32 protein-coding genes and 1 riboswitch (1 of these 33 running past the window's edge) are annotated in these 57,671 nt (G+C 70.1%); of the genes, 23 read left to right on the forward strand and 9 right to left on the reverse strand.

Going from position 1 to position 57,671, the window contains the following annotated elements; translation table 11 throughout:
• Positions 1 to 104: 104 nt before the first annotated feature.
• The 22 genes from secA2 to ACAG26_RS12035 all read left to right on the forward strand — a co-directional run bounded on the left by secA2 (position 105) and on the right by ACAG26_RS12035 (position 39,810).
• Complete coding sequence (gene secA2, locus ACAG26_RS11930) at positions 105 to 2,429, forward strand: accessory Sec system translocase SecA2 (RefSeq protein ID WP_370482423.1); 2,325 nt, start codon at positions 105 to 107, stop codon at positions 2,427 to 2,429.
• Between the two features lie 10 nt (positions 2,430 to 2,439).
• Positions 2,440 to 3,054 (forward strand): CDP-alcohol phosphatidyltransferase family protein, encoded by a 615-nt coding sequence (locus tag ACAG26_RS11935; protein WP_370482424.1) that lies wholly within the window; start codon positions 2,440 to 2,442, stop codon positions 3,052 to 3,054.
• Positions 3,047 to 3,979, forward strand: coding sequence for a DUF881 domain-containing protein (locus ACAG26_RS11940; protein ID WP_370482426.1), 933 nt, complete (start codon positions 3,047 to 3,049; stop codon positions 3,977 to 3,979). The genes ACAG26_RS11935 and ACAG26_RS11940 overlap by 8 nt, the downstream gene beginning before the upstream one ends.
• Before the next feature lie 19 nt (positions 3,980 to 3,998).
• Positions 3,999 to 4,331, forward strand: coding sequence for a small basic family protein (locus tag ACAG26_RS11945; protein WP_370482428.1), 333 nt, complete (start codon positions 3,999 to 4,001; stop codon positions 4,329 to 4,331).
• Positions 4,332 to 4,333: 2 nt separating this feature from the next.
• Positions 4,334 to 5,167: a DUF881 domain-containing protein gene (locus ACAG26_RS11950; RefSeq protein ID WP_370482430.1), complete on the forward strand. Its 834-nt coding sequence runs from the start codon at positions 4,334 to 4,336 to the stop codon at positions 5,165 to 5,167.
• Positions 5,168 to 5,193: 26 nt separating this feature from the next.
• On the forward strand, positions 5,194 to 5,598 hold the full coding sequence (gene gcvH / locus ACAG26_RS11955) for a glycine cleavage system protein GcvH (RefSeq protein WP_370482432.1): 405 nt from the start codon (positions 5,194 to 5,196) through the stop codon (positions 5,596 to 5,598).
• A gap of 226 nt (positions 5,599 to 5,824) precedes the next feature.
• Positions 5,825 to 6,298, forward strand: coding sequence for a glycogen accumulation regulator GarA (garA, locus tag ACAG26_RS11960; RefSeq protein ID WP_105368950.1), 474 nt, complete (start codon positions 5,825 to 5,827; stop codon positions 6,296 to 6,298).
• Complete coding sequence (locus ACAG26_RS11965) at positions 6,298 to 7,035, forward strand: MerR family transcriptional regulator (protein ID WP_071028973.1); 738 nt, start codon at positions 6,298 to 6,300, stop codon at positions 7,033 to 7,035. Before garA ends, ACAG26_RS11965 begins: the two co-directional genes overlap by 1 nt.
• Positions 7,036 to 7,106: 71 nt before the next feature.
• Positions 7,107 to 7,601: a bifunctional nuclease family protein gene (locus ACAG26_RS11970; RefSeq protein WP_370482433.1), complete on the forward strand. Its 495-nt coding sequence runs from the start codon at positions 7,107 to 7,109 to the stop codon at positions 7,599 to 7,601.
• Between the two features lie 215 nt (positions 7,602 to 7,816).
• Positions 7,817 to 8,425 (forward strand): MerR family transcriptional regulator, encoded by a 609-nt coding sequence (locus ACAG26_RS11975; RefSeq protein WP_071028975.1) that lies wholly within the window; start codon positions 7,817 to 7,819, stop codon positions 8,423 to 8,425.
• 113 nt (positions 8,426 to 8,538) lie between these two features.
• Positions 8,539 to 8,636, forward strand: a riboswitch (glycine riboswitch).
• Between the two features lie 143 nt (positions 8,637 to 8,779).
• Positions 8,780 to 11,608, forward strand: coding sequence for an aminomethyl-transferring glycine dehydrogenase (gene gcvP, locus ACAG26_RS11980; RefSeq protein WP_370482434.1), 2,829 nt, complete (start codon positions 8,780 to 8,782; stop codon positions 11,606 to 11,608).
• Positions 11,609 to 11,727: 119 nt separating this feature from the next.
• The gene (locus ACAG26_RS11985; RefSeq protein ID WP_370482435.1) at positions 11,728 to 14,340 is read left to right on the forward strand and encodes a LuxR C-terminal-related transcriptional regulator; all 2,613 of its coding nucleotides are present in this window, start codon (positions 11,728 to 11,730) and stop codon (positions 14,338 to 14,340) included.
• 113 nt (positions 14,341 to 14,453) lie between these two features.
• On the forward strand, positions 14,454 to 17,102 hold the full coding sequence (locus ACAG26_RS11990; protein ID WP_370482436.1) for a LuxR C-terminal-related transcriptional regulator: 2,649 nt from the start codon (positions 14,454 to 14,456) through the stop codon (positions 17,100 to 17,102).
• A gap of 310 nt (positions 17,103 to 17,412) precedes the next feature.
• Positions 17,413 to 19,161 (forward strand): AMP-binding protein, encoded by a 1,749-nt coding sequence (locus ACAG26_RS11995; protein ID WP_370482437.1) that lies wholly within the window; start codon positions 17,413 to 17,415, stop codon positions 19,159 to 19,161.
• Positions 19,158 to 23,879 (forward strand): SDR family NAD(P)-dependent oxidoreductase, encoded by a 4,722-nt coding sequence (locus ACAG26_RS12000; protein ID WP_370482438.1) that lies wholly within the window; start codon positions 19,158 to 19,160, stop codon positions 23,877 to 23,879. Before ACAG26_RS11995 ends, ACAG26_RS12000 begins: the two co-directional genes overlap by 4 nt.
• Positions 23,880 to 23,884: 5 nt before the next feature.
• Positions 23,885 to 28,693: an SDR family NAD(P)-dependent oxidoreductase gene (locus tag ACAG26_RS12005; RefSeq protein ID WP_370482439.1), complete on the forward strand. Its 4,809-nt coding sequence runs from the start codon at positions 23,885 to 23,887 to the stop codon at positions 28,691 to 28,693.
• On the forward strand, positions 28,683 to 34,004 hold the full coding sequence (locus tag ACAG26_RS12010; protein ID WP_370482440.1) for an amino acid adenylation domain-containing protein: 5,322 nt from the start codon (positions 28,683 to 28,685) through the stop codon (positions 34,002 to 34,004). The genes ACAG26_RS12005 and ACAG26_RS12010 overlap by 11 nt, the downstream gene beginning before the upstream one ends.
• 179 nt (positions 34,005 to 34,183) lie before the next feature.
• On the forward strand, positions 34,184 to 34,603 hold the full coding sequence (locus ACAG26_RS12015; protein WP_370482442.1) for an MmpS family protein: 420 nt from the start codon (positions 34,184 to 34,186) through the stop codon (positions 34,601 to 34,603).
• A complete protein-coding gene (locus ACAG26_RS12020) occupies positions 34,603 to 37,632 on the forward strand; it encodes an RND family transporter (protein WP_370482444.1) in 3,030 nt (1,009 codons plus the stop codon). The genes ACAG26_RS12015 and ACAG26_RS12020 overlap by 1 nt, the downstream gene beginning before the upstream one ends.
• Positions 37,633 to 37,667: 35 nt before the next feature.
• Complete coding sequence (locus tag ACAG26_RS12025) at positions 37,668 to 38,048, forward strand: hypothetical protein (RefSeq protein ID WP_370482724.1); 381 nt, start codon at positions 37,668 to 37,670, stop codon at positions 38,046 to 38,048.
• 5 nt (positions 38,049 to 38,053) lie between these two features.
• The gene (locus ACAG26_RS12030; RefSeq protein ID WP_370482446.1) at positions 38,054 to 38,935 is read left to right on the forward strand and encodes an SDR family oxidoreductase; all 882 of its coding nucleotides are present in this window, start codon (positions 38,054 to 38,056) and stop codon (positions 38,933 to 38,935) included.
• Positions 38,932 to 39,810: an SDR family oxidoreductase gene (locus tag ACAG26_RS12035; protein ID WP_370482447.1), complete on the forward strand. Its 879-nt coding sequence runs from the start codon at positions 38,932 to 38,934 to the stop codon at positions 39,808 to 39,810. Before ACAG26_RS12030 ends, ACAG26_RS12035 begins: the two co-directional genes overlap by 4 nt.
• A gap of 14 nt (positions 39,811 to 39,824) precedes the next feature.
• Here ACAG26_RS12035 and ACAG26_RS12040 read toward each other — a convergent pair whose 3' ends face one another.
• Entirely contained in the window at positions 39,825 to 40,490 is a 666-nt protein-coding gene (locus ACAG26_RS12040; RefSeq protein ID WP_370482726.1) for a dienelactone hydrolase family protein, read from the reverse strand.
• A gap of 254 nt (positions 40,491 to 40,744) precedes the next feature.
• Between ACAG26_RS12040 and ACAG26_RS12045 the strand changes: the two genes are divergently transcribed.
• Positions 40,745 to 45,826, forward strand: a complete 5,082-nt coding sequence (locus ACAG26_RS12045; protein WP_370482450.1) for a beta-ketoacyl synthase N-terminal-like domain-containing protein — start codon at positions 40,745 to 40,747, stop codon at positions 45,824 to 45,826.
• A gap of 12 nt (positions 45,827 to 45,838) precedes the next feature.
• Here the strand turns inward: ACAG26_RS12045 and ACAG26_RS12050 are convergent, their stop codons facing one another.
• The 8 genes from ACAG26_RS12050 to ACAG26_RS12085 all read right to left on the reverse strand — a co-directional run.
• Positions 45,839 to 47,950 (reverse strand): hypothetical protein, encoded by a 2,112-nt coding sequence (locus ACAG26_RS12050; protein ID WP_370482451.1) that lies wholly within the window; start codon positions 47,948 to 47,950, stop codon positions 45,839 to 45,841.
• 42 nt (positions 47,951 to 47,992) lie between these two features.
• Positions 47,993 to 50,176 carry a malate synthase G gene (locus ACAG26_RS12055; RefSeq protein ID WP_370482453.1) on the reverse strand — a complete coding sequence of 728 codons (2,184 nt, stop codon included), beginning with the start codon at positions 50,174 to 50,176 and terminating at the stop codon, positions 47,993 to 47,995.
• A 49-nt stretch (positions 50,177 to 50,225) separates the two neighbouring features.
• Entirely contained in the window at positions 50,226 to 51,104 is an 879-nt protein-coding gene (locus ACAG26_RS12060) for a 3-methyladenine DNA glycosylase (RefSeq protein ID WP_370482455.1), read from the reverse strand.
• Positions 51,097 to 52,149: a hemolysin family protein gene (locus tag ACAG26_RS12065; protein WP_370482456.1), complete on the reverse strand. Its 1,053-nt coding sequence runs from the start codon at positions 52,147 to 52,149 to the stop codon at positions 51,097 to 51,099. The genes ACAG26_RS12060 and ACAG26_RS12065 overlap by 8 nt, the downstream gene beginning before the upstream one ends.
• Positions 52,146 to 53,519, reverse strand: coding sequence for a hemolysin family protein (locus ACAG26_RS12070; protein ID WP_370482459.1), 1,374 nt, complete (start codon positions 53,517 to 53,519; stop codon positions 52,146 to 52,148). The genes ACAG26_RS12065 and ACAG26_RS12070 overlap by 4 nt, the downstream gene beginning before the upstream one ends.
• Positions 53,520 to 53,787: 268 nt before the next feature.
• Complete coding sequence (locus tag ACAG26_RS12075; RefSeq protein WP_370482461.1) at positions 53,788 to 55,224, reverse strand: GuaB1 family IMP dehydrogenase-related protein; 1,437 nt, start codon at positions 55,222 to 55,224, stop codon at positions 53,788 to 53,790.
• A gap of 16 nt (positions 55,225 to 55,240) precedes the next feature.
• Entirely contained in the window at positions 55,241 to 56,698 is a 1,458-nt protein-coding gene (gndA, locus tag ACAG26_RS12080) for an NADP-dependent phosphogluconate dehydrogenase (RefSeq protein WP_370482465.1), read from the reverse strand.
• 77 nt (positions 56,699 to 56,775) lie between these two features.
• Positions 56,776 to 57,671, reverse strand: the 3' portion of a protein-coding gene (locus tag ACAG26_RS12085) for a M56 family metallopeptidase (RefSeq protein WP_370482468.1). The gene runs 43 nt beyond the window's last position; 896 of the gene's 939 nt are visible here — the last part of the coding sequence; the start codon falls outside the window, past its right edge; the stop codon is at positions 56,776 to 56,778.

A 57,671-nucleotide genomic window follows, 5' to 3' on the forward strand; every position in this document is an offset into this window, starting at 1 on the left:
GACGTCGCCATCTCCTAGAAAAACGCCACTTTCTTCGCCAACACGCGTCATAACTCTCTTACTACGCACGCTCGCGGGGAGGGGCCACCGCGTACGGTTGTGCTGTGGCCAAAACGACCAGCACCAAACCGGGCCGGTTGAGCGGCAAGTTCTGGAAGCTTCTCGGCGCCAGCGCGGAGAAGAACCAAAGCCGTTCGCTGGCCGAGGTGACCGCCTCGGCCGACTACGACGAGAAGGCGGCCGCCCTCTCCGACGAGAAGCTGCGCAAGGCCGCGCAGCTGCTCAACCTCGACGACCTCGCCGAGTCGGTGGACATTCCGCAGTTCCTGGCGATCGCGCGGGAGGCCGCCGAGCGGTCCACCGGGCTGCGGCCGTTCGACGTGCAGCTGCTGGGCGCGCTGCGGATGCTGGCCGGCGACGTGATCGAGATGGCCACCGGTGAGGGCAAAACCCTGGCCGGCGCGATCGCGGCGGCCGGCTACGCGCTGGGCGGGCGGCACGTGCACGTCATCACCATCAACGACTACCTGGCCCGCCGCGACGCCGAATGGATGGGTCCACTGCTGGAGGCGCTGGGCCTGACCGTCGGCTGGGTGGCCGCCGAGTCGACCGCCGAGCAGCGGCGCGCCGCCTACCAGTGCGACGTCACCTACGCCTCGGTCAACGAGGTCGGCTTCGATGTGCTGCGCGACCAGTTGGTCACCGACGTCGAGGACCTGGTGTCACCCAACCCCGACGTGGCGCTGATCGACGAGGCCGACTCGGTGCTGGTCGACGAGGCGCTGGTGCCGCTGGTGCTGGCCGGCACCACCCACCGCGAGCAGCCGCGGGTCGAGATCATCCAACTGGTCGGCGAGCTGATCCCGGGCACCGACTACGACACCGACGCCGACAGCCGCAACGTGCACCTGACCGAGGCCGGCGCCCAAAAGATCGAGACCAAACTCGGTGGCATCGACCTGTATTCGGAGGAACACGTCGGCACCACGCTCACCGAGGTCAACGTGGCGCTGCACGCCCATGTGCTGCTGCAGCGCGACGTGCACTACATCGTCCGCGACAACGCGGTGCACCTGATCAACGCCTCCCGGGGCCGTATCGCGCAGTTGCAGCGCTGGCCGGACGGGCTGCAGGCCGCCGTCGAGGCCAAAGAAGGCATCGACACCACCGAGACCGGCGAGGTGCTGGACACCATCACCGTGCAGGCGCTGATCAACCGGTATCCGACGGTGTGCGGCATGACCGGCACCGCACTGGCCGCCGGCGAGCAGCTGCGGCAGTTCTACAAGCTGGGCGTGTCCCAGATCCCGCCCAACACGCCTAACATCCGCGAGGACCGGGCCGACCGGGTGTACATCACCGCCGCCGCCAAGATCGACGCCATCATCGAGCACATCGCCGAGGTGCACGACACCGGGCAGCCGGTGCTGATCGGCACCCACGACGTCGCCGAATCCGAGGAGCTGCACGAGCGGCTGGTCAAGGCCGGTGTCCCGGCGGTGGTGCTCAACGCCAAAAACGACGCCGAGGAGGCCCAGATCATCGCCGAGGCCGGCAAGCTGGGTGCGGTGACGGTGTCCACCCAGATGGCCGGGCGCGGCACCGACATCCGGCTGGGCGGCTCCGATGAGGCCGACCACGACGAGGTGGCCGACCTCGGCGGGCTGCATGTGGTCGGCACCGGTCGGCACCGCACCGAACGGCTGGACAACCAGCTGCGCGGCCGGGCCGGTCGCCAGGGCGACCCCGGATCGTCGGTGTTCTTCGCCAGCTGGGAAGACGACGTCGTCACCGAACACCTGGAACCGGAGAAGCTGCCCACCGAGTGCGATGAGGACGGCCAGATCCTCAGCGCCAAGGCGGCCGGGTTGCTCAGCCACGCGCAGCGGGTCGCCGAGGGTCGGCTGCTCGATGTGCACGCCAACACCTGGCGCTACAACGAGCTGACCGCCCAGCAGCGCGGCATCCTCGTCGAGCGGCGCAACACCTTGCTGTCCACCGCCACCGCGCGCGAGGAACTCGCCGAACTGGCGCCCAAACGCTACGAGGAACTGTCCGAGGACCTGTCCGAGGAGCAGCTGGAGAAGATCTGCCGGCTGATCATGCTGTATCACCTGGACCGCGGCTGGGCCGACCACCTGGCGTATCTGGCCGATATCCGGGAAAGCATTCACCTGCGCGCGCTGGGTCGGCAAAACCCGCTCGACGAATTCCACCGGATGGCCATCGACGCGTTCGCGTCGCTGGCCGCCGACGCGATCGAGGCGGCGCAGCAGACGTTCGAAACCTCCGCCGCGATCGAGGACGAACCGGGCATCGACCTGTCCAAGCTGGCCCGGCCGACCTCGACGTGGACCTACATGGTGCACGACAACCCGTTGGCCGACGACACCCTTTCGGCGCTGAGCCTGCCGGGGGTGTTCCGCTAGGGTCACGCTCATGGAGCCCGCGGACGTCGACCATCGGGTGCTGACCGTGCCCAACGTGTTGAGCGTGGTCCGGCTGCTGCTGATCGGCGTCTTCGGTTACCTGCTGTTGGTCACCCACGCCGACGGCTGGGCGGTGGCCATCCTGATGTTCAGCGGTGCCTCCGACTGGGCGGACGGCAAGATCGCCCGGCTGCTGAACCAGTCGTCGCGGCTGGGCATGCTGCTCGACCCCGCCGTGGACCGGCTCTACATGCTGGCCGTCCCGATCGCGATGGCGTGCCGGCACATGGTGCCGTGGTGGTTCATCCTGGTGCTCCTGGCCCGCGACGGGCTGCTGGCCGCCACGCTGCCGCTGCTGCGCAGCCGCGGGCTGTCCGCGTTGCCGGTGACTTATGTCGGCAAGGCCGCGACGTTCGCGCTGATGTCGGGTTTCCCGTTGGTGCTGCTCGGCCAGTACGACGCGCTGTGGGCGGTCCGGGCCTGCGGGTGGGCGTTTTTGATCTGGGGTTTGGGCATGTACCTGTGGTCCTTCGTCGCCTACCTGGTGCAGGTGGCGCTGGTGATGCGGCAGCTGCCCAAACTCGGTCGCACCGCCGCCGAAGCGCTGTCCGGGGATCATGGCTGACCGCGAGCAGCCGTTCCCCGGCTACGCATTGGGCGGCTACGACCCGAGCGCCGGGCGCCAGGCGCACGCCGCGGACCGGCCGCAATCCATCCCGGTGCCCTCGCTGCTGCGGTCGCTGCTGTCCGACCACCTGGACCCGGGGTATGCCGCGGCCGCGGCCCGGCGGGACGAGGCGCCGCCGACCGGGCCGGGCCGGGCCGTCGGGTGGGTGTGGCAAGCGTTGGCGGTGTTGCTGGTGGCCGCGGTGTTCGCCGCCGCGGTGGCGCAGGCCCGCACGCTGGAGCCGGGGGTGCGGGCCGCCCAGCAGGTGCTGGCCGGCAGTGTGCGCTCGGCCGAGGCGTCCACCCACGACCTGGCCGGGCGGCGCAACGCGCTGACCACCCAGGTCGACGAGTTGCAGCGGCGTCAACTCAACGACGACGCCGAGGGCCGCGACCTGCTGGCCCGCCTCGACCAGCTTTCCCTGGCCGGTGCCAGCAACCAGGTCATCGGCCCCGGCTTGACCGTGACCGTCACCGATCCCGGGGTCAGCCGCAACCTGTCGGACGTGTCCAAACAGCGGGTGGCCGGCAGCCAGCAGATCATTTTGGACCGTGACCTGCAGCTGGTGGTCAACTCACTGTGGGCCAGCGACGCCGAAGCGATCGCGGTCGACGGGGTGCGGATCGGGCCGAACGTGACCATCCGGCAGGCCGGTGGGGCGATCCTGGTCGACAACATCCCGATCAGCAGCCCCTACACCATCCTGGCGATCGGCCCGCCCCATGCCATGCAAGATGCTTTCGACCGCAGCCCCGGCCTGTATCGTCTGCGCCTACTGGAGGTGTCCTACGGCGTCGGTGTCGCCGTCAGCTCCGGTGATGGACTGGTACTGCCCGCCGGAGCGATCCGGGATGTCAAATTCGCCAAGCAGATTGGGGCCTAGTGACCGGAAGTGGACGTCGATGATCGGCATCGTGGCGGTGATCGTCGGCATCGTGTTGGGGCTGGTTTTCCATCCCAGCGTGCCCGAGGTGGTCCAGCCGTATTTGCCGATCGCGGTGGTGGCCGCGCTCGACGCGGTGTTCGGCGGGCTGCGGGCCTACCTGGAGCGCATCTTCGACCCGAAGGTGTTCGTGATCTCGTTCGTCTTCAACGTTCTGGTGGCCGCGCTGATCGTCTACGTCGGGGACCAACTCGGGGTGGGCACCCAGCTGTCCACCGCGATCATCGTGGTGCTGGGCATTCGCATCTTCGGTAACGCCGCCGCGCTGCGACGCCGGTTGTTCGGGGCCTAACGGTGAGCGAGCGCAGCGACCACGCCGACTCGGGTCAGCACGCCGACACCGTGGCGCACGGCCGGCACGAGTTGCCGCCGCACAGCCCGCAACCCGAGATCGGGCCGCTGCAGCAACGCGGGCTGTTCGGCCTGCTGCGGCACGCCCGCGCCCAGCCGGTGTTCGCGGTGCTGGCCGTCGTGCTGTGCCTGCTGCTGGGGGTGGCCATCGCGACCCAGGTCCGCCAGAACGACTCCGGGGACTCCCTGGAAACGGCCCGCCCCGCCGACCTGCTGGTGCTGCTGGATTCGCTGCGGCAACGCGAGGCGGCGCTCAACACCGAGGTGAGCGACCTGCAGCAAACCCTGGCCACCCTGCAGCAGTCGGGCAGCAACGACCAGGCCGCCATCAAAAACGCCCAGGACCGGCTGGCGGCGCTGGCCATCCTGATCGGCACCGTCGGGGCCAGCGGTCCCGGCGTCACGATCACCATCGACGACCCCCGGCACGGGGTGGCACCCGAGGCGATGCTCGACGTGATCAACGAGCTGCGGGCCGCCGGCGCCGAGGCGCTGGAGATCCGCGACGCCAGCCAGGCGGTGCGGGTGGGGGTCAGCACCTGGGTGATCGGTGCCGGCGGTGCGCTGGAGATCGACGGCACCACCTTGACCCCGCCGTATTCGGTTATCGCGATTGGCGATTCACCGACCCTGGCGGCGGCGATGAACATTCCCGGCGGTGCGGTCGACAGCGTCAAACGGGTCGGCGGCGCCATGTCGGTGCAGCAAGCCGAACGGGTGGAGGTGACCGCCTTGCGGCAACCGAAACCCCGCCAATACGCTCAGCCCGTCAAGTGAATACGCCGAGAAGAACAGGACCCATCGTGAGCGACGTCCCAGCCGACCTGCACTACACCGCCGAACACGAATGGGTTCGCCGCACCGGGGATAACACCGTGCGGGTGGGCATCACCGACTTTGCTCAATCCGCGCTGGGCGACGTGGTGTTCGTCCAGCTGCCCGAGGTGGGCGGCGCCGTGACGGCGGGGGAGTCGTTCGGCGAGGTGGAATCCACCAAGTCGGTGTCGGATTTGTTCGCCCCGCTGTCCGCGAAAGTCGTTGCCGTCAACGGTGACCTGGACGGCAGCCCGCAACTGGTGAACTCCGATCCCTACGGCGCGGGCTGGCTGGTGGACCTTGCGGTCGACGACGCCGACGGCGCGGGTCTGGACGCCACGCTCGGTGCGCTGTTGGATGCCGACGCCTACCGCGGCACGCTGACCGAATGATAATTGTTAGGGTGCCTGCTAGCTCGGCGACGAGGCATGCCCTGAGCGGGGTGCGGAGGAGCCGAGCAATCCAGCGCAGCGCTCCGCCGACAACGCCGGCCTTGCCATGGTGGGCACATTGTGGACCGCTGCGCGGTACGGTCGACTCAGCGGCGGCAAGGCCGCCGCGGAGGTGGCCGAGCGGACCCCATCAGAGAACGCCACAGCGGCCAGTGAGGAGCAGCGGGTGACGGAAAACGACAACGACCAAACCACTGACGACGTCACCGTAGAGACGACGTCGGTTTTTCGCGCGGACTTCCTCAGTGAACTCGACGCGCCCGCCCAGGCGGGGGCCGAGAGCACGGTGTCCGGGGTCGAGGGGCTGCCGGTGGGCTCGGCGTTGCTGGTCGTCAAACGGGGGCCGAACGCGGGGTCCCGCTTCCTGCTCGACCAGCCGACCACCTCGGCGGGTCGGCACCCCGACAGCGACATCTTCCTCGACGATGTCACCGTCAGCCGTCGCCACGCCGAGTTCCGGCTGGAAGGCAACGAGTTCCAGGTCGTCGACGTCGGCAGCCTCAACGGCACCTACGTCAACCGGGAGCCGGTCGATTCCGCGGTGCTGGCCAACGGCGACGAAGTCCAGATCGGCAAGTTCCGGCTGGTGTTTTTGACCGGTCCGAAGACCGGTGACAATGAGGCCGGGCCGGGTAGCTAGTGACCGCGCCGGACACGCCCGCGCTGGCGGGGATGTCAATCGGAGCGGTGCTGGATCTGCTCCGACCCGACTTCCCTGATGTCACGATCTCCAAGATTCGCTTCTTGGAGGCGGAGGGACTGGTCACTCCGCAGCGCGCCGCGTCCGGGTACCGGCGGTTCACCGCCTACGACTGCGCCCGGTTGCGCTTCATCCTCACCGCGCAGCGCGACCAGTACCTGCCGCTGAAGGTGATCAAGGCCCAACTCGACGCGCAACCCGACGGCGAGCTGCCGCTGTCCGGGTCGCCGTACGGCGTGCCGCGGCTGGTGTCGGTGGCGGCCACCCCGGACACCGGATCCGACGCCGCGGCGGTGGCGCCGACCCGGGTCCGGTTGTCCCGGGAGGACCTGCTGGAGCGGTCCGGGGTGGACGACGAGCTGTTGACGGCGCTGCTGAAGGCCGGGGTGATCACCACCGGGCCGGCCGGTTTTTTCGACGAGCACGCGGTGGTGATCTTGCAGTGTGCCCGGGCACTGGCCGAATACGGTGTGGAGCCCCGGCATCTGCGGGCGTTCCGGTCCGCCGCCGACCGCCAGTCCGACCTGATCGCGCAGATCGCCGGCCCGGTGGTCAAGGCCAACAAGGCCGGTGCCCGCGACCGCGCCGACGACCTGGCCCGCGAGGTGGCCGCGCTGGCGATCACCTTGCACACCTCATTGGTCAAGTCGGCGGTGCGCGACGCCTTGCACCGCTGAGGACTAGACTTTCACCGACGGCTTGGCGTTGCACCAGGTCTGGTTTCAGACGTAGCGGAGGGCAGGCACAGATGGGTGAAGTTCGCGTGGTCGGCATTCGCGTCGAGCAGCCGCAGAACCAGCCGGTGCTCTTACTGCGCGAGGCCAACGGTGACCGATACCTGCCGATCTGGATCGGGCAGGCCGAGGCGGCCGCGATCGCCCTCGAGCAGCAAGGCGTCGAGCCGGCGCGCCCGCTGACCCACGATCTGATCCGCGATCTCATTGGTGCGCTGGGGCATTCCCTCAAAGAGGTGCGGATCGTGGACCTGCAGGAAGGCACCTTCTACGCCGACCTGGTGTTCGACCGCAACATCACCGTGTCGGCGCGGCCGTCGGACTCGGTGGCGATCGCGCTGCGGGTCGGGGTGCCGATCTACGTCGAGGAGGCCGTGCTGGCCGAGGCGGGTCTGCTGATCCCCGACGAGAACGACGAGGAACCCGGCGGCGCGGTCCGCGAGGACGAAGTCGAGAAGTTCAAGGAATTCCTGGACAGCGTCTCCCCGGACGACTTCAAGGCCACCTAAGATCACGGATGCGTCTCATCTGGCACTTTAGCCTCGACACGCCCCACCGGTAGCCTCGCCAGCCCGCCGCGGCGGCCATACTTTGAAGGCAACTTGACGGGTTCAAGGGGCACGGCAGCCTGTTGAAAAGCGTATGCTCACAACCACTCGGGCTAGAGCACACGCGGCCGCTGGCTAGCCAGTGACAACGAGCGCGATCGGCGAGAGGAAGCATCGTGGGCGAGCAGCCACGCCAAGAACAGCTGGACCTTGCTGACCATTCCGGCCCGGCTGAACCGAGCGAACCCGTGCAGCCCGGCCTGTTCCCCGACGATTCGGTGCCCGATGAGCTGGTCGGCTACCGCGGCCCCAGCGCCTGCCAGATCGCCGGCATCACCTACCGCCAGCTGGACTACTGGGCGCGCACCTCGCTGGTGGTGCCCTCCATCCGCGGGGCCGCCGGATCCGGCAGCCAGCGGCTGTACTCGTTCAAAGACATCCTGGTGCTCAAGATCGTCAAGCGGCTGCTCGACACCGGGATCTCGCTGCACAACATCCGCGTCGCGGTCGACCATCTGCGCCAGCGCGGCGTGCAGGACCTGGCCAACATCACGCTGTTTTCCGACGGCACCACCGTCTATGAGTGCACCTCCGCCGAAGAGGTCGTCGACCTGCTGCAGGGCGGGCAGGGCGTGTTCGGCATCGCGGTGTCCGGGGCGATGCGGGAGCTGACCGGCGCGATCGCCGACTTCCCCGGGGAGCGCGCCGACGGCGGCGAGTCGATCGCCGCCCCCGAAGACGAGCTGGCCACCCGCCGCAAGCACCGCGACCGCAAAATCGGCTAGCGTTCCCGCCTTACCCCCGCGAGCGTGCGCAGATGCACGCGATTCGCTGGGTGTAGCCGTACATCTGCGCACGTTCGCGGCCCGGGGTGGGTCCCGGTAAACTCGACGCTGCATCGTCTCGCGCGGGAGAGTTCCGTGACGGCCAGTCACGGACGCCGAAGGAGCAACACCTCTCCGTCAACCTCTCAGGCCCCCGGACCGCGCCGGGATCCGATGCCTCTGGAAAGCGGTGACCGCGGGTCACCCGCCGATGGGGAAAGGCCCCCAACACGGGCGCCGAATCTCTCAGGCGCCCGGTGCGGGCAGCGACAGAGGGAGAGGAACACCGTCCTCTACCTGTGTCAGGAGTCGCAGATGACCGAGCACACCGAGTTCCGCTTCGCCGACCGCCACCTGGGCCCCGACCGCGCCGCGATCGCCGCCATGCTCGACGTCATCGGGGTGGCCTCCCTCGACGAGCTGGCGGCCAAGGCGTTGCCGGCCGGCATCCTCGATCCGTTGACCCACGGCACGGCGCCGGGCCTGGATGTGCTGCCGCCGGCGGTGGGTGAGGCCGACGCGCTGGCGGAGCTGCGGGCGATGGCCGAGTCCAACACCGTGGCGGTGTCGATGATCGGGCAGGGCTACTACGACACCATCACCCCGCCGGTGCTGCGCCGCAACATCCTGGAGAACCCGGCCTGGTACACCGCCTACACGCCGTATCAGCCGGAGATCAGCCAGGGCCGGCTGGAGGCGTTGCTGAACTTCCAGACCATGGTCGCCGACCTGACCGGCCTGGAGGTCGCCAACGCGTCGATGCTCGACGAGGGCACCGCCGCCGCCGAGGCCATGACGCTGATGCACCGCGCGGTGAAAAGCAGCGCCAACCGGTTGGTCGTCGACGTCGACGTGTTCGCCCAAACCGCGGCGGTGCTGGCGACCCGGGCCGAGCCGCTGGGCATCGAGATCGTCGCCGCCGACCTGCGTGACGGGCTGCCCGACGGCGAGTTCTTCGGGGTTCTCGCCCAACTGCCCGGCGCCAGCGGCCGGGTCACCGACTGGGCGGCGGTGGTGGCCCAGGCCCACGACCGCGGCGCGCTGGTGGCCATCGGCGCCGACCTGCTGGCGTTGACGCTGATCACCCCGCCCGGTGAGATCGGCGCCGACGTCGCGTTCGGCAACACCCAACGCTTCGGGGTGCCAATGGGTTTCGGCGGCCCGCACGCCGGCTACCTGGCCGTGCACGCCAGGCACGCCCGGCAGCTGCCGGGCCGGCTGGTCGGGGTGTCGCTCGATGCGGACGGCGCACCGGCCTACCGGCTGGCGTTGCAGACCCGCGAGCAGCACATCCGCCGCGATAAGGCGACCAGCAACATCTGCACCGCGCAGGTGCTGCTAGCGGTGATGGCCGCGATGTACGCCAGCTACCACGGCGCCGACGGGTTGACCGCGATCGCGCGCCGGGTGCATCACCAGGCCGAGCAGATCGCGGCCGCGCTCGGCGACGCGGTGGTGAACGACCGCTACTTCGACACGGTGCTGGCCCGGGTGCCGGGCCGCGCCGACCAGATCGTCGCCGCCGCCAAGGCCAACGGCATCAACCTGTGGCGGGTCGACGCCGACCACGTGTCGGTGGCCTGCGATGAGGCCACCACCGACGCGCATGTCGCCACCGTGCTCGATGCGTTCGGGGTGGCGCCGGCCGAACCGGCGTTCGCCGATATCGAAACCCGCACCTCGGAGTTTTTGACCCACCCGGCGTTCACCAGCTACCGCACCGAAACGTCGATGATGCGGTATCTGCGCGCGCTGGCCGACAAGGACATCGCGTTGGACCGCAGCATGATTCCGCTGGGGTCGTGCACCATGAAACTCAACGCCGCCGCCGAGATGGAGCCGATCACCTGGCCGGGGTTCGCCCGCCAGCACCCGTTCGCCCCGGCCGCCGACACCCCCGGGCTGCGCGGGCTGATCGACCAGCTGCAGGGCTGGCTGGTCGCGATCACCGGCTACGACGCGGTGTCGCTGCAACCCAACGCCGGCTCGCAGGGCGAGTACGCGGGCCTGCTGGCCATCCACGACTACCACGCCAGCCGCGGGGAGGCGCACCGCGACATCTGCCTGATCCCGTCCAGCGCCCACGGCACCAACGCGGCGTCGGCGGCGCTGGCCGGGATGCGGGTGGTGGTGGTGACCTGCCGCGACAACGGGGACGTCGACCTCGACGATCTGCGGGCCAAGGTGACCGAGCACGCCGAGCGGTTAGCGGCGCTGATGATCACCTACCCGTCCACCCACGGGGTCTACGAGCACGACATCGCCGAGATCTGCGCGGCGGTGCATGACGCCGGCGGTCAGGTGTACGTCGACGGGGCCAACCTCAACGCGCTGGTCGGGCTGGCCCGGCCCGGCAAGTTCGGCGGCGACGTCAGCCACCTCAACTTGCACAAGACGTTCTGCATCCCGCACGGCGGCGGCGGGCCCGGGGTGGGGCCGGTGGCCGCCCGCGCCCACCTGGCGGAGTTCCTGCCCGGGCATCCGTTCGCCGTGGAGCTGCCCGGCGGGCGCCCGGTGTCCTCGGCGCCGTACGGGTCGGCGTCGATCCTGCCGATCACCTGGGCCTACATCCGGATGATGGGTGCCGACGGGCTGCGGGCGGCGTCGCTGACCGCGATCGCGGCGGCCAACTACATCGCGCGCCGGCTCGACGAGTACTACCCGGTGCTTTACACCGGGGAGAACGGCATGGTCGCCCACGAATGCATCCTCGATCTGCGGCCGATCACCAAAGCCGCCGGGGTGACCGTTGACGATGTAGCAAAACGGTTGGCCGACTACGGGTTCCACGCCCCGACGATGAGTTTTCCGGTGCCGGGCACGCTGATGGTGGAGCCCACCGAGAGCGAGAGCCTGGCCGAGTTGGACGCATTCTGTGACGCGATGATCGCCATCCGCGGCGAGATCGACCGGGTTGGCGCCGGGCAGTGGCCGGCCGACGACAACCCGCTGCGCGGCGCCCCGCACACCGCGGCGTGCCTGCTGGCCGCCGACTGGGATCACCCGTACACCCGGGAGGAAGCCGCCTACCCGCTCGGCACCGCGTTTCGGCCCAAGGTGTGGCCACCGGTGCGTCGCATCGACGGCGCCTACGGCGACCGCAACCTAATGTGCTCCTGCCCGCCGGTGGAGGCGTTCGCCTAGCCGCCGCTGGAAACGGCGCGGCGCAGCCGTCCACCAGCGTAAAGTTGACGTTCTCTGCGGAAAGGAAGTGAGCCAGGGGGCGCCAGGTGCCAACGGAACCCGGGTCGGGATGGCCGATAGTGGGCCGCGAGAGCGAGATCCACCAGGCGCTCGCCGCACTGGACAAATCCACCGATTTCCGGGGTGTCGTGCTGGTGGGCGAGGCCGGCGTCGGCAAGTCCACCTTGGCGCACCGCTTGGCAGCAACCCTGGAATCGCGCGGGTTTAACCTGCGGTTCGCGCTGGGCACCGAGACCGGCAGCGCGGTGCCGCTGGGCGCGTTCTATTGGTTGATGACCCTGGACGCCGCCCAGGAACCCGCCGTCATGTTGGCCGCCGCGCAACGCACCCTGGAGCAGGAAGAGAATCTGGTCGTGGTGGTCGACGACGCCCAGTTGCTCGATCCGCTGTCGGCGTCGTTGCTCTACCAGCTGGCCGCGGGTGGCGTTGCCCGATTGATCGTGACGATCCGGTCGGGCAACATGGTGCCCGATTCGGTGACCGCGCTGTGGAAAGAGCGGCTGCTGCTGCGCTTGGAGGTCAAGGCATTCACCCGGCAGCAGACCGAGGATCTGGTTCGCGCCGTGCTCGGCGGTGCGGTCGATGCCCGGCTGATCAACGAGCTGCACCGCCGGACGGCGGGAAATGTGTTGCTGCTGCGTGGGTTACTCAGCGCCGGCCGCGAGAGCGGGGTGCTGGAGCGCACCGAAACCGGCTGGCACGTACGCGCGCCGCTGCGGCCCGACCGTCAGCTCAGTGATCTGCTGGAATTCCGGTTACGTTCTTTGGCCGCTGAGGAATTGGAAGCGGTCGAGATCGTGGCCGCAGCGGAGGTCTTGGACTGGGAAACCCTGCGCGGACTGTGCGACACCGACGCCGTGGCAAAACTGGAGCGCCGCGGCCTGATCCAGTTGGTCGCCGACGAATCGCACACGGTGGCGCGGTTGCTGCACCCCATCATGGGTGAAACGGCGATCCAACACGCCGGGGTGGTGCGCACGCGGCAGCTCAACGGCATGCTGGCACAACACCTTCGGAAGCAAATGCAGGAACTGGAGCAGCACGCCCGGGTGCCCGATGTGCGCGCCCGGATCCGGCTGGCGCAGTTCATGATGCGCAGCGACCTCGAGCCGGACCTCGAGGTGATCATCGACGCGGCGTCCTGCGCGCTGACCATGGCCAACACCGTGTCGAGCGAAGAGCTGGGCCGGTTCGCGTTCGAGCACGGCGGTGGCCTGCCCGCGGCCCTGGTGCTGGCCAGCGCGCTGAGCTGGCAGGGCCGCGGCGAGGAGGCCGAGGCGGTGCTCGCCGACGCGGATCCCGCAGGCAATGACCCGGCGCTGACCGCGCAGTGGGGCTGTCTGCGGGCGGCGAACCTGTTCTTCAATTGCGGGCGAGTCGATTCCGCCCGACGTCAACTGCTCGACGTGCGCGAGCGGGTCAACGCGCCGGCCATGGTCGAGCTGACCACCGCGCTGGACGTGTTATTCGCGTTCTTCTCCGGGGATCTCGCGGCGGCCATCGACACCGGGCCGTCGCTGTGCACCGCGGCGGTGCTGCCGCTGGCCGCGGTGTGGGCGGCCGCACCCACCGCGTACGGGCTGGGGTTGGTCGGCCGGTTCGATGAGGTCCGCCCGGTCGCCGAGGCCGGGCTACGAGCGGCCGCGCTCAGCGAATCGGGCCCGCAACGGTTCGCGATCGGGGTGGCCGAGGCGGTGGCGGCGACGGCGGCCGGCGACTACCCGGAGGCCGAGCGGGTGCGGGACCGTTATACCGCGATGGCCGCGGGGATCCCGGCCGGCGACGCGATGGTGGACGCCATCCGGGGCCTGGTGGAGTTCGCCCGCGGTGCGCTGCCGGCGGCCAGTGCGGCCTTCCACGACTCGATATCGGCGTTGTCGGAGGGTTTCCCGCTGCTCTGGACGATGCTGACCTCGGCCTGGTGTACCCAGGCCGAGGGCATGCGGGGCGACAGCGTGGCCGCGGCCGGCGCGCTGCGGATCGCCGAGCAAAGCTACGGGCCGCAAGCCGCCGTGCTGTTGCCGGAATTGGAGTTGGCGCGGGCCTGGGAACGCGCCGCGGCGGGGCACACCACGGCCGCGCGCACGCATGCGGTGGGGGCCGCCCAGATCGCGCAGCAATCGGGGATGCCGGCCCTGGAGGTGCGCGCATTGCATACCGCGGTGCGGTTGGGGGACCGGTCGTGTGCGGCGCGGGTGGCGGAGTTGGCGGCGGCGTTGGGCACGCCGTTGGCGGCCGCGATGGCCGGGCAGGCGCGCGGGCTGGCCGGCCACGATGGTGATCTGCTGGATGCCGCGGCGGATCGGTTCGTGGAACTCGGGGCGTTGGCGTTGGCCGCCGACGCGGCCGCGCAGGCCGCGGCCGAACACGGCCGCGGCGGGCACCGGGGTAAGGAGATCGGGTCCTCGACGCGGGCGGACCGGTTGGCCGGCCGGTGTGGGCTGCGGACCCCGGCCACCGTGGCCGCGGCGCGGCCGTTGCCGATCACCGGTCGGGAACGCGAGATCGCCACCCTGGTGGCCTCGGGGTGGTCGAATCGTCAGATCGCGGATCGGCTGGTGGTGTCGGTGCGCACCATCGACGGGCACCTGTACCGGATTTTCGCCAAACTCGGCATTAACAACCGCGACCAGCTCATCGAGTTGCTAGCCCCGGGCCACCCCCAGGACTAACACCGTGACCCCACGGCTCGGGCGACGGGTTGCCGCGTAGAACGCCGGTGGGATCGGGACCCCCGGCGTAAGATCGGTGCGCGGAGCGGTGACCCAGCACCCTGGGAGTTCCGATGTACGCCGAGTCCAGACGCGCCTCGGGCTGGCCGATAGTGGCTCGCGACGACGAGCTGCGTCGCGCGTTGCGCGCGGTCGACGGCGATCAGCGACGTCGCGGTGTGGTGCTGGTGGGGGAATCCGGGGTCGGCAAGTCGACCCTGGCTCGCGCGCTCGCCCAGACCCTGAAATCGGACCGGTACAGCGTGCGGTTTGTGCTGGGCACCGAGGCGGGCCGGGCCGTACCGCTGGGCGCGTTCTCGCGGTCGGTGTCCGTCGACGCCCCGGCCGCCCCCGCAACCATGCTGGCCGCCGCCCATAAGACCTTGGAGCAGGAACAGAACCTGGTCCTGGTCGTCGACGACGCGCAGTTGCTCGACCCGCTGTCGGCGTCGCTGGTGTACCAGCTGGCGGCCGGGGGAGCGGCCCGGTTGATCACCACGATCCGCTCCGGGGAGGCCGTGGCCGACGCGGTGACCGCATTGTGGAAAGAGCAACTGCTGCACCGCATGGAAATCAATGCGTTCAGCCGGGCACAAACCGAGGAACTTGCCCGTGCGGTGCTCGGCGGTGCGGTCACCAGCCAGCTGGTCGACGAGCTGTACCGTCGCACGGCGGGAAATGTGTTGCTGCTGCGCGGTTTACTGAGCGCCGGCCGGGACAGCGGGGTGCTGGTGCACACCGAGACCGGTTGGCAACTTCGCGGCCCCCTGCACGGCGACGACGAACTCTACGACCTGCTGGAGTTTCGGCTACGCTCCCTGGACCCAGAAGAATTGGAGGCGGTCGAGATTCTGGCGACCGGGGAGCTGGTGGACTGGGAAGTGCTGCGCGGCCTGTGTGATGCCGACGCGGTGGCTCGCTTGGAGCGTCGTGGCTTGATTCAGTTGGTGGCCGACGGAGCCGGCACCGTCGCGCAGCTCAATCACCCCGTCATGGGTGAGGCGGCCATCCGGCTCGCCGGGGCGGTGCGGTCGCGGCAGCTCAATACCGTGCTGGCCGAAGCGTTTCTGAAGTATCTGCGCGCCGGCGGTCAACGCCTACGGTTACCCGATGTGCGCGGCCGAATCCAGCTGGCCCAGTTCATGATGCGCAGCGACATGCCGCCGGACCTGGACGTGATCACCGATGCGGCGCACAGCGCGATGACCGTATCGAATTTCGCTTTTGCCGTGGAACTGAGCCGGTTCGCGTTCGAGCGTGGCGGGGGTCTGCCGGTGGCGCTGGTGCTTGGTGAGGCACTCAGTTGGCTGGGCCGCGGCGACGAGGCCGAGGCGGTGCTCGGCGGTGTCGAACCCGACGCCGGCGATGAGCTGCTGACCGCGCGCTGGGGCTGCGTGCGGGCCATGAACCTGTTCTTCGACTGCGGGCGGGTCGACGACGCGCGAGCGGTGATCACCAACGTGAAGCGTCGGGTCGATGCGGCGGCGCTGGTTGGCCTGGTCTCGGCCCTGGAGCTGTCGTTTGCGTGCCTGTCCGGCGACGTGGTGACGACAGCCGAGGCGGGTTTGGCGCTGTGCAGCGCGGATCTGCCGTTGGCCACGATGTGGGCGGCCATGCCCACGTGTTGGGCGCTGGCGCTTACCGGGCGGTTTGGGGAGCTAGATCGGGTCACGGATGCGTGGCGACGCGCGGCCGCACACGTCGAACCGGGAGTCGAGCAGTTCATCATCGGGTTGGGCGAGGCGGTGGCGGCCACGGCCGCCGGCGACTATCCGGAAGCCGAGCGGGTCTGGGAGCGGTACGCCGCGAAGGTCGCCGGTGCACCGGAAGTGGGCGGGATCGTGACCGCCATGCTCGGGCTGGTGCAGCGTGCCCGTGGGGCGCTGGCGTCGGCCTGCGCCGCGCTCCACGAGTCGATGTCGGTGTTGTCCCAGGGATTTCCGTGGGGCTGGCTGATGCTGGTGTCGGCGTGGTGTGCGCAGGCCGAGGGCATGCGGGGCGACGGTGAGGCCGCCGCGGCCGCGCTGCACAGTTCGGAGCGGTCATATGGACCGCAGTTCACCGTATTTCTGCCGGAATTGGAGTTGGCGCGGGCCTGGGAGCGGGCGGCCGTCGGGCAGACGGCCGCCGCCCGGACCCACGCGGTCAGCGCCGCGCAACTCGCGCATCGGTCCGGGATGGCCGCCGTCGAGCTGCATGCGTTGCATACCGCGGTGCGGTTGGGGGACCGGTCGTGTGCGGCGCGGGTGGCGGAGTTGGCGGCGGTGCTGGGCACGCCGTTGGCGGCCGCGATGGCCGGGCAGGCGCGCGGGCTGGCCGGCCACGATGGTGATCTGCTGGATGCCGCGGCGGATCGGTTCGTGGAACTCGGGGCGTTGGCGTTGGCCGCCGACGCGGCCGCGCAGGCCGCGGCCGAACACGGCCGCGGCGGGCACCGGGGTAAGGAGATCGGGTCCTCGACGCGGGCGGACCGGTTGGCCGGCCGGTGTGGGCTGCGGACCCCGGCCACGGTGGCCGCGGCGCGGCCGTTGCCGATCACCGGTCGGGAACGCGAGATCGCCACCTTGGTGGCCTCGGGGTGGTCGAATCGTCAGATCGCGGACCGGTTGATCGTGTCGGTGCGCACCATCGACGGGCACCTGTACCGGATTTTCGCCAAACTCGGCATTAACAACCGCGACCAGCTCATCGAGTTGCTCACCCCGGATCGCCCGCAGGACTAACACCGGGCCCCAGCAACCACGATTTGCGCGCCTACCCTAGGTTTGCCCGCCGACTACTCTACCGCCGCCGGCCTCCTACCCTAGGGGTTTGACGGCCGTACTCGACGTGTCGCCGGGTACTACCCCACCTGCGGCGACGCCCGCTGTTACCAGGAAAAAGGCCCTACGCTCCCCGCATGACGCGCGCCGCGGCTCAGGCCCTGCGGGTTTCCCAGGGCCCCGGGAGGCAACAGGTAGTGCGCTACTCGTGCGCGCAATACCCGGCAAGCGCAACCTGGCTCACAGCTAAATGAGAGGCGGCGATTTCACCATGGCTGAGGACTCCCTCACGGCGGTGCTCCAGGAGCGAGCCAGCCGGCAACCCGACGCGACCGCGTACACCTTCATCGACTACCAGATCGATCCGAACGGATTCTCCGAAAGCCTCACCTGGGCGCAAGTCCAGCACCGAGCCCGCGTCGTCGCCGACGAGCTCCGAGGCTGCGGGTCCACCGGTGATCGGGCCGCCATCCTGGCACCCCAAGGGCTCGACTACATCGTGGCCTTCCTCGGTGCGCTGCAAGCGGGCTTCATCGCGGTTCCGTTGTCGGTACCGCAGGCCGGCGTTCACGACGAGCGCATTGCGTCGGCGCTGCGGGATAGCTCGCCGACGGTCATTCTCACCACGTCGTCCTGTTCGGTGGCGGGGGACATCGCACCGTACGCACAACGCGAGGGTGGTAAACCGGCGCCGGAAGTCGTCGAGGTCGACTTGCTCGACGTGGACTCGCCGCACGATCTCGGCCCGGTTCAGCCCGCGGCTTCGCGAACCGCGTATCTGCAGTACACATCGGGATCGACCCGCCAGCCGGCGGGCGTCATCGTCACGCACACCAACGTGATCGCCAATATCCAGCAGGCATTTTCGGACTATCTGGGTGGCGTGATGCCTCCGGACTTCGTGCTGGTGTCGTGGTTGCCGTTCTTCCACGACATGGGCCTGATCAAAGGGATCTGCGCGCCGCTGGTGTGCGGGCGACGCGCGGTATTGATGAGCCCGATGTCGTTCCTGCAGCGGCCGGCTCGCTGGATGCAAGTCCTGGCCACCAGTAACAAAGCCTTCTCCGCCGCACCCAATTTCGCGTTTGAACTGACCGCGAAGCGAACCGCGGACACCGACCTGGCCGGCTTGGATCTTGGTGAGGTGATCGGGATCGCCAGCGGCAGCGAACGGGTGCACGCCGCCACCCTGCGGGCGTTCACGGAGCGCTTCGCCCGATTCAATCTCACCGAATCGGTGGTGCGACCCTCGTACGGTCTTGCCGAAGCCACCGTGTATGTGGCCACCGCGGACCGGGGCCACCCGGCCCCGCTGGTGCGGTTCGACTACGAGAAGTTGTCCAAGGGCCATGCCCGGCCGTGCCGCAGCGACGCGGTCGGCAGCACCGAACTCGTCGGTCACGGCACCACCCGGTCCACCACCGTGCGCATCGTCGATCCGGAAGCCCGGACCGAGAACCCGGCCGGCAAAGTCGGCGAGATCTGGGTGCACGGACCAAACGTTTCCCCCGGATATTGGCACAAGCCACGGGAAACCGAGCGGACCTTCGGCGCACGGATGGTGAACCCGGCCGGTGCCACGCCGGGCGGGGCGTGGTTGCGCACCGGGGATTTGGGCGTCATCTCCGAGGGTGAGCTGTTCATCATCGGCCGGATCAAGGATCTGCTGATCGTGGACGGATCCAATCACTATCCCGACGACATCGAGGCCACCATTCAACAGCTCACCCGGGGGCGGGTCGCCGCCATCTCGGTGCCCGACGGTCCAACCGAGCACCTCGTCACCATTGTCGAGGTCAAGCAGCGGGGGGAATCCGCCGACGAGCAACAGCAGAAACTGCACGCGCTGAAACGGGCGGTCACCTCGGCGGTGTCGCACATCCATCGGGTGCGTGCCGCCGACATCGTCCTTGTCGCACCCGGTTCGATCCCGATCACCACCAGCGGCAAGATTCGACGTTCCGCCTGCGCCGAGCGGTACCGGACCGGACAGTTCGACCGGCTGGACGTGACGCCATGACGGTGTCGATCCAGGATGACGTCGCGCTGCGCAACTGGCTGATCGACTACCTGGTGACGAATATCGGTTGCACCCCCGACGAAATCGACCTGGACCTGTCGCTGAACGATTTGGGCGTGAGCTCCCGGGACGCCGTGGTGCTGTCCGGGGAGCTCGCCGAACTGCTCGGCCGGCCCATCTCGCCGGTGGAGTTTTGGCAGCATCCCACCATCAACGCGCTGGTAGGTTTTCTCACCGCCCCCGAACCGGACTACGGCCTCGACCCGGCGCCCGCCGGCGATCGGGGCACCCTGGACGAGCCGATCGCCGTCATCGGTCTGGGGTGCCGGTTTCCCGGCGGGATCTTCGGACCCGACGCGTTGTGGCGGTTCCTCTGGGACGGGCACTGCTCGATCGGTGAGGTTCCGGCCGAGCGCTGGTCGGCGTTCGACGACGGCACACCCGAGGTGGCGGCGGCGCTGGCCCGCACCACGCGGTGGGGTTCGTTCCTCAACGACATCGACGCCTTCGATGCCGACTTCTTCGAGATCTCCCGGCGCGAGGCCGCCAAGATGGACCCGCAGCAGCGGCTGCTGCTGGAAGTCGCGTGGGAGGCCTTGGAGGACGCGGGAATTCCGCCGAACACCCTGCGCCGGTCGCAAACCGGGGTGTTCGCCGGCGCCTGCTTCAGCGAATACGGCTATCTGGCGTCCACCGATTTACCCACCGTTGACGCCTGGAGCAACACCGGTGGCGCGTTGAGCATCATCGCGAACCGGCTGTCGTATTTCCTGGATCTGCGGGGCCCGTCGGTGGCGGTGGACACCGCCTGCTCGTCGTCGTTGGTGGCGGTGCACCTGGCCTGTCAGAGCCTACGAATGCGGGACTCGCAGCTGGCCATCGCCGCGGGCGTGAACCTGCTGTTGTCGCCGGCGGTCTTCCACGGCTTCGATCAGGCCGGCGCCTTATCGCCCACCGGACGATGCCACGCCTTCGACGCCGCCGCCGACGGGTTCGTGCGGGGCGAGGGCTGCGGGGTGGTGGTGCTCAAGCGGTTCAGCGACGCCCTTCGGGACGGGGACCGGGTGCTCGCGGTGGTGCGCGGCTCGGCGATCAACCAGGACGGTCGATCCAACGGGTTGATGGCCCCGAACCCGGCCGCGCAGATGGCGGTGCTGCGCGCGGCGTACGCCAACGCCGGGATCGCGCCGCATGAGGTGGATTACGTCGAGGCGCACGGCACCGGAACGTTCCTGGGGGATCCCATTGAGGCGCGCGCCCTCGGCACCGTGTTGGGCCGCGGCCGTCCGCCGGATTCGCCGCTGCTGATCGGCGCCGTCAAGACCAACCTGGGTCATCTCGAGGCGGCGGCCGGGGTGGCGGGTTTCATCAAGACCGTGCTGGCGGTGCAGCGCGGCCAGATCCCGCCCAACCAGCACTTCACCGCGCCCAATCCGCACATCCCGTTCGAGCAGATGCGGCTGAAAGTGGTGACCGACCATGCGCAGTGGCCGTCGGTGCGCCGGCTTCGGCGGGCCGGTGTGTCGTCGTTCGGCTTCGGCGGCACCAACGCCCACGTGGTGATCGAACAGGGACCGCTTGCCGAGCCCGGTGCCCGGGACCGTGATCCGGCGGTGACCACGCTGGTGGTCTCGGGCAAGACGCCGCAGCGGATCGCGGCCACCGCCGGCGCGGTGGCCGAGTGGATGGCCGGCCCCGGCGCCGGGGTGGGGTTGGCCGAGGTCGCCCACACCCTCAATCATCACCGGGCGCGGCATCCCCGGTTCGCCACGGTGTGTGCGCGGGACCGCGGCCAGGCCCTGGCCGCGCTGCACGCCCTAGCCGCCGGCCGGGCGGCCGACGGGCTGATCGGCCCCCACGACGGCAACTGCGGATCGGGCACGGTGTTCGTCTATTCCGGCCAGGGCTCGCAGTGGGCGGGTATGGGCCGGCAATTGCTGGCCGACGAACCCGAATTCGCCGCCGCGATCGGCGAGTTGGAACGGGTGTTTGTCGAGCAGGTGGGATTTTCGCTGCGCCAGGTCCTTGCCGACGGCGCCGTGCTGGCCGGGGATGCCCGGGTGCAGCCGGTGTTGATGGGCCTGCAGTTGGGTTTGACCGAATTATGGCGCAGCTACGGGATGATTCCGGACGCGGTGATCGGGCATTCCATGGGGGAGATTACCGCCGCGGTGGTGGCCGGGGCGCTCAGCGTCGCGGACGGTTTGCACCTGATCGGGGTGCGGTCGCGGTTGATGTCGCGGTTGGCCGGTCAGGGTGCGGTCGCGCTGCTGCGTGTGGATGCCCAAGCTGTCAGCACGCTGATCGCCGCCTACCCGGGGGTGGAGGTCGGCGGGTTTGTGTCACCGCGTCAGACGGTGATCGCCGGCCCTCCCGATCAAGTCGATGCGGTCCTGGCCGCAGTTACCCAACAGGGCCAGTTCGCCCGCCGGGTCAACATGGAAGTTGCGTCCCATTCGGCCCTGATGGACCCGATCCTGCCCGAGTTACGCGGTGCGCTGGCCGGTTTGACACCCACGACGCCGATCACCCCGTTTATCTCCACGGTCACCGATCCCGCCACGACACCGGTGTTTGACGCCGACTATTGGGTGGCCAACGTGCGCCAACCGGTGCGGCTAAGCCAGGCCATCGGCGCCGCGGCGCACGACCACACCACCTTTGTCGAGATCAGCGCTCATCCGATGCTGACCCACGCCATCACCGAAACCCTCGGCGACACCCATCATCACGCGGTGGGCACGCTGTGCCGCGACACCGACGACACGGTGACGTTTCACACCAACCTCAACGCCACCCACTCGGTGTATCCGCCGGACACCCCGCATCCGCCCGAACCGCACCCGGTGCTTCCCACCACCCCCTGGCAGCACACCCGCCACTGGATCAACATCGCGCCGTCGAGGGGTCGGGGCGAGCCAGGGCGGGCTGCTGCCGGCGGCGGCGTCATCCCGGCGCCCTGGTATTGCGAATTGACCTGGCCCGCCCGTGAGCGGCCCGCCGCGCAGCCCACGGGCGGTGGGGCGTGGCTGGTGCTCGGGGACCCCGACCTCGGTGCCGAGCTGGCGCACCGGCTGGGCAGCGACACCGCGGTCACCGTGGCGGCCGCCGACCTCGCGGGTGCGGAGCTGGCGGCCGCCCTGAACGACGCCGACCAGGTGCTGTACGCGCCGGAGACGTCCTGGGCCGGCTGGCAGGCCGAACCGGGCTATCGACTGTTCAACACCGCCCGACGGCTGATCGGCGCCATGGCCGACTCGGGCGCGCGACTGTGGCTGCTGACCCGCAACGCCCAACCCCTCGACACCGGTGCTCGGGCCAACCCCGCGCACGCGGTGCTGTGGGGACTGGGCCGCACCCTGGCCCTCGAACATCCCCAGATCTGGGGCGGCGTCATCGATGTCGACGAGTCGGTGCCGGCCTCGCTGGCGGCCGGCTACCTGCTGGCCGAGGTACACGGCGGCGACGAGGACCAGATTGTGTACCGGGCGGGGACCCGCCACGTCCCGCGTCTGCAGCCGCGGGTAGCGCCGGCGGCGCCCACCGAACTCGATCCGCACAGCTGCCAGCTGGTCATCGGGGCCACCGGACACTTGGGGCCCCAGCTGATCGAGCAGCTCGCCGAACTGGGCGCCGGCACCGTCATCGCGGTGGCACGGCATCCCGGGTCGCGGCTTCAGGAGTTGACCCAACGCCTGGCCGAGACAAACACCACCGTGCTGACGGTGGCCGCCGACGCCGCCGACCCCGCCGCGATGACTGCGCTGTTTGACCGCTTCGGCGCCGATCTGCCCCCGCTGGGCGGCATCTACCTGGTCGCCTACGGCGGCGGCCCGGTAACGCTGGGGGAGATGGCCGACGACGACGTGGCGGCCATGTTCGCCCCCAAACTCGACGCGGTCTGCCTGCTGCACAACCTCTCACTGCCCCACCCGATCCGGCACTTCGTGATGTTCACCTCGATCTCCGGGGTGCTCGGCTCGCGGTGGCTGGGCCACTATGCGGCCACCACCACCTACCTGGACAGCTTCGCCTACGCCCGCCGGGCGGCCGGGCTGCCGGCCACCGCCATCAACTGGGGGTGGTGGCAATCGCTGGCCGACAGCCAAAGTGACCAGCACCGCCAGGTGACCCAGGAATCGGGACTCGAACCGATGCCCGACGAGGTCGCCATCCAGGCGCTGCGCATCGCCATCGGGCCGCAGGCCCCGACCCGATCCACCATCGCCGCCGCGGACTGGGCTCGGCTGGCCGCCGCCTACCGCACCCGAAGCCCGCTGCACATCATCGACGATCTGCTACCCGCCGGCGACACCGACGACACCGACAGCGACACCGTCGGCACCGCGTTCCGTCAGGCGCTGCGCGACAGCGAACCGGACCGGCGCCGCGCGCTGCTGAGCGAGCAGGTGGTGGCGCAGGTGGTGGCGGCGATGGGCTTGGCGTCGGCGCAGGTGCTGGATCGGTCGGCCGGCTTCTTCCAATCCGGAATGGATTCCCTGATGAGCGTGACCCTGCAGCGAGCCCTGGCCGACACCCTCGGCGTCGCGCTGCCCGCCTCCGTGGTGTTCGACTATCCCAGCGTTGAAGCGCTCACCGACCACCTGGCCACCCTCCTGCCCGAATGCGGTGCAACCGCCGAGCAACCACGCATTGACGGCTACGACGGCCTCACCGAAGACGAACTGTTGCAACAACTATCCGAAAGGGTGGCGTGAGCGCGATGGCCACCACCACACCGGACCGCCGTGCCGTCATCACCGAGGCGCTGCACAAGATCGACGAACTGACTGCCCGCCTGCAGATCGCCGAACACGCCGATACCGAGCCGATTGCCGTGCTGGGGATGGGCTGCCGATTCCCGGGCGGGGTCGATGACCCCGACCAGTTCTGGCAGCTATTGACCGAGGGGCGCAGCGGCATCGTGCGGGTGCCGCCGCAACGCTGGGACGCCGACGCGCTGTACAGCGACGACCCCGGTGTGCCGGGCACCATCTGCACCCGGGACGGCGGCTTCCTGACCACCTGGCAGCCGGACGAATTCGATGCGGAGTTCTTCGGGATCGCCCCGCGTGAGGCGGCGGCGATGGATCCCCAACAGCGGCTGCTGCTCGAAGTCGCCTGGGAGGCATTGGAAAACGCTGGCCTCACCCCGCAGCACATCCGCGGCACCCAAACGTCGGTTTTTATCGGACTCACCACCAACGACTATTCGCTGACCTTCGCCAGGACGCTGCGGCGCGAAGACATCGACCCCTACGTGCCGTTCGGCAACGCGGCGAACTTCGCCGCCGGGCGGCTGGCGTATTTCCTGGGGGCGCGCGGACCGGCGCTGGTGATCGACACCGCGTGTTCGTCGTCGCTGGTGGCCGTGCACCTGGCGTGCCAGAGCCTGCGTCGGCGGGAAAGCGACACCGCCCTGGCCGCGGGCACCAACCTGATGCTGAGCCCGGAGAACAGCATCGCGTGTTCGCGGTGGGGCATGCTGGCCCCCGACGGCCGCTGCAAGACCTTTGACGCCGGCGCCGACGGGTACGTGCGCAGCGAGGGGTGCGGGGTGGTGGTCCTCAAGCGGCTGAGCGACGCGCTGCGCGACGGCGATCCGGTGTGGGCGCTGGTGCGCGGTTCGGCGGTCAACCAGGACGGCGCCAGCAGCGGGCAGACGGTGCCCAACGGGCCGGCCCAGCAGGCGTTGCTGCGCCAGGCGCTGGCCGCCTCGCGGCTGACACCCGCCGACATCGATTACGTCGAAGCCCACGGCACCGGCACCGCGTTGGGTGATCCGATCGAACTGGACGCGTTGAGCCAGGTGTTCGGCGAACGCCCGGATACCGCACCGCTGGTGCTGGGTTCGGTGAAGACGAACCTGGGTCATCTCGAATCCGCCGCGGGCATCGCCGGTTTCATCAAAGCCGTGCTCAGCGTCAACCGTGGCCATATTCCGCGGCATTTGAACTTCGCGACGTTGACCCCGCACGCGGGTGAGGGGGCCGCGCGGTTCACCATCGCCGCCGAGCCGATGGCCTGGCCGCCGGTGGGCCGGCCGCGCCGGGCGGGGGTGTCCTCGTTCGGGGTCAGCGGCACCAACGCCCATGTGGTGGTGGAGCAGGCGCCGGACCGGGACCCGGTGCTGGCCGAACCCGAACCGGCGGTGAGCACCTTGGTGGTTTCGGGTAAGACCCCGCAGCGAATTGCGTCGCTGGCGGCGGGGCTGGCCGAGTGGATGACCGGCGCCGGCGCCGCCGTGGGGTTGGCCGACGTGGCCCACACCCTCAACCATCACCGGGCCCGGTACCCCCGCTTCGCCACGGTGTGCGCCCGCGATCGCGACCACGCCGTGGCCGGGCTGCAGGCGGTGGCGGCCGGGCAGTCGGCGCCCGGGGTGGTGGGGGTCCAGACCGGGGCCCGCGAGCCGGGCACGGTGTTTGTGTATTCCGGTCAGGGCTCGCAGTGGGCCGGGATGGGCCAGCGACTGCTGGCCGAGGAGCCGGCGTTCGCCGCCGCGGTCGCCGCACTGGAGCCGGTGTTCGTCGAACAGGTCGGCTTCTCGCTGCAGCAGGTGCTCGCCGCCGGCGAACCCGTCGCCGGGGACGCCCGGGTGCAGCCGGTGATCATGGGTTTGCAGCTGGCGCTGACCGAGCTGTGGCGCTGCCACGGGGTGAACCCGGATGCGGTGCTAGGGCATTCGATGGGTGAGGTCAGCGCGGCGGTGGTGGCCGGCGCGCTCAGCGTAGCCGACGGGCTGCGGGTGATCGCGACCCGATCCCGGCTGATGTCGCGGCTGGCCGGTCAGGGCGCGGTGGCCCTGCTGCAACTGGACGCCGAGGCCACCGCGGCGCTGATCGCCGACTACCACGGGGTGAGCGTGGCCGGGTATTCCGCGCCGCACCAAACCGTGGTCGCCGGGCCGCCCGCCCAGGTCGACGCGGTGATCACCGCCGCGCAACGCCGCGACCAGTTCGCCTGGCGGGTCAACATGGAGGTGGCCTCGCATACCGCGTTCATGGACCCGATCCTGCCCGAATTGCGGGCCGCCCTCGCGGATCTGACGCCCCACCCGGCGTCCCTCCCGGTGATCTCCACGGTCGTCGACGGCGGCGCCCCCGCGTTCGACGCCGACTACTGGGTGGACAACGTGCGCCGGCCGGTGCGGCTGCACCAGGCCCTTCGCGCCGCCGGACAACACCACGCCACCTTCATCGAAATCAGCCCGCACCCGATGCTGACCCGCGCCATCACCGACACGCTGGGGGAGGCCCGCAGCCTCGGCACCCTGTGGCGCTACGGCGACGACACGCTCAGCTTCCACACCAACCTCAACGGCGCCCAGCTGCCGACCATGCCGCATCCCGCGGAACCCCACCCGATCCTGCCCACCACCCCCTGGCAGCACACCCGACACTGGATCGAGCTGCCCGACGGCGCCGACACCGGCGCGGAGCCGGCCGCCGCGCGGCCGCCGGCCCGAACGGGTGACGAACCGGCCGCAGCCGTTGACGGCGACGTCGTGCTGCTCGACGAGCACGGCCAGGTGGCCGTGACGGTCCGCGGGCTGCGGCTGGCGCGGATCCGCGACCCCCGGGGCCTGGAGGACACGCTCTACCGGCTGCGCTGGCGACCCGAACCCCTCACCGCGCCCGGCGCGGATCCGGCGGGGACGGGACGCTGGCTGCTCTTCACCGACGGCGCCGCCAGCTCCGGCGCGCTGCAGCGCCTCCTCGAACAGCGTTCGCACAGCTGCGTGTTGGTCGAACCGGGCGTCGAGTACGTGCGGCTGGACCCCGCCCGCTACCGCCTCGACCCGGCGCAGCCCGAGCACTTCCGGCGCCTGCTGCGCGACGCGTGCGACGACGCCCACCCGTGCGGCGGCGTGCTGCACCTGTGGAGTTTGCTGGCCGCGGCGGACACGTCGACCGAATCGCTGGACGCCGCACAGAGACTGGGTGCGACCAGCGTGCTGCATCTGGTGCAGGCGTTGACCGCGTCCGGCCGGACCGACACGCCGCGGCTGTGGCTGGTGACGCGCGGCGCCCAGCCGGTGGGGACCGACGGCGCGGGCGTCGCGATCGCGCAGGCGCCGCTGTGGGGCATGGGCCGCAGCATCCAGCACGAGCATCCGGAGCTGCGGTGCAGCCGCGTTGACCTGTCGTCGGACGGCGACCCGGCGGAGCTGGGCGCGCTGGTCGCGGAGTTGTGTGCCGACACCCCCGAAACCGATGTGGCGCTGCGCGGCGGTGAGCGCTACGTCGCCAGGCTGGCCCGCTGCCGCACCGACGGACCCGCCGAGCGGCCCGTCGAAATCCGCGCCGACGCCACCTATCTGATCACCGGCGGGCTGGGCGGGATCGGCCAGGTCGTCGCCGGCTGGTTGGCCGAGCAGGGCGCCCGGCATCTGGTCCTGCTGGGCCGCGGCCCCGGCGCGCCGTCGGCGGCGGACACCCTGCAGGCGTTGTGGGCCAAGGGCGTCGAGGTGGTGGTCGCCCACGGCGACGTCGCCCGCGCCGACCAGCTGGCCGCCGTCCTGGCCTCGACCCGCGCCTCCCTGCCGCCGCTGCGCGGGATCGTGCACGCCGCCGGGGTTCTCGACGACGGCATCCTGCAGCGCCTCGACGCCCGGCGGCTGCGCGCGGTGACGGCGCCCAAGGTGGAGGGCGCCTGGAATCTGCACGCGCTGACCCGCGAGGACGAACTGGACTTTTTCGTGTTGTTCTCCTCGGCGGCGTCGGTGCTCGGTTCGCCCGGACAGGCGCACTATGCGGCGGCCAACGCGTTCCTGGACGCGTTGGCGTGGCAGCGGCACGCGGAGGGCCGGCCCGGGCTGACCATCAATTGGGGGCCGTGGGCCCAAGTCGGGATGGCCGCCGGGACCGAACAGCGGCGCCACCTCACCGGCCACGGTTTCGCCGCCATGGCACCGGCCGACGGAACCCGGACACTGTCGCATCTGTTGGCGACGTCGACGACCCAAATCGCGGTGCTGCGGGTGGATTGGGCGCAGCGGCGCGCGGGTGCCGACCCGCCGCTGCTCGCCGACCTGCTCCAGGCCCCCGAGCCGGCCGCCGGCCAGGACGCCGGGCTCACCGCCGCGCTGCGCGGCGCGGACCAGCCGCAGCGCCAACGGCTCCTGGAGCCGTACCTGCGCGAGCAAGTGGCCGCCAAACTCGGCCTGGCGGCGCCGCGGCTGGACGTCGAGCTGCCCCTCAACCAGCTGGGGCTCGACTCGCTGACCGCGATGGAGCTGCGCCGAAAGGTCGAACTCGACCTGGGCATCGCGTTGCCGGTGGTGAAACTGCTGGATGGCCCCAGCGTCGCCGACCTCGCCGGGTGGCTCGCCGACCAGCACGTCGGCGCGCCCGCGGCGCCCCCCGAACCCGCGGCCGGCAACGGGCACCGCAACGGGGCGCCGGTGAACGGTGCCGACGGGGGCCGGTGGGTGGACCTGCTGACCCAGGTGCCGGAGGTGTCCGACGACGCCGTGGACGAGTTGCTGCGTGAGGTGTTAGCCGCCAAGGAGGGCCACCATGACCGATAGCGCCATCGACATCGCCGGCCTGTCCACCGAGGAGAAGCGGGCGCTGCTAGCCCGGCTGCTCACCGAACAGGCCGAGCTGTCGGCGTCGGTGCATCCGTTGTCCTACGGGCAGCGCGCGCAATGGTTTTTGTACCAACTCGCCCCCGGCAGCCCCGCCTACACCATCACCTACGCCGGGGCCATCGGCGGTGACCTGGACGTGCCGGCGCTGGACCGCGCCGCCCAGGCGCTAGTCGACCGGCACGCGATCCTGCGCACCACCTACGGCGTCCGCGACGGTCAGCCCGTGCAACGCGTGCAGCCCCGCTGGCCGGTGCGCCTGGCCCGGCACGACGTGGACGCCGACGACGTCGGCGACTGGATCCGTCGCGAGACCAACCGCCCCTTCAACCTGGAAACCGGGCCGGTGTTCCGGTTGACCCTGCTGCGGCGGGCGCCCCGCGACCACGTGCTGGTGTTGGCCGTGCACCACATCGCCGTCGACTTCTGGTCGATCGACGTCCTTCTGGATGAACTCGGCAAGCTGTACGCCGCCGAACACGGTGCGCCGGCGCCGCCACCGTGCCCGGACAGCTACGTCGACTACGTGGACCGCCAGCAGCAGCTGCTGTCCGGGCCGGACGGGGAACGCCTGTGGCGGTACTGGCGGGACCAGCTGGCCGGTGACCCGCCCAACCTCGGGCTCGCCACCGACCGGCCGCGGCCGGCGACCCAGAGCTACCGCGGTGCGGTGCACCGGTTCACCCTGCCCGCCGACCTGGCGGCCGGGCTCAGGGAGGTCGCCCGCGGCGCCGGCGCCACCCCCTACATGACCGTGCTGGCCGCCTACGCCACCTTGCTGCATCGTTACACCGGCCACGACGACGTCCTGATCGGGTCACCGTTCGCGTGCCGGGACCGCGTCGAGATGGAGGGTCTGGTCGGTTACGTGACCAACCCGGTGGTGTTGCGCGCCGACCTGCGCGGCGACCCGACGTTCGCGGCGTTGCTGGGCGCCGTCAAGGAAACGGTGCTGGGGGCGCTTGCGCACCAAGACTATCCGTTCCCGCTGCTGGTGGAGCGGCTCCGGCCGTCCCGCGACCTGAGCCAGACCCCGCTGTTTCAGGCGTCGTTCGCCTGGGAACAGCCGCGCCGATTCGCCGACGGCACCGGTGGGGCGGGTTTCGAGCTGGAGACCATCCACGTCGGTCAGGGCGGCGCGGCCTTCGACTTGACCCTGCAGGTGGCCGACGCCGGCGGGGAGTTGACCTGCGTACTGCAGTACAACACCGACCTTTTCGATGACGCGACGATCGCGCGGATGGCCGGCCACTTCACCACGTTGCTCGGCGGTATCGCCGCCGAGCCCGGCCGCCGCGTGTCCGCGCTGCCGCTGCTCACCGACGCCGAGCGCCGCCAACAGGCGGCGTGGAACGACACCCGGGTGTGCTACGACGCCCCCGAGTGCCTGCATGAGATGGTGGCGGCGGCCGCACGACGCAACCCGATGGCCATCGCCGTGTCGTTCGACGACCAGACGCTGACCTACGCCGAACTCGACGCCCACGCCAACGCGCTGGCGCATCGACTTCGGGGTGTCGGGGTGGGACCGGACGGCATCGTTCCGGTCCTGCTGGACCGCTCGGCCGATCTGATCGTCGCGCTGCTGGGGGTGCTGAAGGCCGGCGGCGCGTTCATGCCGCTGGACCCGGCGCAACCCGCCAACCGCATCGCGGCCATCCTGGGCAATGCCGCCGACGCGCCGGCCTGCGTCACCCACCACCGCCACCTGGATCTGGTGTCGGCGTTCCGCGGTCACCGGCTCTGCCTGGATGGACCCGAGGCGCCCGCGGCCGACGGCGGGGCCCCGGTGGTCTCGGCCACCACGGCGGCCCACCTCGCCTACGTCGTGCACACCTCCGGTTCCACCGGCGTGCCCAAGGGCGCGCTGAACACCCACGGCGCGATCCGCAACCTGCTGCTGTGGATGCAAGCCAGCTACCGGCTCACCCCCGAGGACCGGGTGCTGCACCAGACGCCGATCACGTTCGACGCCGCGATCGGCGAGATTTTCTGGCCGTTGACCGTCGGCGCCCGGCTGGTCATCGCAAAACCCGAGGGGCACAAGGACACCGGCTACCTGGTCCGGACCGTGATCGAGCACTCCATCACCACCGCGCATTTCGTGCCGTCGATGCTGCGGGCGTTTCTGGCCGAACCGGACGCGGCGCGCTGCGACACACTACGCCGGGTGTGGTGCGGCGGCGAGGTGCTGAGCTACGAACTCGCGCAGCAGTTCCTGGCCACCCTGGACGCCGAACTGCGCAACGAGTACGGCCCCGCGGAGGCCGCGATCACCGTCACCGGTTTTCACTGCCGGCGCGGCGCACCCGGCCCGATCATCCCGATCGGGCGGCCGATCGCCAACACCCGCGTGTATCTGCTCGACGCGCACCTGCAGCCGGTGCCGGTGGGTGTGCCGGCCGAGCTGTTCATCGGCGGTGCCGGGGTGGGGCGCGGCTACCTCAACCGGCCCCACGCGACGGCCGCCAGCTTCCTCGCCGACCCGTTCACCGATGAGCCCGGGCGGCTGATGTACCGCACCGGCGATTTGGCGCGCTATCTGCCCGACGGCGAGATCGAGTACCTGGGGCGCGTCGACGACCAGGTGAAGATCCGTGGGGTGCGGATCGAGCCGGGTGAGGTGGAAGCCGCACTGCAGCAACACCCCGGGGTGCACGAGAACGCGGTGGTGGCCGGCGACGACGGCCGCGGCAACACCCGGCTCGTCGCGCACCTGGTGGCGGCCGCAGAGCCCGCGCCGACCACCGCCGAGCTGCGCCGCTTCCTGCTCGAGCAGCTGCCCGCCGCGATGGTGCCGGCGGTCTTCACGGTGGTGGACACGCTGCCGCACATGTCGAGCGGCAAGGTCGACCGCCGCGCCCTGCAGGCGGCCGACGAGGCGGCCCCGGCCCCGCGGCCGGCCTACGTCGCCCCGCGCACCGACACCGAACGGCTGCTCGCCGAGATCTGGTGTGCGGTCCTGGATCTGGACCGGGTCGGCGTCCACGATGACTTTTTCGCGTTGGGTGGCTCCTCGACGCACAGCCTGGAGGTCGCGGTGCGGGCGAACGCGGCGGGCCTGCCGCTGAAACCCGAGTCGGTGTTCTTGTTCGGCACCATCGCCGAGCTGGCCGCCGAATACGGCGAGGCCGCCCCGGACGCCGCCGAGCGGCCGCCCCAGCGACCGGTCAACGGCGCTGCCGTCGTCGCCGAGGCAGCGCCAGTGCCGACCCCGGCGACCCCGGTGCCGACCGGCGGACCGCCGACCCGGAACACGGTGATCGAAAGCATCGGCCTGTACCTGCCGACCGGGGTGATGTCCACCGAGACCGTCCTGGCCGGCTGCGTCAACAAGATCGGCATCCCGTTGGAGCGGCTGACCGGCATCAAAAGCCGGCGGGTGGTGGGGCACGACGAGTTCTCGATCGACTTGGCCCGCAATGCGGTCACCGACTGCCTGGCCCGATCCAGCTACGCACCCGACGAGATCGACCTGATCATCTGCTGCAACATCTCTCGCTACGACGGGCCGGACCAGAAGATCATGTTCGAACCCAGCACCGCGGTGCGGTTGCGGGAGCAATGCGGCCTGACCGAGGCGCTGGCCTTCGACATTTCCAACGCCTGCGCCGGCATGTTCACCGGTGTCGCGGTGGCCGACGCCTACCTGCAGACCGGACTGGTGCAGTGCGCCCTGGTGGTCAGCGGCGAATACATCAGCCACATCACCGAGACCGCGCAGCGCGAAATCGAGGGACCGATGGATCCGCGGCTGGCGTGCTTGACCGTGGGGGACATCGGTGCCGCGGTGCTGCTGGAGCGCGGCCCCAACGACCGCGTCGGCTTCCACGACATCGACATGGCCACCCTGAGCCGGTACAGCACCTTGTGCATGGCCAAGGCCAGCGACGGCCCGCACGGCGGCGCGATCATGACCGTCGACTCCATCGCCGCGACCGTCACCGCGGTCAAGCGGTCCATCCCGTATGTCGCCGCGGTGATGAAGCGGCACGGCTGGCGCCCCGAGCACTGCGATCACATCGTCATGCACCAGACCTCGGAAGCGTCGCTGCACGACGCGGTCAGCGCGGTGAACCGGGTGTTCGGGCACGCCACCGCCCATCCGGGCAACATCATCAACAACCTGGCCGAACGGGGCAACACCGCCAGCACCACCCACTTCGTGGCGCTGCACGACCAGATCCGGGGCAACCGGATCCAACCGGGCGACAATGTGGTGTTCGGCATCAGCGGCTCCGGCACCACGGTGGGCGCCGCGCTGTACACGTTCGACGACCTGCCGGCGCGGATGCGCCGGACCCCCAACGGGGAGCGCGGTCGCGGCCCGGCGGCCCGCAGACGACCCGCCGAGCCGCCCCCGACGCCCCGGGTGCGGATCGATGGGGTCGGCACCGCGCTCCCCGCCCAAGCCGGGCCGCCGCACGCGGTCGATCTGGCGGTGCGGGCCGCGACCGCGTGCCTGGAGCACAGCGGACTGGACCGCGCCGCCCTGGACCTGATCCTCTACGCCGGGGTGTCCCGGGAGGATTTCCTCGCCGAACCGGCCATCGCCGCGCTGGTCGCCGGCGAACTGGCGGTCAACGACGACCTGGAATCCCCGGATCAGCCCAAAACCTTCGTGTTCGACGTGCTCAACGGCGCGGTCGGATTCCTCAACGCGTGCCAGGTGGGTGCCCAGCTGATCGGCGCCGGAAAAGCCGACCACGCGATGGTGGTGGCCGCCGAAATCGAAAACAACCGCGCCGGCACCGGCCACCCGCTGTACGGCCTGAGCGAAACCGGTTCGGCGGTGCTGCTGGGCCGCGGCGACGGCACGGCGGGTTTCGGCCGGTTCGTCTTTCATCACCACCCCGAGTACGCCGACGCGCTGGAAACCTATTTCCAGCACCGCGACGGCCACAGCTGGCTGCAGATCGACCGTGACCCCGATTTGGTCGCCCACTACCTGGACTGCATCCCGGCCGCGGTCGAGGAACTGTTGAAGCTCGAGGAGCTGGACTGCTCGCAGATCGCGGCCGTGCTCCCGCCGCAGCTGTCCGGCGCGGACCGGACCGAACTCGCCGCCCGCCTGAACATCCCGGTGTCGCGTTTCGTCGACCTGGCCGTCGAGTCCGACCCGTTCTCGTCCTGTCTGCCCTATGGCCTGCAGCAGGTGTGGGCGCGTCGGCTGGTCAGCCCGGGCGACATCGCGCTGCTGGTGAGCGTCGGCTCGGGTGTCGAGGTCGGCTGCGCAACCTACCGGTTCTGATTCCCATGCCCGCGCTGGCCACCGCAGCCACCCGATCCCGGCGTCGAACCCGGAAGTATCGCTCCGGAACGCGCGGGCAAGGAGTAGCGTGCCGGTCAGCGGTCGACCGCATACAAGCAGATGAGCTCTCCGCGGCTACGGAAACGCCCACAACCGGAGGCGATGCGATTTTCGGAGTCTTGAAGCGACTGTGGATTCCGCTGGTGGTCTTGGTGGTGGTCGCCATCGGCGGACTGACCGTTTCGCGGCTCCACGGCATCTTCGGGTCCGAGGAATACCCGTCCTACGTCGACACCAACACCGACGGCGCCAAACCGGTCGATCCCAAGCAGCTGACCTACGAGGTGTTCGGGGCACCCGGGACCGTGGCCGACATCAGCTATTTCGACGCCAACGCCGACCCGCAGCGCGTCGATGCGGCGCACCTGCCGTGGTCGGTGACGATCACCACCAGCTCGGCTGCGATTCTGGGAAACGTTGTGGCACAAGGTAACAGTCACAGCATCGGGTGCCGCATCCTGGTCAACGGCGAGGTCAAAGCCGAACGAACCTCCAACGAAGTGAACGCCTACACCTTCTGTCTGCTGAAGGCCGGATGATGACTACCGAACGCACCGACAGGCCATTCCTCGCCCGCACCATCCGCATGGTCTCGGCACCCATCATCCTGGCGTGGTTGGTGGTCGCGGCGCTGCTGACGTTCGCGATTCCATCGCTGGAGCAGGTCGGCAAGGAGCGCGCCGCCCCGATCATGGCCGACGATGCGCCCTCGGTGCGGGCGATGAAGCGGATCGGCGAGGTTTTCCAGGAATCGGAATCCGACAGCACGGCGATGATCGTCTTGGAAGGTGATCAGCCCCTCGGCGACGCCGCCCACCAGTACTACGACCTGCTGATCCGCCAGTTGGTCAACGACCCCAAGCACGTGCGGCACGTCGAGGACTTCTGGAGCGATCCGCTCACCGCGGCCGGGGTGCAAAGCGCCGACGGGAAGGCCGCCTACGTCCAGGTCAATCTCGCCGGCAACGAAGGGGAGGACCTGGCGAACGAATCGGTACGGGCCGTGCAGGGCATTGTGGCGCGAACGCCGGCCCCACCCGGGGTCAAGGCCTACGTCACCGGGTGGACGCCGCTGATCACCGACGAAGACGAAAGCGGCAACAAAAGCGTGCTCAAGATCACCGTGGTCAGCATCGCGGCGATCTTCACCATGCTGTTCTTGGTGTACCGCTCGGTCACCACCGTGGCGTTGCTGCTGGCCATGGTGGGCGTCGAGTTACTCGCGGCCCGAGGGACCGTCGCGTTTCTTGCGCTGCACGGGTGGTTCCGGCTGTCCACGTTTGCGGTCACCCTGGTGGTGGCGCTGGCGATCGCCGCTGGAACCGACTACGGGATCTTCTTCTTCGGCCGCTACCACGAGGCGCGTCAGGCCGGCGAAGACCGGGAAACGGCCTACTACACGACCTACCGCGGCGTCGCCAAGGTGGTCTTGGCGTCCGGTTTGACCATTGCTGGGGCGGTGGCCTGCCTCAGTTTCACCCGGATGCCGTATTTCCAGACCCTGGGCGCCCCCTGCGCCGTGGGCATGGTGGTGTCGGTGGCGGTCGCGCTCACCTTGGTGCCGGCGGCGCTCGCGGTGGGCGGCCGGTTCGGGCTGTTCGACCCCAAGCGCACCGTCCAAGTCCATGGCTGGCGACGGGCCGGGACCGCGATCGTGCGCTGGCCCGCGCCCGTCCTGGCCGCGACGATCGCCGTCGCCCTGATCGGGCTGCTGACCCTGCCGGGATACCGGGCCAGCTACAACCTGCTGAAGTATCTCCCGCATAACCTGCCGTCCGGGCAGGGATTTGCGGCCGCCGAGCGACATTTCTCCCCGGCCCGAATGATGCCCGAACTCCTGATGGTCGAAACGGACCGCGATTTGCGCAACCCGGCGGACTTTCTGGTCCTCGACCGGCTGACCAAACGCATTTTCGGGGTCGAAGGGGTGTCCCGCGTGCAGGCCATCACCCGGCCGGAGGGGACACCACTTGAGCACTCCTCGATTCCGTTTCAGCTCAGCATGCAAAACGCCGGTCAGCTGCAAAACATGAAGTTCGAGAAGGACCGCATCAACGACATGATGACGCAGGCCGAACAACTGGCGGGCACGATCGCGGCGATGCGGCGGATGCAGGGATTGATGGGGCAGCTCACCGGCACCACGCACGCCATGATCGGTAAAACCCATGAGATCGTGTCGGTCACCGATGATTTGCGCGACCACCTCGCCGACTTCGACGATTTCTGGCGGCCCATCCGGAACTATTTCTACTGGGAGCAGCACTGCTACGACATCCCGATCTGCTGGTCGCTGCGCTCCCTCTTTGACGCGATGGACGGTGTCGATCAGCTGGACGAGAAACTGCACCAACTCACCGACGACTTCGATCAATTCGATGTGCTCATGCCGCAGCTGAACGCGCAGTTCTCCCCGATGATCGCGACGATGGAATCGGTGCGGACCATGCTGTTGACCATGCACAGCACCATGTCCGGGATCTTCGAGCAGATGGAGGAACTCAGCGGCGACGCGACCGCGATGGGCAAGGCGTTCGATGCGGCCAGAAACGACGATTCCTTCTACCTGCCGCCGGAAGTCTTCGCAAACCCCGACTTCCAGCGCGCGATGAAGTTCTTCCTGTCCCCGGACGGCAACGCGGTCCGCATGATCATCACCCACCGCGGTGATCCCGCCGCGCCCGAGGCGATCTCGCGGATCCGCGCGATCCGGACCGCGACCGCCGAGGCACTCAAGGGGACCCCGCTGGAACACGCCAAGGTCTACCTGACCGGCACCGCGGCGATCAACAAGGACCAGCGCGACGGGTCCAGCGTCGATTTGCTGATCGCCGGGGTCGCGTCGCTGTGCCTGATCTTCATCATCATGCTCATCATCACCCGCAGTCTTGTTGCCGCGGCGGTGATTGTCGGAACGGTGGCGCTGTCGCTGGGCGCCTCGTTCGGACTGTCGGTGCTGGTCTGGCAGTACCTGCTGGGCATCGACTTGCATTGGCTGGTGCTGGCGATGTCGGTGATCATCCTGTTGGCGGTGGGGTCGGACTACAACCTGCTGTTGGTTTCTCGGCTCAAAGAGGAACTCGGCGCCGGGATCAAGACCGGCATCATCCGTGCGGTGGGCGGCACCGGCAAGGTGGTGACCTCGGCGGGCCTGGTGTTCGCGTTCACCATGGCGTCGATGGTGGTCAGCGATCTGCGCATCATCGGTCAGGTGGGCACCACCATCGGTCTGGGACTGCTGTTCGACACCCTGGTGGTGCGCGCCTTCATGACGCCCTCCATCGCCGCGTTGCTGGGCCGCTGGTTCTGGTGGCCGCAACGCATCCGACCCCGCCCGGCCAGTTACCTGCTGCGGCCATACGCGCCTCGGCCCGTGGTCCGGCGCTACCTGTTGCCGCAGGAACCGGTCCTGGCCGGGGTCATTCGGTCCGGCGCACCAGCGCGGGCCAGCGCCAGATCGACACGGTTCCGGATGCGCAGGTGGCTAGGGATGCCGCTGGCCATCGGGTTGCTGATCGGCGTCGGGGGACTGACCGTGTCGCGGCTGCCGCGGCATCTTGGGCTCTGAGAAGGGAAGGAGCGAACGTGAGCGTGCGACCAACGCTGGAACGATTATGGATACGTGCCGCCGCGCCGGTATTCAACGCGCCGGTGGCCGCGGTGGCCACCTCCCCGCGGCTGGGCGGCATGGTGAACCGATACCTCACCCGCACCAACACGCTGACCATCCTCAGCTATACCGGACCGCGTTCCGGGCGGCGGTTCAGCACCCCGGTGACCTGCCGCCGCGCCGGCGACGAATTCGTCATCGACGTCTGGATCCCCGAGGCGAAGACCTGGTGGCGGAACTTTCTCGGCGAGGGCGGGCCCCTGACGTTGCGCCTCGACGGCACCGAGCGCGCCGGGCACGCCGTGGCCCGGCGCGACCAGAACGGACGCGTCACCGTCGCCGTCCGACTGACCGACGCAGCGCCGGAAGGCTAGCCGCCATGAAACCTGTGCATGCACCAGTCATCTTCATCACCGGTGGTGCCGGTGGAATCGGGGCGGCGCTGGCCCGCCGACTGCACGCGGCCGGCGCCACGGTGGTCTTGACCGATGTCGACGACGCACCGCTGGCCCAGGTGGCCGCGGAGCTCGGCGGCGGCGAGCGGGTGCTGACGGTGACCGCCGATGTGCGCGATCTGCCGGCGATGCAGTCGGCGGCGGATGCCGCGGTGCACCGCTTCGGCGGTATCGATGTGGTGGTCGCCAACGCCGGAATCGCCAGCAATGGTTCGGTTTTGCAGGTCGACCCGGCGGCGTTCAAGCGGGTTCTCGACGTGGATGTGCTCGGCGTGTTCCACACCGTGCGGGCCACGCTGCCGGCGGTGCTCGAACGCCGCGGCTATGTGCTGATCGTGTCGTCGCTGTCGGCCTACGCCGCGTCGCCGGGCAGCACCTCCTACGACACCGCCAAAGCCGGCGTCGAGCACCTCGCCGACGGGCTGCGGCTGGAATTGGGGCACCGCGGCGTGGCCGTCGGCTCGGCTCACATGTCCTTCATCGACACGGCCCTGGTCCGTGAGTGCCGCGACGAATTACCGGCGTTCGCGGCGATGCTGGCAAAGCTGCCGTGGCCGTTGAGCAGCACCACCTCGGTGGACAGCTGCGCGGCGGCGTTCGTCAAGGGCATCGAGCGCCGCCGCAGCCATGTGTACTGTCCGGGCTGGGTGCGGGTATTCCGGTGGCTCAAGCCGGTGTTGTCGACCGGCGTGGTCGAAGCGCTGGTCCGCAGGTCCACGTCGCAGCTACTGTGCCAGCTGGATACCGAGGTCGCTGCGCTGGGTCGCTGTACCAGCGCCCGGGTCGAAGCACTGGAGAAGCTATGAAACCTGTGAGTTCCCAAGTTGTTTTCATCACCGGCGCCGCCGGCGGTGTCGGCACCGAGGTGGCCTGCCGCCTGCACCGTAAGGGCGCCAGACTACTTTTGACCGACGTCGACGAGCCGCGGTTACGCGAGCTGAGCGCTGAACTCGGCGACGAGCGGGTGATGACGGTGGTCGCCGACGTGCGTGATCCCGCGGCGATGCAAGCCGCCGCCGACCACGCCGTGGAACGGTTCGGCGGCATCGACACCGTGCTCGCGAACGCCGGCATTGTGAGCTACGGCTCGGTGCGTCAGGTCGATCCGGACGCATTCAAGCGGGTGATTGACGTCAACGTTCTCGGGGTGTTCCACACCGTGCGGGCGGCGTTGCCGTCGGTGATCGCTCGCCGCGGCTACATCCTGATCGTGTCCTCGTTGGCGGCCTACGGGGCGGCCGCGGGGATGGCGTCGTATAGCACGTCGAAGGCCGGGGTCGAGTACTTCGCTAACACGCTGCGCCTTGAAGTCGCCCACCTGGGCGTCGATGTCGGCTCTGCGCACATGTCCCTGCTCGACACACCGCTGCTGCGGGACGCCAAGGCCGATCTCGCGACGTTCCGGGAGATGCTGGCCGCCCACGGGCCGGGGTTCACGGTGACGTCGGTGCAGGACTGCGGACAAGCCTTCATCAAGGGGATTGAGCGCCGCAAACATCGCGTCAATTGCCCACGGTGGGTTGGCGCGGCGCGCTGGCTGCGTCCGCTGTTGACGTCACCGGTGGGGGAGTATTCGATGGCGAAGTCCGCGCGGGACATACTGCCGCGGTTGGACGCCGAGGTGGCGGCGTTGGGCCGCAATATGAGCGCTCGCAGTGACGCGCTGGTCAAGCGCGGCTGAGCGGGCGTCGTGGCTTAGGTCGAGACGCTGGCCCGCAGATGTTCGTCGAAAAACGCGAACACCCGGGTCCAGGCGTCCTCGGTGGCGGCCGCGTTGTAGCCGAATCCGGTGATGCGGGCCAGGGTTTGACCGGGAATGTCGTTGGCGAAGCTGTGCCCGGCGTGCGGATAGGTCTTGATGTCGGCGGTGATGCCGTTGCGCTCGACAGCCTTACGCAACCGCCCCGGTGCACCCACACCGAGCGGATCCAGTCGGCCGAAGCTGGCCACGATCGGGCAAGCACCGTCCAACACCTCGGCGAGGTTGCGGGGCAGCGGCGTGGCGTAGAACGGCGCTGATGCGCTAAAACCTTTGGGCGCCATGACTAATGCGAACTGGCCGCCCATGCAGAACCCGGCGATGCCCACCTGGCCGGAGCATTCCGGCATCGACCGGAGATGGTCTCGAGTGGCGAGGATATCGTCGAGGGCGCGGCCTTGTTTGGCCAACAGGTCCCGAAACACTCTGGTGACGCAGCGGATTCGACCGCCGTGGGCGAACAGGTTCGGGGTGGCTGCGAGGTATCCGGCCGCAGCGATCCGTTGCGAGATCGCCTCTTTGTCCTCGTCGGTAGCGCCGATCGGCGGGTGGATCACCACTACACCGGGGCGGGGGCCTTGTTTTTCGGGCAGGTCCAGCATGGCATCGATCGGGCCGCCCGGGGTTTCGATGTTGATTGTCGTTGTCACGCCACCCATCCTAGAAAGCGTGTCCGTGAATTGATGCACGTAATTACTACTCTATTTGTGTGCCACCACTACTCTATTCGGCTCGCAGAACGCCGATCACGCTGTGCGGGGCATAGGCTCCTGCGCATAACGCGCACGCGGGGGGCGTGGCCGTGCTAGCGGGCAAGCTGGCTTGCTGTGGATGAGATTCGCGACTAGGTGGTCAGATGTTAAACGAGAGTCGACTGGTCGCGCCGGCGACGTTGCTGCACCTGATGAGGCATCGGGCCGTGCGGTATCGAGACAAGATGGTGTTCGACTACGCCGACTTTTCGAGCGGCGGCGCAGAACACCATCGGCTCAGCTACCACAAGCTCGACCTGCAGGCCCGAGCAATCGCGGGCGAATTGCAGCGACAGGGCGCCGCCGGCGAGCGGGTGTTGGTGTTGTGCCCCTCCGGGGTGGACTTCATCGCCGGCCTTTTCGGGTGCATCTATGCCGGTGCCGTTGCGATCCCGGTGCACCCGCCGGTACGGACCCGAGTCATCACCCGTGTCGCATCGATTGTCGCCGATGCCCAAGCGGGCGTGGTATTGACCACCGCGGATTCGCACGCGGAACTCAAGGCCGCGATGGACGGTATGGCCGACACGGCCGCCCTGCGGTGGTGTACCACCAACGTCGACGAGGCCGACACCGCCGCCCACTGGGTAGCCCCCAATCTCGACCCGGATGCACCGGTGCTGGTGCAGTACACCTCGGGTTCCACGAGTTCGCCGAAAGGTGTTGTGCTGACCCATCGCAACCTGCTCGCCAACCTGGAGGCCATCCGTCGCGCGATCGACGGGAACGAGTCCACCATTGTCGTGTCCTGGCTGCCGCTGCACCACGACATGGGTCTGATCGGGGCGATGCTGGGCACGCTGTACCTGGGCGGCAGCTGTTATCTGATGCCGCCCGAGGCGTTTATCCAGCACCCGATGCGGTGGCTGGAAACGCTGTCCGCATCCGGCGCGAACGTCAGTGTCGCCCCGAATTTCGCCTACGACCTGTGCGTGGAACGCAGCAGCGCCGCCGAACGGGCGGCGCTGGATCTGTCGCACTGGACGACGGCGATGTCGGGTGCCGAACCGGTGAATCCCACCACCTTGCAGCGGTTCGCCGAGGCGTTCGCCCCCGCGGGTTTCCGGGACACCGCGTTCCGGCCGGTGTACGGGCTGGCCGAGGCGACCCTGCTGGTGACCGCCGGGGCCGAGACCGCCGAACCGGTGCAGCGCCACGTCGACCCCGTCGCGTTGCGCGACCACCACGTCGTGGACCTGCCGTCCGAGCACCCGGGCGCGGCGACGCTCATCGGGTGCGGCACGGTGCAGCATGGGGTGCAGGCGGTGATCGCCGATCCGGTCACGCGGCGGCAATGCCGCGCCGACGAGATCGGGGAAATCTGGGTCGCCGGAGCCAGCGTCGCGCAGGGCTACTTGGGCAAGCCGACCGAAACGGAGGAAACCTTCTCGGCGTACCTGTCCGACACCGGGCGCGGACCGTTCCTGCGTACCGGCGATATGGGATTCCTGCGTGACGGCGAACTGTTCATCGCGGGACGGCTTAAGGACCTCATCATCATCCGCGGGGCGAACTACTACCCCAACGACCTCGAAGCCACCGCGCAGGACAGCCACCCGGCGCTGTTGCGGGGCCGCGGGGCGGCGTTCGCGGTCACCTCGGCATCCAACACCGCCGAACAGCTCGTCGTCGTGCAGGAGGTCGACCGCGACCGGATCGCCGACGTCGACGCGGTGATCGACGGCATCCGGACCGCGATCACCGAACGGCATGAAATCCAGGTGCACGGGGTGGTTCTGGTCGAGCCGCTGCGGATCCCGACCACGTCGAGCGGAAAGATCCGGCGACGCGCCTGCCGGCAGCGGTTCCTCGACGGCGCTCTGGAGGTGTTCGCCCAGTGGCATGCTCCCACCGCGGGGGATTTGCCGCCACCCGCAGCGCCCGCCGACGTGGCGGCACCCGAGGCCGAGCGCACCGCCGAGGAGATCACCGCCTGGGTGGTCACCGAGTTGGGCGCGGCGCTGGGGCTGGCGCCCAGTGAGATCGACCCCACCCAACCGTTCGCGTCCTACGGGCTGGACTCCGTGCACGCCATCTGGCTGACCACCGCGTTGGAAACCTGGCTGGGCCGCAAGCTTTCGCCGACCCTGGCCTACGACTACCCGACGATCGAGCGGTTCGCCCGGCACCTGGCCGGGGACACCCACACCACCGTCGCGCAGGCCGACGGCGCAGCCCCGGCCGCCGCCAGCGACGAACCGATCGCGATCATCGGCCTCGGCTGCCGGTTCCCCGGCGCCGACGGGCCGGCGGCGTTTTGGCGGCTCCTCGCCGACGGCACCGACGCCGTAACCGCCACCCCGCCGCACCGCTGGGCGCTGGACGCGGGTCGCGCCACCCCGCGGTGGGGCGGGTTCCTCGATCAGGTCGACCAGTTCGATCCGCAGTTTTTCGGCATCTCGCCGCAGGAGGCGGCGTGCATGGACCCGCAGCAGCGGCTGCTTCTTGAGGTGGCGTGGGAGGCGCTGGAAGACGCCGGGCAGGTGCCGGATCGATTGGCCGGCAGCCGCACTGGTGTGTTCATCGGTATCGCCACCAACGACTACGGCGCCCTGCGGCGGGGCGGGCCGGCGCTGCTGGACGGCTACACCGGAAACACGTTGAGCGTCGCCGCCAACCGGATCTCCTACCTCTGCGACTTCCGCGGACCGAGCATGGCGATCGACACCGCGTGCTCCTCGTCGCTGGTCGCCGTGCACCAGGCCTGCCGCAGCCTGTGCGACGGCGAGTCCACCCTGGCCTTAGCCGGCGGCGTCAACCTCGTGCTGTCGCCGCGGATCGACGCCGACCTCGATCAGGCCGGCCTGCTGGCGGCCGACGGCCGCTGCAAGACGTTCGACGCCCGGGCGGACGGATTCGTCCGGGGCGAGGGCGCCGGGATCGTGGTCCTCAAACCGTTGAGCCGAGCGTTAGCCGACGGCGACCCGGTCTACGCGGTCATCCGCGGCAGCGCTGTCAACCAGGACGGGCGCAGCAACGGGTTGACGGCCGCCAGCCGCGCGGCGCAGGAAGCCGTCGTCGCCGAGGCCTACCGACGCGCGGAGCTGCCGCCCGGTGCGGCGCAGTATGTCGAAACACACGGCGCGGGAACATATCTGGGCGACCTCATCGAAGCGGAGGCGCTCGGCACCGTCCTGGCGCAGGGCCGCGGGCCGGATGACCAGTGCCTGATCGGATCGGTCAAGACCAACATCGGCCACCTGGGGGCGGCGGCCGGGGTGGCCGGGCTCATCAAAGTCGCGCTGGCACTGCATCATCGGGCGATCCCGCCCAGCCTTAACTGCGCGGAACCCAACCCGCACCTCCCGCTGGACAGCTTGCGCGTCGCGCAGCAGCTGGTCAGCTGGCCGGACCACGGCGGCCGCGCGGTGGCCGGGGTCAGCGCATTCGGCTTGGGCGGCGCCAATGCGCACCTGGTGGTGACCGAGGCACCGCAGGTCCGCGTCGCCGCGGTCGACGACCAGCAGCTCAAGCGTGCCGAACTGCTGCCGCTGTCGGCCCGCTCGGCGCCGGCCCTGACCGAACTGGCCGGCCGGTACGCGGCGGCGCTGCGGGCCGGAACCGCCCCCGCCGAGCTGTGCCACACCGCCGGCGCGCGCCGCGGCCACCACGACTATCGGTTGGCCGCGGTCGGCGGGTCGGCCGCGGAGCTGTCTGCCGCGCTGGACGCCCACCAATCCGGGGCGCCGCACCCCGGGCTGGTCACCGGCCGGTGCCGGATGGGCCAGCGACCCGGGGTGGTGTTCCTGTTCTCCGGCCGGGGCTCGCAGTGGCCGGGCATGGGCCAGCGGCTGGCCGCCGAGGAGCCGACGTTCGCGGCGGCGCTGGCCGCCTGCGAGAGCGCGCTGCGCCCCCACCTGGCGGCACGGCGTGCCGAGCCGGCCGATACGGCGTGGTGGCTCAACGACATCGGCATCGTCGGGCCCGCGCTGTTCGCGGTGCAGGTGGCGCTGGCCGCGCTGTGGCGGTCGTGGGGCGTGCAGCCCGACGCCGTGCTGGGGCACGGCCTCGGCGAGGTGGCGGCCGCGCACGTCGCCGGCACCCTCAGCCTCGACGACGCCGCCCGGGTGGTCTGCGCGCGGGCCGGGGGCAGCGCGGACCCGGATGGCTCACAACAGCTTCGGGACGAGCTGGCCGGGCTCTTAGACGCCGGTCGCGACACCTTCGTGGAGATCAGCCCGCAGCCGATCCTGCTGGACGCGGTCCGCGACGAACTCGGCACGGCCGGCGTGTTGTTGCCGTCGCTGCGCCGGGACGCCCCGGAACGCGCCACCATGCTGGCGTCGCTGGCCGCCCTGTACACCCGCGGTCAACCGGTGGCCTGGCAGGCGCTGCACCCCGCCGACACCCGATGCGGGGCAGCGCCCACCTACCCGTGGCAACGCACCCGCTGCTGGATGGACAGCACCGGCCCCACCGGCGCGGGCACCGGCGCCGCGGCGCCGGCGTGGCGGACCGTGCGGTCGGCCGCTGACCCGCAGACGGTGTTCGTCGAGACCGACCTCGGACCCGAGCAGCTGCCGGTGCCCACCGACCGCCCCGACGCGGCGGTGGCGCCGGCGGCGTCGCTGCTCAAGCTGGTGTTGAAGGCGGCGGCCGCCGCGTTCGGCGCAGCGCCCCGGGAGGTCCGCAATGTCGCCTTTCACCAGACCCTGGAGCTCACCGACGGGTCCCCGCGGACCGTGCAGGTGGTGTTCCGCGGGGATCCGCCGGAGCCGGTGTGCTTTGAGTGCCACGCGGCCGAACCCACCGAGCCCGGTGCGCCGGGCTGGTCGCTGCTGGCCAGCGGCGCTGTCGCGACCGCGGATCCGGACAGAGCCGCCCCGGACCCGCAGCTGTGCGAGAGCACTCGGCTGCGCTGCCCCGACACGATTGCCGGGCCGGCGTTCTACCGTCAGCTGGCGGCGCACGGCCTGCGGTACCCGCCGGGGATGCAGCCCGTGCAAGAGGTCTGGCGTCGCGACGGCGAGGCGACCGCCCGGCTGACGCCCGTGGCCGCCGACGGCGACGATTTCGACGCCACGTTGGTGGACGCCTGCGTGCAGGTGCTGACCGCGGCCCTGCCCGCCACGCCCGACAGCTACCGGCTGGTGGGGCTCTCCGAACTGCGGGTCCATCGCCGGCCGGAGGGCGGCAGTGCCTGGTGTCACGCGGTGGCGCACACCGGGTTAGCCCCGGAGGGGTGAGCCGGTGTGCGGTCAGCCCAGCAGCGTGCTGACCGCGGCGGCCAGGTCGGGGGAGCCGGAGCTGGACAGGTTGCGGTAGCTGCCGCCGGACAGCTGCGCGACGGCCTCCCAGGTGGCCCGGTCGGGGTCACCGCCGAAGTCGATGACGTTCACCGCGACCGGGCGGGCCGGGTCGGTGGCCCCGCGGATGTAGTCCTGCAAGCCCGGGCCGTCCAAGGTGCGGTCGGTGTGCGGGCCGGCGGTGATCACCAGCACCGAGTTGGTTTGTCCGTCACGAAAGTTGGCCAGCGCGTCGCCGTACACCATGCGCAGCGTGGTGAACGACACCGCACCGCCGGACGTCGCGCTCAACCCGTCCAAGGTGCCGGTCAGCGCGTCGGTGCGGGGCCGGCCGTCGACGTCGTCGGCCAGCGGGCCGCCGGCCACCACCGACTTGCCTTCGGTGCCGTTGAACGTCCACAACCCCACCGCGGCGTTGGGCGGCAGCGCCTTGATGCGGTCGTTCAGCGCCGCCGCAACGTTGGCGAGCCGGGATTTGCCGCCCTCGTCGGCGGTCAGCGACTGGTCGAGCATGATGGTGACCGCCGGCCCGGCGGTCGGGGCGGTCAAGGTGGTGGCCAGCGTCGCCCGCAGCTCCTCGTCACCCACCGACAACGTCGACGGCAGCGCGGCGAAGCTGGTCACATCGCTGTGCGGCGGGCTGACCCCTTCGACCCGGAACCCGGCCTTGGCCAGGTCGGCCAGCTGGTCGGCCTTGCGGGCGAACCGGGCGAATTCGCTGGCGGCGCTGACCTGCTCGGGCGATAGCCACGAACCGCTGAGCAGCACCAGCGGATAGTCGGCGACCGCGGCCGGTCCCGGCGGCAGCCACGACGTCAACGTGTCCCCGGCATCCGAGAGCGACTCGCCGCGGGCGAACAGCTGCTGTTCGGTGGTGACCACCGCGTGCACCGGGGCCGCGGCGCGATCCCCGGGCCGCAGCAGCGCGTTCATCGCCTCGGCCACCGTATCGTCGGCCAGCTTGGGCTGCCCGTCGACCAGGGTGCGCACCGCGCCGGTGCCGGCGCTGGCCGGGGCGCCGCGCGGCGCCGAGGCCGCGGCCACCGCCTCGGCGGCCAGGAACGCGGCGTCACTGTTGTCGGTGAGCGGCAACGCCAGCCGCAGCGAACCCCAGCCGGGCAGCTTCAACCCGGCCAGCGCGTCGGGTTTGCTCTGCAGCTCCGGCAGCGACGCCCAATTCTGGTTTTCCAGCGCCGGTTTGAGTTCCGGTCGGATCGCCAGCAGCACCGGGGAGGTGACCAGCGAGCGGCTGTCGGTGATGGTTTCGCGGCCGGCGACGGCTTGCAGCCGCGCCGAGGACACCGAGCTGCCCGGGATCCACAGCGCCGGCCGATCCCCGAGCTTGGCCGGCCAGTCGCCGATGAACCCGCTGACCACGGCGTCGGCGCCGGCCGACTTCACGGTCACCTCGACGCAGCGGTCACCGACCGGTTTGGCCGAGTCGTTGAACCGCTCGGCGAAACCTTGGATGCGGTCGGCGATCGCCGGGTCGGCGACGACCGCGACGGTCAGGTCGCCTTCCACGCAGCGCCCGGCGGCCGCGTCGGAGCGGTGCGAGAGGGTGTGCCCGAAGAATCGCCACAAGATGACGGTGCCCACCACCAGCACCACCGCGACCAGCGCGGCGATCACCCCGAGGCTGACCCCGCGTCGACCGCCCTCGCTGCGGTGCCCGCCGCGCCACTCGCCCATCCCGCGCCGACCCGCGCGGACCGCGACCCGCCCGGTCGGCGGCTCGTCGTCGGCCTCCGGGACCGGCTCGTCGAGGTCCTCGTCGGCGTAGTCGTCGTAGTCGCCGTAGTCCTCGTAGTCGTCGTCGAAGGGCAGCGCGTGGCCGTCGTCGTGGTAGCCGCGGTGCGGCGGGTAGTCGCCGGGCTCGGGGTAGCCGCCGGTGGCAGCGAAGCCGGGGGCCTCGAAGTAGTCGCGGCCGCGGTGCTGACCGCCCGAACCCGCCGACGGCCCCGGACCCGGTTCGTCGTCGAGCGCGTCGTCGTAGGGCTCGTCGCCGAACGGCTCGTCGGCGTACTCATCATCATCCGGCCCGGGGATGCTGTGCCTACCCATGGCGGTGTCTGCGCTCTCTTCGTCTACTTACGCCGGATGCAATCAGGCATTTCGGGCCTTCAGCTCGCGGCGCCGCCGATGCAGGATCGGCTCGGTGTAGCCGTTGGGTTGCTCGGTCCCGGACAAGATGAGCTCCTGGGCGGCCAGGAACGCGATGCTGTCATCGAAGTTGGGGGCCATCGGCCGGTAGGCCGCGTCGCCGGCGTTCTGCTCGTCGACCACGGCGGCCATCCGCTCCAGGCTGGCCCGCACATCCTCGCGGGTGATCACGCCGTGGCGCAGCCAGTTGGCCAGCAGCTGCGACGAAATCCGCAGCGTCGCCCGGTCTTCCATCAACGCCACGTCGTGGATGTCGGGCACCTTGGAGCAGCCCACGCCCTGGTCGACCCAGCGCACCACGTAACCCAGGATCGACTGGCAGTTGTTGTCGACCTCCTCGCGGATCTCGTCGGAGGCCCAGGCCAGCTCCTTGGCCAGCGGAATGGTCAACAACTCGTCGATGGTGGTGCGGTGCTTGCCGGCCAGCTCCTTTTGCACCGCGAACACGTCGACCTGGTGGTAGTGCAACGCGTGCAGGGTCGCCGCGGTCGGGGACGGCACCCACGCGGTGCTGGCGCCGGCCCGCGGGTGGGCGATCTTCTGCTCGACCATGTCGGCCATCAGCTCGGTCATCGTCCACATGCCCTTGCCGATCTGGGCGTGACCGGTCAGCCCGGTCGCCAGCCCCACATCGACGTTGGCGTCCTCGTAGGCCAGAATCCAGGGCTGGCTTTTCATGGTGCCCTTGCGCACCATCGGGCCGGCCTCCATCGAGGTGTGGATCTCGTCGCCGGTGCGGTCCAAGAAGCCGGTGTTGATGAACACCACCCGGTCGGCGGCGGCCTTGATACAGGCCTTCAGGTTCAGCGTGGTGCGCCGCTCCTCGTCCATGATGCCGACCTTGATGGTGGCCTGCGGCAACCCCAGCACGTCCTCGACCCGGCTGAACAGGTCGGCGGTGAACGCCACCTCGTCGGGGCCGTGCATCTTGGGTTTGACGATGTAGATGGAGCCGGTGCGGCTGTTGACCAACGGGCCGGTGTCGTCGCTGGCCTTGAGGCCGTGCACCCCGATCAGGCCGGTGAACAACGCGTCCTGGATGCCCTCGAACACCTCGTTGCCGTCGGCGTCGAGGATCGCGTCGTTGGTCATCAGGTGGCCGACGTTGCGCACGAACATCAGGCTGCGGCCGGGCAGCGTCACGGTGCCGCCGTCTGGGGCGGTGAACTCGCGGTCGGCGTGCAGGGTGCGGGTGAAGGTCTTGTCGCCCTTGCTGACCTCCTCGGACAGGTCACCGCGGTTCAGGCCCAGCCAGTTGCGGTAGCCCAGCACCTTGTCGTCGGCGTCGACGGCGGCCACCGAGTCCTCGAAGTCCATGATGGTGGTGACCGCCGACTCCAGCACCACGTCCTTGATGCCGGCGGCGTCGGTCTTACCGATCGGGGACTCGGCGTCGATCAGCACCTCCAGGTGCAGCCCGTGGTGGGCCAGCAGCACCGAGTCGGGGGCGTCGGCGTCACCGGTGTAGCCGGTGAACTGCTCGGGGCTGGCCAGCGCGGTCTCCGACCCGTCGGTGCGGGTGATCACCAGCGCGCCGTCGGCAACCTTGAACTTTTTGACCTCGGCCCACGAGCCGTCGCCCAGCGGCGCCGCGTCGTCGAGGACCTTGCGGGCGTAGGCGATCACCTTGTCGCCGCGCACCTTGTTGTAGCTGGTGCCCTTCTCGGCGCCGTCGCTTTCCGGGATGACATCGGTGCCGTACAGCGCGTCATACAGCGAGCCCCACCGGGCGTTGGCCGCGTTGAGCGCGAACCGGGCGTTGAGCACCGGCACCACCAGCTGCGGGCCGGCGGTGGCGGTGATCTCGTCGTCGACGCCCGCGGTGGTGACGGTGAAGCCGTCGGGCTCGGGCTGCAGGTAGCCGATCTCGGTGAGGAAGGCGCGGTAGGCCTCGGGGTCGATCGGCTCGATCACGTGATGGCGGTGCCACTTGTCGATCTGGGCCTGCAGGTCATCGCGGCGCGCCAACAGCTCCTGATTCCGTGGGGTCAGGTCGGTGACGACCTTGTCCACGCCCGCCCAAAAGCTGTCCGGGTCGACGCCGGTCCCGGGCAGCGCCTCGTTGGTGACGAAGTCATACAGCGTCCGCGCGACGCGCAGATTCCCAACCGACACCCGATCCGTCATAAGTTCCTCCCTCACTGGCAATTAACCACCTTACCGACCGGTAGCACGACTATCCGCAACCGGCGGCCTCCAGTAGCAGGTCACACTGAGCCAGCAGGGTTGCCCGCAGCGGTGCGGCGCGGTCGGCGATGGCGCTCTGGCAACGCACATACTCGGCGCGGCCAGCACGCTGTTCGACGGCGATCGGTTGATATCCGTAGCCGGTCAAGTCGTACGGGCTGGCCCGCATATCCACCTCGCGGGCCGCCGCCGCCAATTCCAGGCAGTCCACCAGGAGCTCGGAACCGATCAGCGGGCTCAGCTTATAGCACCACTTGTATAAATCCATGTTGGCGTGCAGGCAGCCGGGTTGTTCCCACTCGATTTGGGTGGCCCGGCTGGGCGCGCCGGCGTTGCGGGGCCGCGCCGGCGGAGTGAAGAACCGGTACGCGTCGAAGTGGGTGCAGCGCAGCGGCCCGGCGGATTCCACCACGGTGTCGGTGGCCGCCCGGCTCAGCCGCAGCGGCACCCGGTCATGGCGCACCGTGGCGCTGCGGTACACCATGGCCCACTCGTGCAGCCCGAAGCAGTTCAGCGCCGCGGGCCGCGCCGCGGTGGCCCGCAGCAGCCGCGCCACGAACGCGACGGTGTCGCGCCGGGCACGCAGGTACTCCTCGGCGACCCCGACCCGGCCGTCGCGCACCGTGTAGCCGCGCCGGCCGGCGTAGCGGCGCACCGCGTCGGCGCCGGCCAGCGCCGCGCCGTAGCCGGGATGCCAGCAGCGCAGCTGACCGGGCCGCAGGCTGTAGTAGCTGAACAAGAAATCCCACACCGGGTGCGGCTCGCCGACGCGGGCGCGCCGCTGCTGCGGGCCCACGAACCGCTCGACCCGCCGCCGGTAGTCCTCGGCGCGGGTCCGCCACTGCGCGGGGTCCAGCACCTCAGACACGGTGGGTTCCGTCTCGCACCGTGCCGACCAGGTCCTCGACCAGGTCTTCCAGGGCGACCATCGCCACCACCTGGCCGGTCGCGGCGGTCGCCAACGCCAGGTGGCTCTTGCTGCGCCGCAGCCGCGACAGCGCGTCGGGCAGCGGCAGCGACACCGGCAGCTGCGGCAACGGACGCACCACCGCCAGGTCGAGCACCGCGTCCGGGTCATCGCCCAACGCCAGCAGGTCCTTGATGTGCAGGTAGCCGACGAACCGGCCGTCCGGGTCGACCACCGGGAACCGGGAGTAGCCGGTCTCGGCCAGCGCCTGTTCCACCGCGGTGACGGTGGGCCCGGACCCGGCGGCGGCCACCGGCACCGCGCGGATATCGCGCAGCGGCACCGCGACGTCGGCGACCACCCGGGTGCGGACCTGCAGCGCCCGGGTGAGCCGGGTGTGCTCCTCGGGGTCCAGCAGGCCCTCCGACACCGATTCGGCGATCATCTCGGACAGCTCGACGGTGGAGACGGTGACTTCCAACTCGCTTTTGGGCTCCACCCGCAGCGCGCGCAACGTCAGGAACGCGCACCGGTTGTAGAACGCGATGAACGGCCGGGCCGCCCGCACATAGAGCAGGTACACCGGGACCAACAGCATCGCCGCGGTCTCCGGGCCGGCGATGGCGATGTTCTTGGGCACCATTTCGCCGAGCAGCACATGCAGGGTCACCACGATCGACAGCGCCACCAGGAACGACACCGTGTGCAGCAGCGCATCCGGGATGCCGAACAGGTCAAACGGGCGCACCAGCAGGTCGGCGACCACCGGCTCGCCGATCCGGCCGAGCAGGATCGAGCACACCGTGACCCCCAACTGCACCCCGGCCAACATCAGCGGCAGCCGTTCCCCGGCCCGGATCACGGTGACCGCGCGGTTTTTGCCCTGTTCGGCCAGCGCTTCGAGCCGGTCCCGGCGCGCCGAGATCAGTGAGAACTCCGCGCCGACGAAAAACCCGTTCGCGCCGATCAGCAGGACGGTCAGCAGCACGCCCAGCATGTCATTCATCGTCGGCTCCGCTCCGGGGGGTGCGCGTCGCCGCGGTCGCCGAGTTCGGTCAGCTCGATCAGGTCGATGCGGCGGCCGTCCATCCGGACCACGGTGGCCCGCCACCGCGGCGGGTGCTCCGAGGGGGAGTCGGGTTCGAACGCGGGCAGGTCGACGGTTTCGCCGGCCCGCGGGATGTGGCCCAGGTTATGCAGCACCAGGCCGCCGATGGTTTCGTATTCGCCCTGCGGGGCGCGGTACCCGGTGGCCGCGGCCACCTCGTCGATGCGCAACAGCCCCGACACCCGCCAGCCGTCGCCGGCCGGCACCACATCCGGGGTGGTGTCGTCGTGCTCGTCGCGGACGTCGCCGACGATCTCCTCGATCAGGTCTTCGACGGTGACCATGCCCGCGGTGCCGCCGTACTCGTCGACGACCAGCGCGGTTTGCAGGCCGTTGGCGCGGATCTGGGTCATCACCGCGTCGCCGTCCAGCGTCGAGGGCACCACCGCCACCGGCTGGGCGACCGCGCTGAGCAGGGTGGCGGCCCGGTCGCCGGGGGGCACCTCGAACACCTGCTTGACGTGCACGATGCCGATGGTTTCGTCGAGGTCGCCCTGCACGATCGGGAAGCGGGAGAACCCGCTGTCGGTGGCCGCGGCCACCAGGTCGGCGACGGTGTTATCGGTCTGCAGCGCCACGATCTTGGAGCGCGGGGTCATCAGCTCCTCGGCGGTCAGCGCCCCGAAATGCAGTGAGCGGTCCACCAGCGCGGCGGTCGCCGGGTCCAGCGCGCCGCTGCGCGCCGAGGTGCGCACCAGCGACACCAGTTCCCGCGGTGAGCGGGCCGACCGCAGCCCCTCGGCGGGTTCGATGCCCAGCGTGCGCAGGATCGCGTTGGCGGTGCCGTTGGTGGCCCGGATGGCCGGCGTGAAGATCAGCGAGAACAGCAGCTGCGGGCCGGCGGTGGCGCGCGCGGTCGGCAGCGGACGGGCCAGCGCGTAATTCTTCGGGACCAGCTCGCCGAACACCATGGACAGCGAGGTGGCGATCAGCAACGCCAGGAACAAGGCGATGCCGTCGGACATCGTCTCGGGCACACCGAGCGCGGCCAGGCCGGGGCGAAACCACCGGGCCAGCACCGGTTCGGCGAGGTAACCGGTGGCCAGTGTGGTGATCGAGATGCCCAGCTGCGCGCCGGACAGCTGAAACGACAGGGTGCGGTGGGCGCGTTGCACGTAGCGGTCGCGCCGGGCGCCGCCGCGGGCGTTGGCCTCCACGGTGCTGCGTTCCAGGGTGGTCAGCGAGAACTCGGCGGCGACGAACATCGCGGTGCCGGCGGTGAGTAGCACGATGGCCAGCAGGGACAGCAGGGTGAGCGCGAGGTTCATGCTGTCCCATCGGGCGCAGGGGCCCCGCGAGCAGACGTGAAAACCCGGCGGACGGTGAGACTGCGGCTACGGTCGTGGTTTTCGGAAAGTCGCGACCCTAGACGCAATCTCGTCGCCTCGGCAGCCGACCGCTCGGCCCGGAAGCCTGCGGCCTCCACGGGTGCCTGCGGCACGGGTTCCCTTTCGCTCGGTGCTGCGCAACTGCGCGTTGAACTGACATGGTAGCGAAGCCGGGCCGCGACCGGTCCCGGCGCGGCCGGGCCCGCCGTCACCAGCCGAACGGCAGTGGATGCCCCTCGGCGAACCCGGCCGCCGACTGCACGCCGAGCACCGCCCGGTCATGCAGCTCGGCCAGCGTCGACGCGCCGACATAGGTGCAGGTGCTGCGCACCCCGGCGGTGATGTGATCCAGCAGGTCCTCGACCCCGCCGCGGTCCGGGTCCAGGCCCATCCGCGACGTGGAAATACCCTCCTCGAACAACGTCTTGCGGGCCCGCTGATAGGCGCTGTCGTCGGCGGTGCGGGCCACCACCGCCCGCTTGGAGGCCATCCCGTAGCTCTCCTTATACGGCTGGTCGTCGCGGTCGCGCATCAGATCGCCGGGGGATTCGTAGGTGCCGGCAAACCACGAACCGATCATCACGTTGGACGCGCCGGCGGCCAGCGCCAACGCCACATCGCGGGGGTGACGGACCCCGCCGTCGGCCCACACGTGCCCGCCGCGTTGCCGCGCCGCGGCCGCGCATTCGACCACCGCGGACAACTGCGGCCGGCCGACGCCGGTCATCATCCGGGTGGTGCACATGGCCCCGGGGCCGACGCCCACCTTGACGATCGTCGCGCCCGCGTCGAGCAGATCCCGGGTGCCCTCGGCCGACACCACGTTGCCCGCCGCCAACGGCACCCCCAGGTTCAGCGCCGCGACCGCGGCGATCGCCTCCAACGCCTTGCGCTGGTGGCCGTGGGCGGTGTCGATGACCAGCACGTCGACCCCGGTCTCGACCAGCGCGGCGGCCTTGCTGGCCACATCGCCGCTGATGCCGACCGCCGCGGCGATCCGCAGCCGGCCCGCCGCGTCGGTGGCCGGGGTGTAGATGCCGGCCCGAATGGTGCCGGTGCGGGTCAGGACCCCGGCCAGGGTGTGATCGGTGCTGGTGAGCACCGCGACGTCGATCGGGGCGTGTTCGAGCAGGTCGAACACCTGGCGCGGGTCGGTGTCGGCGGGGGCGGTGACGAACTCGGTGATGGCCACGTCGCGGACCCGGGCGAACCGGTCCACCCCGACGCAGGACGCCTCGGTCACCAACCCGATCGGACGGCCGGCCGCCACCACCACCGCCGCGCCGTGCGCGCGTTTGTGGATCAGGGCGGTGGCCGCCGACACCGAGTCGTCGGGGGAGAGCACCACCGGGGTGTCGATGACCAGGTCGCGGCTTTTGACGAACTCCACGCTTTCTTGCACCGCGGCGATCGGCAGGTCTTGCGGCAGCACCACCAGACCGCCGCGTCGGGCCACCGTCTCGGCCATCCGCCGCCCGGCCACCGCGGTCATGTTGGCGACCACCACCGGGATGGTGGTGCCCGAGCCGTCCCGGGTGGACAGATCCACGTCGAAGCGCGAGTCGACCTCGGAACGGTTGGGGACGATGAACACGTCGTCGTAGGTCAGGTCGTACGCGGGCCGGTGCCCCTCTAAAAACCGCATGGTCTAGCAAATGCGGTCAGGCCGGGACTTCGCTGCGGTCCCCACTCCACAGCGTGTGAAACTTGCCCGGCGTGTCGATGCGGCCGTAGGTGTGTGCGCCGAAGAAGTCCCGCTGCGCCTGGGTGAGCGCCGCCGGCAGCCGTTCGGTGCGCAGCGCGTCGTAGTAGGACAGCGCCGAGGAGAACCCGGGAATCGGGATGCCCAGCTGGGTGGCGGTGATGACCACCCGGCGCCAGCTGTCGATCGCCGACTCCACCGCGCTGCGGAAATAGGGGGCGACCAGCAGGCTGGCCAGGTCCGGGTCGGCGTCGAAGGCGTCCTTGATGCGGTTGAGGAATTTCGCCCGGATGATGCAGCCGCCGCGCCAGATGGTGGCCAGGTCGCCGGGGGTGAGGTTCCAGCCGTATTCGGCGCTGCCGGCCTGGATCTGGTTGAAGCCCTGCGAATACGCGACGATCTTGGAGGCGTACAGGGCTTGGCGCACGTCGGCGGTGAAGGTGTCCGGGTCGGTGGGTGTGTCCCCGAGCCGGCCCGACGCCAGGCCGGTGGTGGCCTTGCGCTGGGCCACCGACCCCGACAGCGCGCGGGCGAACACCGCCTCGGCGATCCCGGTGACCGGCACCCCCAGATCCAGCGCGGACTTGACCGTCCAGCGGCCGGTGCCCTTTTGCTCGGCCTCGTCGAGGATCACATCCACCAGCGGCTTGCCGGTTTTGGCGTCGGTCTGGCGCAGCACCTCGGCGGTGATCTCGACCAGGTAGCTGTCCAACTCGCCGCGGTTCCACTCGGTGAACACGTCGGCGATCTGCGGCGCGGCCAGCCCCAACCCGTCGCGCAGCAGCTGGTAGGCCTCGCCGATGAGCTGCATGTCGGAGTACTCGATGCCGTTGTGCACCATCTTGACGAAATGCCCGGAGCCGTCCGGACCGATGTGGGTGCAGCACGGCACCCCGTCGACGTGGGCGGAGATCTCCTCCAGCAGCGGGCCCAGCGACTTGTACGACGCGGCCGGCCCGCCGGGCATGATCGACGGCCCGTTGAGCGCGCCCTCCTCGCCCCCGGAGATGCCCGCCCCCACGAAGTGCAGCCCGCGCTCGGCCAGCGCCTTTTCCCGCCGAATGGTGTCGGTGTACAGGGCGTTGCCGCCGTCGATGATGATGTCGCCGTCGTCCATGGCGTCGGCGAGCTGGTTGATCACCGCATCGGTCGGCTCGCCGGCCTTGACCATGATCAGCACCCGGCGCGGCTTTTCCAGCGCGGCAAGGAATTCGGCGATGGTTTCGGTGCGCACAAAATTGCCCTCGCCGCCGTGTTCGGCCAGCAGCGCATCGGTTTTGGCGACCGACCGGTTGTGCAGCGCCACGGTGTAGCCGTGCCGGGCGAAGTTGCGCGCGATGTTCGAACCCATCACGGCCAAGCCGGTAACCCCAATCTGGGCGGTTCCGGCAGCGGCGGCCGGGTGCGACGGGCTCATAGTTCGCCTCTCGGGTTGTAGTTAGTGCTCCAGCAACACTGTGGCACAGCGCAGTTCGCCGACCCGTTCGGGGTTTCCTACCCGCTGACCAGCCGGTGCAGCTCGATCAGCCACGGTACCGCCAGCGCCGCGGTGGGCACCACCAGCACCGCCGCCGCCGCGCTGTAGGCGGCCGCCGACACCGCACGGCTGTTGCCGCGCCCGGACAGCCGACGCACCCGCACCACGGTGGACGGGCCGCCCACCGCCAGCGCACCGGCCGGGGTCCGCCCGGCGGCGCAGGTCACCAGCGCCCGGGCCAGGGGAGTGGGGCCGGCCACCCGCACCGCCGCATCGTCGGCCAGCAACTCCACCAACAGCTGCACCGCGTCCAGGGCGCTGGCGCTGCGGACGAACCGCGGGAAGGCGGCGTGCACGGCGGTGAACGCCTCCAGCACCAGGTCGTGGCGGGCGCGCAGATGGGCCCGCTCGTGGGTGAGGATGGCGCCGACTTCGGTGTGGGACAGGCTGCTCAGCGTCCCCTGGCTGAGCACCACCCGGCTGCGCACCCCGGGCAGGCAGTACGCCAGCGGCTGGGCCACCTCCAAGACGCGCACGTCGCTGGTGTGGGCGGGAACCGCGTCGTGGGAGACACCGAGCAAATCGACCAGCATCCGGTGCCGGGCCCGCCGGCGCCGGGTGGCGATCGCCACCCGCAGCACCGCGACCGCCAGCCGGGCCCCCACCAGCAGCGTCAGCGCGAACACCCCCATGTACAGCGCCCACAGCGGCCAGCCCATCCGGCCGATGTCGCCCAGGATGGTGGCGGTGGGCCGCCCGTCCGGGCCGGGCATGAACAGTCGGCTGGCGATCGCGATCCCGGCGCTGAACGCCGAGAGCACCGCGGCCACCGCGACGGCCTGCCACAGCACGACCGCGGCCCGCGGTGCGCGCAACGGCCAGGTGGACCGGGCGAGCAGCGCCGGTACCGGGC

Source organism: Mycobacterium sp. pUA109 (genome assembly GCF_041287095.1).
GTDB lineage: Bacteria > Actinomycetota > Actinomycetes > Mycobacteriales > Mycobacteriaceae > Mycobacterium.

Coding starts and splice junctions, on each gene's coding strand:
- ACAG26_RS12070 (WP_370482459.1), bottom strand. CDS start 53,519: ATGAACCTCGCGCTCACCCTGCTGTCCCTGCTGGCCATCGTGCTACTC.
- ACAG26_RS12000 (WP_370482438.1), top strand. CDS start 19,158: ATGACGGTGTCGATCCAGGATGACGTCGCGCTGCGCAACTGGCTGATC.
- ACAG26_RS11945 (WP_370482428.1), top strand. CDS start 3,999: ATGATCGGCATCGTGGCGGTGATCGTCGGCATCGTGTTGGGGCTGGTT.
- ACAG26_RS12035 (WP_370482447.1), top strand. CDS start 38,932: ATGAAACCTGTGAGTTCCCAAGTTGTTTTCATCACCGGCGCCGCCGGC.
- gndA (WP_370482465.1), bottom strand. CDS start 56,698: ATGAGCCCGTCGCACCCGGCCGCCGCTGCCGGAACCGCCCAGATTGGG.
- ACAG26_RS12005 (WP_370482439.1), top strand. CDS start 23,885: ATGGCCACCACCACACCGGACCGCCGTGCCGTCATCACCGAGGCGCTG.
- ACAG26_RS11990 (WP_370482436.1), top strand. CDS start 14,454: ATGTACGCCGAGTCCAGACGCGCCTCGGGCTGGCCGATAGTGGCTCGC.
- ACAG26_RS12075 (WP_370482461.1), bottom strand. CDS start 55,224: ATGCGGTTTTTAGAGGGGCACCGGCCCGCGTACGACCTGACCTACGAC.
- ACAG26_RS12055 (WP_370482453.1), bottom strand. CDS start 50,176: ATGACGGATCGGGTGTCGGTTGGGAATCTGCGCGTCGCGCGGACGCTG.
- ACAG26_RS11935 (WP_370482424.1), top strand. CDS start 2,440: ATGGAGCCCGCGGACGTCGACCATCGGGTGCTGACCGTGCCCAACGTG.
- gcvP (WP_370482434.1), top strand. CDS start 8,780: ATGACCGAGCACACCGAGTTCCGCTTCGCCGACCGCCACCTGGGCCCC.
- ACAG26_RS12050 (WP_370482451.1), bottom strand. CDS start 47,950: ATGGGTAGGCACAGCATCCCCGGGCCGGATGATGATGAGTACGCCGAC.
- ACAG26_RS11995 (WP_370482437.1), top strand. CDS start 17,413: ATGGCTGAGGACTCCCTCACGGCGGTGCTCCAGGAGCGAGCCAGCCGG.
- ACAG26_RS12020 (WP_370482444.1), top strand. CDS start 34,603: ATGACTACCGAACGCACCGACAGGCCATTCCTCGCCCGCACCATCCGC.
- ACAG26_RS11940 (WP_370482426.1), top strand. CDS start 3,047: ATGGCTGACCGCGAGCAGCCGTTCCCCGGCTACGCATTGGGCGGCTAC.
- ACAG26_RS12045 (WP_370482450.1), top strand. CDS start 40,745: ATGTTAAACGAGAGTCGACTGGTCGCGCCGGCGACGTTGCTGCACCTG.
- ACAG26_RS12065 (WP_370482456.1), bottom strand. CDS start 52,149: ATGAATGACATGCTGGGCGTGCTGCTGACCGTCCTGCTGATCGGCGCG.
- ACAG26_RS12030 (WP_370482446.1), top strand. CDS start 38,054: ATGAAACCTGTGCATGCACCAGTCATCTTCATCACCGGTGGTGCCGGT.
- ACAG26_RS12010 (WP_370482440.1), top strand. CDS start 28,683: ATGACCGATAGCGCCATCGACATCGCCGGCCTGTCCACCGAGGAGAAG.
- ACAG26_RS11970 (WP_370482433.1), top strand. CDS start 7,107: ATGGGTGAAGTTCGCGTGGTCGGCATTCGCGTCGAGCAGCCGCAGAAC.
- ACAG26_RS12040 (WP_370482726.1), bottom strand. CDS start 40,490: ATGCTGGACCTGCCCGAAAAACAAGGCCCCCGCCCCGGTGTAGTGGTG.